Origin of the sequence: Vibrio sp. Y29_XK_CS5, assembly GCF_024181835.1 — a bacterium.
Lineage (GTDB): Bacteria > Pseudomonadota > Gammaproteobacteria > Enterobacterales > Vibrionaceae > Vibrio > Vibrio harveyi.
The window spans coordinates 1,033,539-1,091,209 of sequence record NZ_JAMZAM010000001.1; the positions used below are offsets into that span (position 1 = coordinate 1,033,539).

Genomic DNA, 57,671 nt, shown 5'->3' on the forward strand with positions numbered 1-57,671 from the left:
CTTGATAATTCCCCGAGCCCATTGCGTAGTACACCGACTTCTCAGGCGAATTATCGTTGCGCCCCGCTAGAACTGTATGCGACTCCTCTTTTGCACATAAACCCAAAGGATCAGCCCACGAGACAGGGTTTGGTGCGAATTGATAGTGGTTAGTTCCACCAAGCAGCCCTAGGGGATCGGGTTGGATAAATCGACCTATTTGAGGATCATAATAGCGTGCTAAATTGTAATGCAGACCAGTCTCAATATCGAAATACTGCCCCTGTAAGCGAAGGTTGTTTTTAACCGTCTCGATTTCAACGTGAGCAAATCCAAAGGTATCGTATGTTGCTTGCCAAACTACCTGCCCTTTAGAGTCCACCAAACGTTCTGGGGTTCCGATTTGATTACATTGGAAAAAATAACACTTGCCGTTTTCAATAAGAGCAAGCGGAACTACGCTGTTTGGTTGATATAGATACCACCGATAACCCGAACGCGAATACTCGCCGACTAGATGACTTCCTTGCCAAATAAACTCGGTGGTTCCATTTTCGCTGATTTGCTTCGTTCTGCGTCCTAGTGCATCATATTCAAATTGACACAACCGCCCTTCAGTCTCGACACTGATTAACTGTCCTTTTGCATCATAAGCACAATGCTGTTCCCACCCATTGCCTTGAGTGCGGATTCTATTGCCTAGCTCATCGTAGTCGTACCTTACGCCGTTATATTCAACCAGCCGATCATAGTCTAGCTGTGCACTTTCATCATTAAAATTACCAAAACTGTCAAAGGAATATGACTTTTCTAAAGTCTGTGTTTTTACTCTTTCTAATTGCCCAAGTTCATCATAACGGTAATGCAACGCCCCCTTTTCACTATCAACGATAAGAGACAATAAATGCTGCGCGTTGTAATGATACTTACGCTCGAAACCAGTCCATATTTGGCGCTTCAAGCGACCTATTCCATCGAACTCTCTTAGCTCTTTTCCCGCGCTATAAGTGATTATCGATAAACGTTGTAATTCATCGTATTCAAACTTAATTGAATCTTCTCTCTCAGAGCCGTTTGAATGAATAATTAACCCACATACCGTGCCAAATTGGTCATGCTCATATAGCACCTCTGTGCCGTCGTCATAACGTTGAGAGCGTAGTAAACCGTTATTTTGGTAATGATTGACGAAAGAAAAGCGTCCCTGCTCTTCACTTACCAATTTTGTACCTAGATACGTATAGGAAACGTTCGAAAAGCGGTTATGCGCGCGGATTAACTTGCCGCCTAAGGTGTGTTGGTAATGGTCCTCAGCACTACGATTTTTACCATGGGCTTTCACCCTAGCGATGCGACCAACTTCGTCATACTCAAAAGAGATGCGACCACAACAATGCAAGATTTCACTTAATCTTTCAGCGCGGTCATAGGTGTAGTTTGTTTGCAATTGATCGAAGCTAATTGTCTGGCTGATCTGGCCATCTGGAGTGTATTCAAACTCGTATTGGCAACCGTCAGAACGCTTGATAGATATCAGTTTCCTTTCCGCATCGTACGTGAAGGAAAAAGAGCTTTGATCTGGTTTAACAATTTCCGTTGGTTGAGCAAAGTTCCCCCAGACAATTTGGGTTGTCCCTCTTGGCGTATGAATCTGTTTAACTCGCCCAACTTCGTCATATTGGTAGCGATGCTCTCGAAATGTTTGATCTTTTTTACTTTGAAAATATAAACGGGTAAGTAAGTTGTTTTCGTGTCGCTCAAAACCAGCAATCAAATCATGGGGATAAGAGATACCATTGATACGTTCATATTCGTCATAGCTATAACGAACCAAACACTGGTTTACTTTCTTTGCTAGCAGCTGGTTTGCCTCACTCCACCACCATTGAGTACGAGTTCCAACATCGCTGTTCTGCTCTACTTGTCGACCGTGTTTATCAAACAACGAATGTTCTTTTAGCCCGTTTTTGTATTGGTGCATGACCAACTGACCTAAAGCATTAAACTCTCTTATCTCAACTTCACCGTCAGGAAAACAATGCTTTATACATTGACCAAATTCATTGTATTCAAAATCTTCGATCGCCCCTGAAGAATGCACTTTTTGCTTCATCAAGCCAAACTCATCGTAGAAGTGGAAAGTGTAGCTTTTATCCGGATTAGTCGTGCACGCTAACCTCCCCATAGAATCGTGCTCATATGCCATAAGTCTGGATTCAGGGCTTATGCATTCAAGCAATTTTCCATTTTCATCATGCTTATATTGCCATCGGTTTCCTAACGAGTCCCAGTAAGTTGACTCGTATAACCCGATATCAAACCGATAGTCATAGACGCCTTCATCCCCCCAATTTCGAACACATTTTGCATCTTTTCCTTCACCCAACCATTCAAAATAATGAGAAAAGCCAGTCGCTCGCGTTCGCTTAACCAGTAGGTTCGAGTCGTTGTATTGATACTTTTCTATGAGACCGTTTTCGTTCTTGGCACAGATTAAGCGACTACCTGCATCGTAATCATATTTTGCTAACACGTGGTTTGTTTTGGGGGTTCTGATTTCTACAAGCAATCCATGTTCGTCGTACTGAAGTTCAAGTTTTGGTTTCTGGTTGACACTGACTCCAACCACTCTGTGATTGCGAGAGTATTCAAGGTTCACGGTTTTCATGTGACCCAGACGAACTTCACGTGCGACCCACAACTCGTCTTTCAAATAAAACTTAATTTGAACTTCGTTTCTCAATGACACGAGTCGATAACCATTTTTGTGGAACAGGCAGCTTGCACCAGAATAAGCTTGATAACTAATTCCGCCGATCTCCACACTAGGAAATTGAATCGTGTCTCCTACTTCATCCATAAAAAGCCAACCTACCACGTTAGACTTTTCATCTAATACATCCATTAGCTCGTATTGAAATATATGCCTCCAGCCAAAGCCTAAAGATGTACTCGTATCACAGAGAGAAGAGCGATACGTACGTAACCACGTCAAATGAAAAGGTAATCTAACATCCACTAAAGATAAGTGTTCTTCACCTGTCACCATCGACACGGGATCGCCAGCTTTAACATGACGTTTACTGCTTTCATCTTGAGGAGAGAGACTTACAGAACTGCTCGCATTAACACGTTCAGAACGCGACAATACCCTCGCACCTTTTGACGCCTTTAGAGCGACAGGTTGTGGAATATTCGTTGGTGGATAGAATGTTTTAGGGAGTAACTTAGGCAGTTCTGATACAAACAAAACACGATCATATAACCCTTTAGCGAGTAGCTGGTCGAGCTCTTCTATGCCTTTATCTTCATACTCATGAGCAAATGACACTTCTTTACTCGTCCAAGAGGCGATTTCTCTTAGGTCATCCAATGATGCAAAATGAAATTGCTCAATAAAAACCGCTGCACAGTTTTCGGTGCCAAATTCTTTTTCAATACCAACATTTAAACGTTGATGAGAAAAGCAAAATACGGCACCACTTAACGCTTTAAGTTTTATAATCCGTTGTAAGTTCATCTCTTCAAGTTACTCATTAACCCAGCGATACAAAACGCCTACGGCATATCCATACCGTTCAACGTCAATTTGCAATCCGCAATAATTTGATATGTTTCTATTTGCTTGCTGCTGGTAAACACAGAGCGCTTTTAATAAACCATTACAAGGACCTAAGGGACCCGTGATCGAATCTATTAGCTGATAGGAAGTATCCGCTGTTATCCAAGGAGATAAGAATTGAATAGACTCCAGCCATACTGGCTCTTCTCCTTCTATAGACAGAGCAAGTTCGTCTAGAAGATGAGTACAAACAAGCCCCAATTGTTTGGTGATATTTGATGTCGCCGTATCAGTCCCTTCAAAGTCCAAATCAACAGCAACCTTGTAAGGACGTAGTCCTCTATGCCCCATGGAACAACGCGCCATAACTAACGAATCAAGACCATATCCAGAATCGATTGCGTTTATAGCGACGACCCACACTGAGTTATTTTTTTTGACCAAGCGTTCAATACTGTTAAGAGCCATCAAAAAAGAGGCATTACCATATGGATAAAGGGCAATTTTATCCGCCTCGACTTTGCTAAATATCGACAAAAACCAAGCGATAACTCTTCGCAGAATGTTCTTATCGGTGATATTTGGCAGCAACAAGAAAACATGACCTGAAATATCCCGCTTGCTCAGATAGTTAGAATAAGAATCAAGCGTATCAATAATAGAGAGAGAGTCGATCTCTTCAAAGTTCGATACAGAGAATTCTGACGGCTTTAACGTATGATTAGTGAGCTGCGATATTGAAAATTCTTGGTCTCCCAACAAACACAAGCTTGGCTGAAACATAAGCCCCATCTATCCACCAATGACTACCGTTGGGTTGCCGACTAAAATTTTACCGCCGTGAGATGTCGAATCCCCTAGCCGTGCTGCCGGTTTCCCGTTGATTTTCACGCTAGAAGACCCCGAAGAGATACTATCTGGTGGACCAACGCAAATTAGCTTATCGCCTTTTCGTGCTGCAGGAAGACCTGTGATTTTTACGTTTGGAGACCCCATTATGACAGGTCCTCCGACGTGAGGAATTTTCCCTGTCTTTTTGGGACATATGTGAAAGCTACCTATTACTGCTGCTGGTTTTCCCATTTCTGCGCGCCTTAATTAAGAGAAATTTGCCCGGCTTTTAGTGCGATGGCAGAGCCATTAATCGAGATCTTATTACCCTTAATATTGATCTCGCCAGAACTCGACATTTGAATCGACGCCCCACCAACCTTAATTTCAATACTTTTTCCTGCATTAATTGATAATGCCTTACCAACATCTAAAGATTGATTCTCACCAACTTTAAGGTCGGCACTTTTACCCACTTCTTGGCGCAATTCATTGGTGACTTTTTCTTTTTTATTGTTCTCTATAGAAATATCTGCACAGTCTTCGACTACCATTTGAAACAGCTTTTCTGCGTGTAAGTAGACATGCTCATCTCCAGGCTTGTCTTCAAACCGAAGCTCGTTGTAGTTATTTCCCTCTTTTTGTACAGAGCGAGATTTGTAACCACTTTGAGAAGCTTGGTCCGGTAATTTGTATGGTGTCTCTTGAGTTCCATTGTAAAGAGAGCCGGTAACTATAGGCTGATCCGGGTCGCCATTAACAAAATCGACAATGACCTCTTGACCAACTCTTGGGTGGAAAATACTACCCCAGCCATTACCCGCGCTCGCGTGCGCAACGCGAATCCAGCATGAACTGTTAGCATCATATTTACCTTGTCTATCCCAATGAAACTGAACTTTAATTCGTCCATGCTTATCAAGGTAAATCTCACCATCCTCATTTCCAGTAACAATCGCGGTTTGAAGACCTCTAACTTGAGGTCTTCGAATATGAGTTTTTGGACGAAGCATGGTTTTTGAACCGACGCAGTGGAAAGACATTTTAAAACCTTGAGCTGACGTCCCACCTTGCCCGGTTTGATTGAGCACTGATGCAGACATGGAAACCGAAGAAAGGACAAACTCTTTACCTACACGGCTTACATCTTCATGTTTTTTAAATTTAAATAATTTACCAACAGTAAAGGTTCTGCAACTTGCTTCACCACTACATTGATAAGCATCTTGTTGTAACGATTCAATTGCATGCTTATTGCGTAAGGAAAAATCATCTTTAGTCTCAGTTTCCGCGAGATACTCATAGTGCTCACTAACTGGTACCGAAAAATATTCACTCTTTCCATTCGCTTGGTGCATCGGATGAGACAAAGGCTTAAGCATATCAAAGCCTGCTTTACATGTTTTTTTAGTCGTCAGTGTTTGGGTCTCATTCCATGAACTAATGTGGCTTACTTCACTCGTACCTGTTGAATGATTAACAAAGAACTCTTCCCCTGACTCGTAGTAATCAGCGTCATCAAAAAATTCAATAACATGGGAAGATTCTGTATGCGAAAAGCAATAAGCAACTCCCTCTTCAGACAGTAACCGCTCTATAAATGCCAGATCAGTTTCGTCATATTGAACTTTATACGCATACTTGGGGTAACTTCTTAGAGTTTTAAAACTGAACTCAACATCATGTTCTGATAGAATCAATGAAATTATTTCTTCTATGCTTTTATTTTGAAAAATACGGCAGTTAGTGCGGTAATCAGAAAATCGAATTTTAGGCTCGATATACAAATCTATGTTTTTGTAATTCTCACCATGCTCAACTGTAGTAACCCTTGAACCAGTTAATCTGGCTCTAGATACAACCCCATGAAAATAACGAGGTTTAGCGCTAACAGATGGATGATTATCCATCGTGATCAAGACCTCTTTTCCAATGATGTTATTCAATTCCTCATGTTGGTCGTTAAAATAAGCATGAGCATACAATGAAAAAAGTTGGGATGCAGTCTCTTTATATTCAAAGGAATTAAGAATTAACGTATCACTCCCAAATGGTGAAGAAATTCGTATAAAGTTATTTTTCTGAGATGCTTTTTTCATTAGATACTTCTTTATAAAATAGCGGGAAGAAAGCTCTTCCCGCAATACAATTACATTTGCTGACCTTTAACACCGCTGTAGCCATATACTAATGGCGCAGATGTGTTGTTCTTATCGTCAGTAGGTGTAACTGTCATCATCATTTCAGTGTAAGAAATAGTGATTGTTTCAATTGGACGATCGTCCTGGATTGACACAGAGTAGTTTGAAATCATTGCATCGGTAAGTTCGATTTTCATGATCTCTTCTACCTTTTCACCTTGCTTGGTGATGTGGAATACCGCTGGTTTACCTTTACCAATGGTAGCTTCTTTAAATAGGTCCGGTGATGAACGGTCTTGAAGCTTAGTGATCGTCAAATCGTATAGACGTGTTGCACTTGCTTCGCGGTCCATCGCTGTACCAGTGTACGATGAAATTTCACGACCAACACTCCAATCTACAGATAGTAGAGTAATTAGATCCTTGTACTGTTCGGCTGTTGCCTCACCTTTAATATCTGCATATTTAAGATACGTGTTAGACTGCATGCTAATCTCCTATAGCATTATTAATGACATATTACATAGTAATTTTATATTTTAATCATCAATTAAAACTAATGATTAATGTATCAAAAACCAATTTTTAAATACGATATTTTATATCTTGTATTTAGATTTAATATAAGCGTTATTTTAAATGTAAAATGCTTATTACGAAGCAACTCTCATATTAATTTCATTTTGAAATAATTGTTATAAAAGTGAGACAGTTAAAGAATTAACTTCACCCTCGACCTTAATCTCTTTAAAATTCTTACCTTTAAGAATCGCCGTAAGGATTTCATGCGATATTTTAGGCAACAGTGTATTTTCAATGGTTGTTTGTATGACCCTTGCTCCACTTCCTGATTCATTACTACTAGCAACAATATTATTTATTAATTGATCACTCACTATCAGCTCTGAGGAATAGTTTTTTCTAATTCTATCTGAGATTTTTTTTACTTTTAGGTGAGTAATATTTTTTAATACTGTTTCGTCTAGTGGTAAGTAAGGTAGGACATTTACACGTCCCAAGAAAGCAGGTTTAAAGTCCGCAATTAAATCATCTCTCAACGCATTTTTTAGGGCGCCAACATCTGGAGCTAAGTCAGGGTCTTCAAACAATGACATTGTTGTATCTGTACCAGTATTTGCCGTCATAATGATAATGGTATTTTTGAAGTCAATGTCTCTACCTTCACCATCTTTGATCATTCCCTTATCAAACACTTGATAAAAGATATCTTGGACACCTGGGTGCGCTTTTTCCATTTCATCTAAAAGAATGACGCTGTATGGCTTCCTTCTCACCGCCTCCGTCAACACACCACCTTCACCATAACCGACATAGCCAGGAGGAGAGCCTAATAGTAATGAGACTTTATGTTCCTCTTTAAACTCTGACATGTTGATCGTGGTAACGTTTTCTTCACTACCATACACCTTTTCCGCTATTGCTAATGCGGATTCAGTTTTACCGACTCCGCTTGGTCCAATAAGCAGAAACACCCCGTTTGGCTTCGATTCATCTGTAAGTTGGGCACTTGCCGTTTTAATCACTTCCGACATGGTTTCAAGAGCATGATTTTGCCCTACAACTCGTTTAATTAAACTCTCTTTTAAGTTCAATACTGCCTTAATCTCGTCATCTTGCAGCTTACCTAGCGGAATACCAGTCCAATCAGAGATTACTTCGGCGATCAATGCATCCCCTACATGAGAGAACACCAAAGGCTGAGCATTCGTACCGAGTTGTTCTTCAATCTCGATCAATTTTTTTTTGTCAGAATCTGACGGAGATAGGAGGATTTTATTACGTAAGGCTTTTGCATCTTCAACCCAAAGTTGTTCTTGTTGCCATTGCGCCTCAAGAGTAAGTACTGAGTGAGAGAGCTGGTCAATCTCGATTCGAATATTCTCTATCACATCACTAAGGTCGCGACCAAATTGAGACTCTTTAATCAGTTGTTCTAATTCTGCTTGTTTTAGCTGCATTGCCTTTTTCTTGTTATCCAATACACCGGGTATTGAAGATTGACTTAAGGCTACGCGTGAACACGCTGTATCTAATACAGACACCGCTTTGTCAGGAAGTTGTCGACCATTGATGTATCGAGAAGACAGTTGAACAGCGGCTTCTAATGCTTGGCTGGTAATATATACGCCATGATGGTTCGACATCACATTCAATAAACCGCGAAGCATATCCACTGCAACTTCCGGAGTGGGTTCATCTACTTTGACCACTTGGAAACGCCTAGTCAGCGCTGCATCTTTTTCAAAGTACTTTTTGTACTCAGCCCAAGTTGTTGCAGCAATAGTTCTTAACTCACCTCTTGCGAGTGCTGGCTTTAAAATATTAGCAGCGTCACCTTGCCCCGCCTGACCACCTCCGCCAATCAGACCATGAGCTTCATCGATAAAAAGAATAATCGGTGTATCAGATTGATTAACTTCTTTTATGACGTTTTTTAGGCGGTTTTCAAACTCACCTTTCATTCCTGCTCCGGCTTGTAGCAAAGCCATATCTAACGACTTAATAGCAACACCTTGCAATGCTGGAGGGACGTCACCTTCGACAATTTTTAGGGCTAACCCTTCTACTACAGCCGTTTTACCAACTCCCGCCTCCCCTGTGAGAATTGGGTTGTTTTGGCGTCTTCGCAGCAATATATCTACCATGAGTCGAATTTCGTTATCACGCCCAACAACTGGGTCAAGCTTTCCTGCTTTAGCTTGTGCTGTAAGATCAACAGTAAATTGATCCAAGGCAGTGCTAGTTTGTTTTGCTGCAGAAGTTGCTACCTGCTGCGATTCATTGAATGCAGGCAATGTCGTCACTTCAATTTTATTTAATTCAGGACAAGGTTGATTTATCGCATTCGCTAAGGAATCATCCGATAGATAAGCACTTAATAGATGGATACAGTTGAGTTCATGTGCGTCAAACTCTATTGTTGCTATCATCACTGCATTTTGCATCACAGTAACAGTGTGGGTTGCAAGTCCCGGCACCGATTCACAACCCGTTTTGTATTTTTCCAATTGCGACAATAACTGTGTTTCAACCAGTTTCGGGTTTACATTAAACTTCTTAAATACTTCAACATAAATCTCTGCGGGATGCTGGAGTATGGATAACAACCAGTGGGTCATCTCTATACTATGATGAGTACGAGAACTCGCCATTGCAGCCGCTTGTTCAAGCGTTTCTTTAGCGACAGGAGACAACCTTTCGACCAACGCTGAAAGTGATAGTAAAGCCATTGTGATTCCTTTAAATGGTGATAGTTATTTCGCGATCTTCAGTTCGCTTATGTTTAGATAAAACCGTACCAATCCCTAGTTGACCATGTCGTTTAGTAATGCACACCTTGGGCAAATACTTATGACGTGTAGTGAGCTTCCACTTAATGGACTTATGTTTGCCTACATACTCATGGACCAAAGACTTAACTGTGTTTATGTATGGGTTATTGGGCAGTAACTGACTGACTTGCTCTGTACTCGTTGGTATTAGTTCGATCATCACTGCTGCATTTATGTTCCACGCCTTTGCGCCTATAGATGCGCCTCTACCGACTTGAGCAAATTGTCCTTCCGGCGTCGACTTTCCACCTAATCTCGTCTGTTCTTCCTTTGATAAACGTAACCATTGCCCTTGAAGCTCGTGTAACCTAACGTCACACCCTGTTAGGTCTTCAATAATGGTTTTTAGTGCGCCTTTACTTCTGTTTCTCGATGCAAATAAGCCGGCGTAGTGATTAATTAGGTGGTCAGAGTGACCTGAAACAGCTTCTAGACTGTTTATGAGAGGGGAACGAGCCCCTTTAGAATGTTCATGTGCCTGAACTGATATCTGACTCAACTGCCAACTACGGTAATACAACGAAAGTAAACGGTGATTGAAAATATCGTAGAAATCCACCATCGCTCCGTCGCCTTCTTTTTGACGACTAATCGCAAGTTCACTGTAATGATGGGGTAACACGCCCTGTTCCCCTGTCAGACCAATTAAGTTTGTTTCTAGTATCAGCCTATCGTTGCCAGAGCGATGAACATTGGAAAGTTGTGCGTTTTCATAACCTAGCGTTGAGTTTACTTTTAGATCTACCTTTTCATTTTTAGGTAATGAATCGCTCCCTAATTGAGCCCCAGCTTTAAGTAATCCCAATTCAATGAGGTGAATCGCTTCAAACAATGGTCGCTTTTTCAATTGTTGAAAAAAATCCACCTCATTCATAACAATACCTTTTCACCAAGCATTGCAGGCCATCGATGAAATACTTTGTCCGTAGATTTCGTCTTTACCTCTAACTGTGTGAAAATATTTACCTCAGCAAATTGCGCAAAATACACTGAAAGTACGCACCCTAAGAAAAAGGTTTGCTCTTTAGATAGCATTTGATCAGAAACGGTAAGCACCAGCTTTACTCCATGAGCAAAACCAACTCTTCCCTGTTCATTAACCCTTCCTGTGGTTTGTTGATATTCTAATTTTACTAAGGCGTCGATAAGTGCTTTGGTCTCAGCTGTACCCGCAAATGCATAGAGTTTAAGTCGTTGTTTTAACGTTGCTAGACCAGTCTCATCAGTGAAGTGGGAAAGCGTTAATAATTTGGTTAGTTGCCAGCGGGTGCCTTCATCCATATCCGGTCTGATTGTTTCAGTCATTGAAACCAAACATTTTACTTGCTGAAAATTGTCACTTACTTTTGGTAGCAATACGTTTGGCAAACCGCCACCAAAAGGCAATTTTTGGGGCATGTTTCTATTACAACACTCTGCCTTAACTGAAAGTAACCAACTGTCATGGCTATCGAATTCAAACTGTTGATGTTTTTTATTAACAAAAGAAATATAGATATCCCTACCTGGTTCATCAAATCCCCCCGCCCAGTTCTTATCTTCTCGCCTCATTACCCAAAACAAATCACTTTTGTTCATATAATGGTTATGCTCGCCAGCGAAGTAACTGGGTAAATTCTTATAAGACTTGTTCCAGTTATTCAAAGTAACATCCGTGATCGCAACTACTTCACTGCAATCAGCACTTTGATGCCCAGGAGACATCTGATACTCATACTCTGAAGCTTCTAACCGTGTTGGCTCCATCGTGCTTTCGTACAAGTTAATGATTGGAACACACCCTAAAAGCACACTTTCTTCATCTACTTGTTTTGGTAACCAGTCATCGTCGATATCAAAGTAAAAACTAATATCGAGCTCGCCTTCTACCTCTAATCTTTCAAGTGCGAGATCCTGCAGCTCAAAAAACATAAACTTTTCAGGAAAATGTAAATACTCCACTAACATCCTCGCGGATGAAAAGCTTCGCTTACTATAGGGAACGACTTTGTGAGAATCATGAAATCCCACTGCGTGTAAGTGGCGTGGTGTTAATGACGCAATTTCTTTACCGTTTGCTGAAAGCGATATGCCTATCAGACTTTTGAACAGAAGTTGATATAGCCTTTGTGTGAGTTGAGTTTGACCATTCAGGTAAAAGCGCAGCGTCTCAACCCCCATTCCAGCAAATGTCGCCCCACTCTCATTTGAATTGAGCCTCAACTTAAGCATCGAGTGCGCATTTGTTTCCCAACGAGAACCTATCGATGCCAAAGGGGCATTATCAAAGCTTCCTTGTGAAACGTCACAAGGGTAAATCTGTGTGTCATAACATGTTTTAAATTCGCACTCATCAAAACCGGGTGCACTAATCTTTACTTTTTCTCCAGCAGGTATATCAAAGGGTGATGACGTTGACCCATTACACTTCATTCTGATGATCGACATCGAGGGTATTGGAGCATGAAAGTCTGGGTGTAGTTGCCCCATTAAAGACTCAGTAAACTGCGGATAACTGTTATCCAAACTCTGGCGAATTCGCGCCGTCATGAACGCGCAACCTTCTAACAGCCTCTCTACATGAGGGTCATCTACTTGTTCTTCGTTAATACCCAAACGCGCAGCAATCTTTGGGTATTGCTCGCCAAACTCCTGCCCTTTGTGGCGCAAATATGCCAACTCGCGGTTATAGTACTTCAAGAACTCTTCGCTCATTTTGCTCTACTCAATTTCATGCCTAAATTTACGGGTTCAACTTCGGTATTAAACGTCACGTCGCGCTCACTATTTCCTATAAGGCACGTTGCATTTATCTGTAACCTTAAAGTGCGATCTACCGCACTCTTTTCCTGCAGTATATTGACAACCGGCGACGATAAACGCGGTTCAAATTCACGAATGGCAGCTCTTACAATGCCGCAGAGCTGCCCTTGTCCTTGCTGGCTACTGAATGGCATTGAAGAGAAATCAGGCAGACCATAATTTAAGATTGATTTATTCGCTTCTTTTAACTCAAACGGGACTTCTCTCCACCCAATCCGACTGTTCAACATCGACTCTAAATCTCTCAATAAATTGTCTATCAGCAACTGTTGAGTGAGTGGAAAGTCTTTATCTTCTCGGGATTGAGGATCATTATCGATTAGCTTATCAAGTAAGGATGCTGCCAGTGCCATCTAAACCTCTATGCAAGCTCTGCGATTTCTGACAATTGGTTTAGCTCAAAAATAGGTACTGCTTTGTCCCCAACCAACCAACACTTTTGTCCTGAACCTACGAACAACTCGCTAGCGCCAAGTTGTATCCAATCTGTTTCTTTGGCAAGCTTTTGGGCGTCTGTAGATGAGTCTATGTATGTGAGTGGCATGTGCCCCTCTCCTTCACCTAAACCCTCAATATCAAACTCCACAGGTCGCCAAACATTTTCAAGTAATGAGCTTGGATCCTTCACTTCTAAATATTTAATATTTTTAATTGGGACAAGAAAGTAGTTTCCCGCAGTAGAAAACAGCTCGACATAACCAGACAAACGGTCGTCGATATCCCTTACCTCATCGGTCATACTTCCATTTTGAGAAAAGCGTTTAGTGGTTCTTCCTTTTTCAAGCTGCTGCGCCAACTCATAACCACTTTCATAGTCTTTATTTTTGATGGCAAGATTCAACTCGATGATCAACTCGTTAACCTTTGAATCACCTTCAACAAACTGCGCAGTTGCTGCCCCCTCACTAAAGTCTTTACGGGCTTGCGCCGCTTTTACAAGATGACGCAATTGACTCGCACCTGCCAAATATTCCGGAAATAGCTTGATCGATTGAATCAGTTGATCGTCCGCTCGCTCCAAATCACCGTTAATACAAAGCAGCTCAATGAACGAACTTCGCAAGCTTGCATCTTTCGGGGCAGACTTTATCTCTTCAATTAATAGAGTAATAGCTTGCTGCAATTGACCTTCAGATAAGGCTTTTTTCCATGTTGTCATCGTGTTCCCTTACACCACCTGCTCCGGTGATAACTCCGTAATTAATTTGACCGCCGAAACCATTTGATCGAGTTGAAAATGAGGTCTTAAATGCACTACTGAAAAGTAATGCCCTGGCGAATCGCGTTTTTCTTTAACTGTTATTTTTGCTTCGTTGAGTGGATACTTTGCTCTGAGTTCATCAGAAGCTTCATCAGAAGCAGTTGTATATTGGTGAAGCCATTGCTGAAAATCCCGCTGGATTGAATCAGAATCTTGATACCCACCAACCTTGTCTCTTCCCATTACCTTTATGTAATGTGCGATTCGAGATACACATAATGTATATTGCAGCATCGAAGTCAGCTTGGCGTTCATCGTTATGTTCTGGTCTTCAAATAACTTTGGCTTATGGATAGACACACTGGATATCATGCCGACTAAATCGGTTTCTGCGACAGGTGACATCGTAATGAAACCGCAATCGGATATCTCTTTCTCTTTACGCTCTGATACCTTCAGATTTAAAGGGCTCCTATCTCGTGTGTTTTTACTCATAAGCTGAACAGAACTTCTTGTTGGAGCTAGAATGGCTCCTTGGGTGTAATCCCCTTGCTTCACACCTCTCATGTGAGTAAACCAACCATGTTCTTGATAGGTTCTAATTGCGATGGCGGCGAAACAAAAAGCGGCGCTACCCCACAACAACTCTTGTTCTGATTCAACAATCGTCTCCTCGAACTCAAACGCCTCTATCCGAGAACCATCTTTGATATAAGGCTGCCTAAAAAGAACATTAGGCGCTGCAATACCTATAAACTTTGTATCTTCTGATTCTCTCAAGCGTTGCCACTTCCCATACTCAACTTGATCAAATTGAGAAGTAATGTCTGTGGTAGATGACAACTCCGAAAAACGATCAACCCCAAATACACTTGGTTGCGCAGACATGACAAAAGGACTAAACGCAGCTGCTGCTGTCTGGGCAATCTTACCCAATACCGACAAATCCCGATCAAAGTAGTTTTGGTTAGGGTCATGTCGAAGCTCATAATCACCAACTATCAGTCCAAATGGCTCACCTCCAGCCATGCCGTATTCATTTTGGTAAAGCAGTTTAAACAAAGCTGACTGGTCGAATTCGATTGCTTTTAAAGCATCTTTACTGACTTCTTCCCATGTCGACGATAAAAGCTTTATTTTTACCAATTCACCAGATTGACCGTCTGTTTGTTCACACAGATACTTAACCCCCACCCAAGATCGCTCCAACTGCTGATATCTCGGGTGATGAATGATTTCATTTAGTTGTTTCTGTAACAATTGATCTATTTGATTGATGGTCATAATCAAACTGCGACGAAATTCAGCAACACTTCTGCTTTTGGTACCTTCTAACCAAATTTTTGCCGAGTGTATTGAATCTTCTGTTTCGACAAACCGAGTAATCCAGTAACTATTAAGTTCCGCACACCCAAGCGGACTAAACTCATGCTTTAGCTCGCTTGGGTCTAAGAAATTCAACGCTGTATCGTTAGTCATTTTTACACACCACAGGAGGGAAAGTGTGGTTGACCCATAAAGCCAACCACAATTCACTTAACCACCCGATTGAGGGATTTTTGCAACTAAGCGTAATGAAGTCGTAAGCTCTTCCATCTGTAACCAAGGCTTCAACCATGCTACTGCATTGTAAGAGCCTGGCGCGCCTGGAATCTCCTTAACCTGCACGCGAGCATCAGCCAATGGGTATTTCGCGCGGATTTCCTGACCGCCTCCTTCAGATGCGTTCACATAACTTAAGATCCAACGGTTCAACCATGATTCAACATCTTCTGCTTCCATGAAGCTACCGATCTTATCGCGAGCCATCACTTTCAAATAATGGGCAAAACGCGATGTCGCCATCATGTAAGGTAAGCGTGCGGAAATTGCAGCATTCGCTGTCGCATCCGGAGAGTCATGATTTGCTGGTTTCTGACAGGTTTGCGCACCAAAAAACACGGCATAGTTTGTGTTTTTGTAATGACATAATGGTAAGAAACCAAGTTTACCTAACTCCGCTTCTCTGCGGTCAGTAATACCGATTTCTGTTGGGCATTTCATATCAGGATCGCCATCATCACTCATGAAGAAGTGCGTTGGTAGATTGTCTACACGACCACCACCTTCTGCACCTCGAATCGCTGTACAGAAGCCATACTTTGAAAAAGCATCTGTGAGCTTCGCACCTAGTACATACGAAGAGTTCATCCAACAGTAGTCGTTGTGTTCTGCATTAGTCGCAATGCCAGAAACAGCGTCAACATCAAACTCCTCAAACCCAAACTCTTCAACTGGAGAAGTCGCTTGACCATAAGGCAAACGTGCTAGCACTTTCGGCATGGTTAGGCTTACAAAACGCGAGTCAGCACTTTCGCGGAAGGAACGCCATTGTGCGTATTCCAATGACTCGAATACCTTATCCAAATCGCGAGGTTTAGATAATTCCGTCCATTCATCAAAGCCAAACAAAGCCGGTGAAGCCGCCGAAAGAAACGGCGAGAAACCAGAAGCAGCAACGTTAGACATCAGGCGCAATGATTCGATATCTTCCGGATGGTTTGTAAACTCATAGTCACCGATAAGCGCACCATAAGGCTCACCACCAGCACTACCGAATTCAGACTCATACACCTTCTTAAAGATTTGGCTCTGATCAAACTCAACCGCTTTGCTTAAATCCTTATGAAGCTCTTTTTTCGTCATGCTGATCATGCGAATTTTCAATGCTGAACTTGTTTCCGAGTTCATCACTAAGTAATTTAAGCCTCTCCAAGAGCCCTCAAGCTTTTGTAGTTCTGGGTGATGCATGACTTCAGACAATTGTTCCGAAATCTGTTGGTCAAGAAGCGTGATTGCTTCACGGAACGTCACCGTTAGGTTCTTATTCCAGGAAACGGTACCTTTCATTGCTTCTTCTGTTAATGTCTTGATCAACTCTTCGGCACGAGAAGCTTCTGTTTGCTTTGTTGCACCAATCGCCTGCTCTAGGAATGATGACGTTTGTTGCTCTACCGTTGGATCAAGTTGTTTGTCAATTTGAGTCGTCATTACTATGCTCCCTCTGGATTATCTACAGAGCTTGACTCGCCCAGGTTTAACTCTCCAGCCAACTTTGTCAGGTTTTCCGTGTTGTTTAATACATCCTCTAGAATATTTTCTAACTCTTCTGAGCGGTCGACCTTCGTCATCAAGTCACGAAGTTTATTTCGGGTTTCCATCAGTTGGCGTAAAGGATCAACTTGATTAACAATCGCTGCGGGCTCGAAGTCCTGCATAGATTTAAAGCTTAAATCCACTTCAAATTGCGAGTCATCTTTCGCCAATTTGTTTGCGACTTTAAACTTCACTGATGGACTCATTTTTTTCAAAACATCATCAAAGTTGTCTCGATCAATCTGAATGAAACGTCGGTCTTTCAAAGGCTTCAACGCTTCGGTATTTTGTCCAGCGAAGTCGCCCATTACACCAACCACAAAAGGAAGCTCTTTTTTAAGCGTTGTTCCTTCGGTTTCAACATCATAGGTAATGTGAACACGAGGCTTCCTTACTCGTGACAGTTTCGAGTGAATACTCGTCATACCGTTCTCCCTTCCTTAATTTTCATTTTGTTCTGCTATGCCAACTAAACGGAAATAGCGTCTCTTTGCATCTCCGTCGGAGATCAATTCCGCCAGTAATTCCGGCAGAGGCATTCCACACCAACGAATAATCTGTTCGATGGAGTAAGAAACTGGTGAATGAGGCTCACTTTCTCTAAAGAAGTCTGCCACCTTTTGTAACTGTTCAATCGCTTGCTCGCGTGATTGCATATTTGTTATTAGCAATTCGCTGTTGTTAGCTGACTGGCTTGTGACCGTAGTCGGCTCGTTAGATTCCATATCAGCCTCTTCAATCACCTCTTTCGGTGCCTGAAAGCGGTCACCAAGCAAATGCTTTAATGCCGAGTGTATTGAATCAAGCTTTTTTGAGATGTAAGAACTTGGGGTAACGTCTCCAACAGCATCATCAAGCTTTTGACTAAATTGGTTAAATGCCCTTATGCCGAACTCAAGATCAGTGATCAAAGTCCTGTAAAACTCATCAGAGGTGGATTTAACGGTATCGCTGATTTTCGACAGTTCCACAGCACCTTGCTCGACTTTGTAACGTCGTTTATCTTCATCAAGTCGCTCTAATTCGATGGCTTGTTGGTATTCCCAAAATGCGTAAGCTTGCTCTACCCCCATATCCGTCAGCGGAATCGAAGCCAGTGGAAAAATTAAGGTACCTTCACTTTCGATACCGTTTAATCCAATGATTGCAGAAATACGAGTCTCGATTCCGTCTTCATCAGGCATGGGATGCAGCTGTTCCCAGAAATGATCAATAAAGTGTGATGCTATCTCGTATCCGATCCCCATTCCGCGAAAGCCATAAATACGTGTCAGCGCCTCAATCAGCCAAGCGACAAGCTCCAAATCCTTTGACTGAGAAGTCAGAACTTCTGGAACTTCATCAATGAAAACACGCCAAAGGTTGGTGTGGCTGAGTATGCTTTCTTCTTCAATAATGGCGTTACGCTCTGTATTGCGCGCAGCCATCCTGTGGTCTTTTAATCTGTAATAAGCAGATTGAGGAGATACGTCCTCACGAGGGTCCACGCCCGTTGGTTGATCAGCAGAGACAGGTTGTAGTACTGGTTCTAACCACTCGAACGCTTTGATTAGGTCATCCACGCACTTTACTCCTCAAGAAAACAGGAATGGTCGCGTCATCTTGCTGATTTTCAGCTATTTCATTTTGATCACAGCATACTTTGACCAACGCGCATGTGACGTTGTCACTAGCACCTCGAACTAACGCAGAGTGCATCAAGGCTAACCCTGCTTGATTGACTGAATCAGCATAGAGCGTGTTGTGTATCTCGTCATTGGTCAGTTCTTTAGAGAGCCCGTCGCTACACAACAGAAATTGATCACCGTTCGAGAGCTGACCGGAGGTTTGGTCTATCGTTACTATTTCATCGACACCTATCGCACGAGTTATGACGTTAGCTAATGGGTGTGATTCTGCATCCTCAATCGCTAATAACCCTTGTTCGACCAGATCCATAACTTGGCTGTGATCTCTTGTTTTTTGCGTGAAGCTCCCTTCTCTCAGTTGGTATATACGGCTATCCCCAACCCACAAACAATGAAAATACCCGTCCTGCATAAATAACAGTACAAGTGTTGTCCCCATCGTTTTACCTTCTAAATGCTCTTTTGCGTAATCAAAGATCTCTTTGTTTGCTTGCTGAATAACACCTCTCAACTCATCAATGTGGGTTGTCTTATTGTCTTTTGCATAGCGGGCAATCTTATCGACCAACATCTGACTGGCGATGTCTCCTGCACAATGACCACCCATACCATCTGCTACGACCCACAAACCAAGTTCGGACATATCAAGTAATGCATCTTCGTTATATGGACGGACCTTTCCTGGATGAGTCCTCGAAAAAGTAAAGTAATTCCAATTCATTCGCTGATACCTACCAGTTCCACTCTTGCCAGTTTCCATCTAACATTGCCGCATATTGACCTATTGAAGGCAGTCCCGACGTAATCAGCATACAGGGCGATATAGTTGCCGACCCTTCAGTCCACCAAAAACAAGGTTTTTTGTATTCCTTACCTAATATCTGATTTAAAAGACCATTCGCAGATAACTGTGGGGTGTTCTCATAAATGGTTGAAAGTTTGCTTTTGTAATGTACTAACGGTACTTCTGCCGTAGGAACATCATCTAAAACTGTCTTACCCGAGTCAGTGAGTCTTCGAGCCCATGCATCAAATACAAAGTCGTCATTGAGTACAGCGACGGCAAGATCTTGACTATTTTGAGTCCACTGACTCTGTTCCCAATAATCCACAGCACTCCCTTCGACTGGTCTCACAACAGTGAAAAAGAAGTAGCGTCCCGCAGAGTCAACACTCGGTATGACACTCCCAATGTAAGTTGCGTCTTCCATGTAGGAGATATCCAGTGCAAAGTGCCAAATTGGAGCCGTGAGAAAGTATTGATGCCATCCTTCGCCCAATTGTTCTCGGCTAACAGCTATTATTGCTTGCTGCCAATCATGCCATCGTTCAGTAAACTCTTGAGAAAGCCCATTTTTAACAAAATCCCCTTTTGCAGGCATTTTTCCAATGTAGCCCCAACAGGGTGTTATAGCGTTTGAGGACATCGAAAACTCTCCATCTCGTTAGACCAAAACGGGTTGATCGCACTTGAAGGGATGAGTTCCAGTTGAACTTTGTTTCCTTTCAAATCGATCATAACGATATTGTCATTTCGCGACTCTGGACGCGCTTTTAGCGATTGATCAAGTAATTTGAAAATACCCCACTCACCTTCGTAGGTATGTGCAATCTCGCGTTTTGATTCTGGTGGAGTAAAGACGATTCGAGTTTGGTCTTGCCCTGCGGGCCAGCTTAATGACTTCGCGCGAGCAGGACCGTGCTTATAGACTAAGTCTTGCCCACCCAACTCCAGTACAAAACGAGTAATATGCTGATCTAAATAAACAGGTTTCATTCCAAATTCGACGCGCAAAGAATTGTCCGGCTCAAAGAAAGTTTGTCTTATCCGTTTGGCTTTCTGGAATACTGCAAGTGTTTCTGGACGAACACCAATCTCTTTTTCAAGCTTCCAACGTCGAGTTGAAGTGTCTACAAATGGTTCTAAATACTCCTTAAAGAAGGCATCCATGGTTCCGCCGTAACCAAAAAACCGCTTAAAATCTTTGAGGCGAACTTCCTTCGAGGCATTAGGAACAAATGGATAGCGACCAGCAATTGAGCTTCGATATGGTTTAACCACCTTTGTTAACCATAATTGATTCAAGTGATCTTTAGACCCATTCTCTGCAAACTTAACTGACTCTTGAGACAGTTCTCCTAACCATTGATTAAATGGCTTTGGTAACAACTCCCTTGCACGTTCAAACGACGCAGCAACATCTTGGGTAACTGTTCCATCGAGAATGCTCTTGTATGCAATTTTTTGATTGTTACCCGAACTTGATAAATCAGACAGGTAAGAGCGCAAATTGACCATTGCTGTCTGAATATCTTCAAAATCTTGTTCATCCAAACGTAAGATTTCAGTAAAGTGGGATTCGACTTCTTTACCTGGCAAGGAAACATTAAAGCTATTCTCTTCAGGTAAATACATATCTAACTTGTCAGCGGTATTGGAAAACTTCACTTTAGCAACCTTCCCTGCCACCTCTGACGCCGCTTTTTGGTTCTCTGACAAGACAACTTTGGTCAAACCAACCTCTTTTTGAATCGCACGCAATAATGATTCAATTGGTCTCTCAACCCCCGACAACACTCTTGCTTGAGTAGAGGCTAGATCAAGGGTTGGCGCTTGCTTAAGCTGAATGTCTTCAATTAAGTTTTTCCACTCATTCACATAATCTTGGTAGTAACGTGCTTGTACACCCTGGATTGCACTTGCTTGGTCAATTTCATGCGCTTTTAAATCGTCTCCATATACCCAGTTCTCTTCCATTAACCCTTTCACAGTGCGGTTAATTTGAATTTGGAAAATGCTGTGAAACCCGTTATACGTGTAAAAACCGGAGATCCCTTGAGACAGTGGTTTACCGCTCATTCGCTCAAATTGTTCTAACCCTTTTGGTCCTAGAACGTCTGTTAATCTGAATGACGGCACATGACTTTTTGAAAATTGTAACTTCATGCGTTGGTAAGCACGCTCAGGCAAAGACATTTGAGTTAACACTTCTCGAGCACTCTCTACAGCTGAGTCATTAAATGAGAAACCTCTTTCGTTGCTTTCCAGAAGGTTATTAGTGTGCGTCATTAGACGGTCTCTTAGTGATTCATTAAGAGCGCCTGGATAATGTCTTTCAAAATAAAAGCCAAACCACGCTAATACTTCTTCTTGTTGATACTTTTCTGGGTTAAACAACATTAGGTAAGTTTTAAGCGTTTCGTATAGATACTGACGATGCTCTTGGTTTCCTTCCATTTCTGAAATCAGGCTATCAAGCACCAGAGGAGCGAAGTGTTTGGTTAGAGCAGACGTGTAGGCGTTATTTGCCGCTTGAGAGACTTTGTCGCCCTGATACAAACCAAACTTCTTTATTGCATCCGAATTTCCGTAGTCGCTTTGCCTTCCCAAAGGTAAAGTCATGATTCGGTCGAGTGTTTCTATCGCGCTGATAATGTCTGATTCAAAATCTAAACTATCTGCACCGATCATTGCTTTTATATGACCTGTCTCTTTGTTGGTTTGGGTGATAAGTGTCGAGTTCCATTGATAACTCATAAACCACGTTCCAATCGCTCCGCATAACGCGACCGCACAGCCGATGTAAACGCCTCGATGGAGCCAACTGGATTGCTTTTGATAATGACGATTGACTGTCCCAAGCAGTTGCTCTTTGAAGATGACTTGATCAAACAAGCTTCTAACGAAATAGCTGTGAGATCCGTGGTGCTGAGCAGATAAACCTAACTTCCCTAGCCCGAGCCCGCTGCTCGATTCGTTCATTAGCCGGCTAACAGGGATACCGTCTTGAACCGAGCTAACCATAAACACGCCTCGAATAAGGGTGGGCTCTTCAAAGCTGTTCTGAGCAAATATTTCTGTAAGGAATTCATCTAGGTTTGCTTGAAGCACTCGAAGTTGCTTTGGAAATTCAAAGATCATCGCGCGCTTATCAAGATCATCCTCTGTTTCCAGAATGCGCAGCATTCGGGCGTCCAATCGCTCAAGTAGATGATGAAACTCTTTATTGAAAAGAGAAACGACACCGCGCTCATCTTCGCAATCTTTTGGGAACATAAAACCGAATAGCTCTTCACGCTCTTCTTTGCTCAGATCCGCGAAAAACTCATTAAACCCCGCCACCAGATCCATTTTTGTAAGAAGAACGTAAATTGGAAACTGCATACCCAGTTGGTTTTTTAGTTCCTGTAAACGAGACTTTATCGCCCTTGCATGCAGGCTCCTTTCCGTGCGTGTTTGCGACATAATGCTAGCTAAGCTGATTGTCACAATTGCGCCGTTAATTGGTCTCTGTGTTCGATATTTTTTTAACAGCCCAAGAAATCCATGCCATGCCTTAGCATCAACTTTTTCTTGGCTATCTTGTGTCGTATAACGACCAGCGGTATCAACAAGAACCGCTTTGTTTGCAAACCACCAATCACAATGGCGTGTTCCCCCAACACCTGCAACAGAGTCCGAACCTAATGAATCCGCTAACGGAAACTCCAACCCAGATTGCTTAAGAACTGTCGTTTTACCTGTACCAGGAGGACCAATCAGTACATACCAAGGTAATTCGTATAAGCTACGTTTACCTTTATGTGTTTTGGTAACCACTTTGATTGCCTGCTCTATTCTGTCTTGCAGCACATTAATTTCTGAGGCAGCTTCTTTATCAGATTGCGAGTCCACCTCTAACAGGCTTTGAATTGTTTCGTCTTCTTTTACTTTTTGCTTATGTTGCTTTGTAAGATTGAACACACCCCAAACGAAAACTAATACCAGGATGCTAACCAAACGCTGAAAGTCAGTTTTTAAGGGCTCATATCCCGCAACAGTGATGAGGGGACCTACGACCCAAATAAAAATTGAGCACGCAGCAACACCGACTAAACCGATAAACCAACGTTGAGTAAATATTCTGCCTACTTCTCGGATACTCATTTATCTCACTTTCCTTAGTTTGCAACCATAAGGTCAATTTCGATTCGGCGGTTAAGCGCACGATTTTCATCAGTAGAGTTTTCAGCAAGGGGTCTTGCATCACCAAGCCCTTCAGGAAGGACTCTTCCTTCCAGTGCACTGTTCGCAATCAACTGTTCAGACATCGCCGTTGCACGAGCAAGGGAAAGATGCCAATTGGACGGATATTTACTGGTAAAAATAGGGTTATCGTCAGTATGTCCAGTGACCAAAATCTTCCCTTCGGTTGTTTCTAAAGTGCGAGACAACTTAGATATAACAGGTTGGATATATTCAACGACTTCCGCACTACCTGACTCAAACAAGTCTTGAGCTTTGAGAGAAATCCGAACTCTGTCGGATAGAGCCTCAACAGTCACCAGTTCTTTATTTATCTCGGTTGCTAGATACATAGAAACGCGTTCAGCAACTTTTATTACTTGAGAATCGGACGTAGGAGCCATCTCTGTTTGATTAGGTGAGATGAGATTAATTAAACTGGCAAAGGTTTGATTTGAAGCCTTGTTAAGGTCATAGCTGAAGAACATAAAGATACAGACCAATATTGCCAATGTGACAGAGCAAACCACCCATAAAGGCGCACGTTCCGCCACTTGCGAACCATTTAACAAACGGCTTTCAATATTGTCGCTTAAGCGTTGCTGTAACCCTCGACCGTTTGACTTTAAAACGCTAACAACTTGCTTTCTCAAACGACGGTGTGTTTCCAGACCATTTTTTTCTAATCGATATTGCCCTACGAAACCTAAAGACATACACACATACATGAGTTCCAAGAGATCAAGCTGAGTCTCAGGGAATGACATGCATGTTTCTAAATGCTGAAAAAACGCCTCCCCACCTTGACTGCTAGAATAGAAAGAGGTCAGCAACGAGTCGTGACTCCATGTCGATTGGCTACCCCAATTTGTATTCAAAACTGCTTCATCGATTGCGCAGCATAAGCAGTAACGAGCGGTATCTATTGTTTCCAGATTTATGTTTTGTTGACGTAGTCGGTTTTCGTAGTCTCTTAACTTTTGTGCCAACGTTTCTTTTAAAAACAAGACGTCAGAGTGACTCGCTGTTGCTCGAATCTGTCCAATAATAGAAAGTATGCCATTAGCTTCAGCTAAAATCGGGTTGCTGCCAAATGCGACCACTGAGTCATTGTTGACCACTTCAGGATTCTTTGAGATCACAACTGTACTATCGGCAGATTTTGGTACTGAGATATTAGCGTTTGTTGGTCTTCCACCTGGTGTTGGCTTTATTATTGTCTGTTCCATAATGACGTAACCTGTTATTGGTTAATGCTCCATAGCTCTATGTCTGAATTCGGGAATTGACCAGATAGCTGAAGAGCAATACCGCCACTCTCTTGGAGACGAACCCAGAATGGTCCTTTCTTAATCACTTCAAAATACACATACCCCGTTTGATAAGGGATCTGTCGAGGAACAACATTGAGTGGTGCAACGTTAATACCGTTGATTTGATTATTTATAAGATCTCTAATTTGTTCTGCTGGTCCCAACTTGAGTTGAGCTGGTACCAAACGTCTAATCTCATCAGTACTTGTATCTGCTTTTACTGCCAAAACAAACTGGCTTGATTCAAGAAGTCGCTTATCAGGTAACGGTGTCACTCGAATACCAAGTTGTCGAACCTCCAAAGGAAGTTTATTAGCCGTCTGATCTAGAACAACACTCAGGTATTGGCTTAACACCTGATTAAGCTCTGAAATCGTAGAGGTCAGATTTGAGTGTTCATAATCAATAAGCAAAGGAGCGCGCTTATTTTTACTCGAAAAAGTCGACAACTCACCAACATATCCTCGTAATAGCGTGACAAACTCTAAAGGGTGAACTTGTTCTAACTGCCCCAGATGTCTAAGAATCGTTTCGTAGCGATTGAGCATTTGAAGCATGATGAAATCGACAGCTGAAGCAGATGCCGCTTTGCCTTGCACTAAACGTTGAGAAACCACATCAGCACGGATTTTTGTCATTCCCGTTACATTTTTTAGGCAAGCCAACATTGCTTGATCTTTAAGCACATTGAGGTGTGGCGGCGTATACTCTTCATCAAGAAGAATTGCGCCTTCCGCAGTGACTTCTTTAATTTTAAGAATCGGTAACTCAACAAAACCTGACAAGTTGTCATTGCTTACTTTAAGCGCAACATTCAACGACGCCACTTGAATGCGCTCTTCATCCTGACCAGTTTGCACGTCTATAACGTCTAGATCGTTTAACACATATCTGCTAACAACACCTTCACTAACATCCGCAATCGTTTTTTCTTTAAGGCTCGATGAAGCAACGACCACTTTAACTAATGTGTTTTGAGTTCCCTTTTCAACCAGTAATGGCGGAAGAACTTCATTAACGTTCTGCAATTCAATAAGAGTCATATCAGGAAGAATCGCTTCGAGTTTCTCGATTTCTACCACGCCTTCTTTCAGACTGTTCGGGTTTATACGAACTTGATACACGCCCCAATTATAAGGCTGTTGAAAACGGTTCAATCCCTTAAACTCATGCTCAAATGCACGCTCGCTTTGCTGGAAATGTTGAGGACGTAAAAACATCCCCTCACACCATGCTGTGTGGGAGTAATCTGCCATTGTTTAGTCGCCAAGTGAGGTTATTTAACGAATATAGAAAGGTCGTCTAGGTGAATTTGGTAAGTGTTGTAACCGGTCTGATCTACCTTAATCACCTGCCTCCAATTGGAGTTTTCGATGTCACGGAATGCCGCGACTAAACCTAAATACTGAGTTTTTGGTGACATGCTTGCGTGATAAATATCTTCCTGACCAGGCGTTAAAGAAATTTCATATTTGTTCACTAAATCAGGACCTAAAACCGTGTCATAGCTTTCGTACAGCGAAAAGAAATCCTGACTTTCAAAGACGGTTGAAGATGTCAATTCAAACACATAAATCACAACAGGCGACGGTCTGCCATTTGAATCTGGGTTGATATTATGTTTGGCGGTGAGCGCTAAATCAGCATAGGGATCAACTACTAGGTTTGCCGCTGAACAACCAACTAAAACTGCCGTAATAAATAGAAGTAAGGTCTTCATTATTGTTTTCATCATCATTCCTTAATTTTTACTTCTCAGTGCATTTTCATAATGCTTTGCAAAATCTTCCAAATAAAAAGGTGATTCCTTATTTATAATTTCATCCGTTAATTGATAATGAATACCTTCAAATTTCTTCCAGCTTTGAGCATATTTTCTTGCTGGAATCATTTTATTGAAGAAACTATCACTTGACATTGCATCGGAGTAAATACTTGATGGCTCAACTAACGACATAACACTAGAAACGGTACCTTCGACACCTTTCATCAACGCTTTTTCATGGTTTTCTATATCAACAAATGCTTCTTTAATTGCTATGTCTGCTCGCATAAAACTAGCAGTGTTTCGGTTGTATAAATTATGAATAGCATCTTCTAAATTAGCGGAAAACTTTAATGGATTATTTTCTGACTTTCGAAAAGCGGTATGGTTTAAACGATTATTTTGTTTAAACTCAGCTCGATTATGTAATGTTTCCATTAAGCCCAGTAGCATCAAAGAAAACGACTGGCCTAGTTGCTCGAACCACTGTTCGCTATTTTCGTCTGGAACCATATTTGGGTTGATACCCAGACCTCTGACGAAGGCTTGTTGGTTTTTGCTTTCATTTTTTACCAAAGGCTTCGGAGCGCTAATCGGGGTAGACGCATGAGGGGATACTTCTTCAACACTCGGCTCTTGTGCTTCTAAAAAGTCATCCATCAGACCAATATCAAGCTGAAACTCAGAAGGCGCACTGTCTCTTAACAGATCCGCTGCGTTCAAGCCAAACTCATCATGAGTTAAATTTCGGTCTACATCACCAACAGCTAACTCATTGATAGTATTGTGTACTCTATTGCTATCATCGATAATTCTTTCTTCTAAACTTACTTGAATTTGATAATCGCCGAGGGCCACGACATCGCCATGGTTGAGTGCCAATTCATTTCCTTGACCAACCGGCGTCACGGCATTATTTACAAAGGTACCATTCGTCGATAAGTCTTTAATCAAGTACTTTTCACCAAATTTGATCAGTTCACCATGCTTACTTGATATGACTCTTTCAGGGTCAGGCAATGTCCAATCACACTGTTCAGAGCGCCCAAAACTGACCTTATCATGTTCACCTGTCGCATCAAAAACGAACTCAGTGTCAATCTCTGGAGTGAACTTATGAAAACTTGTAATGGTTAAAACCAACGTCATGTAAACCTCGCCAAAGGAACTGCTTAATATATAAATTTAGTTCTTAATAGTTAGGCAACCACTTATTAACACTAAGATTAATAATGCCTAATCAAATAATAATTGTATTTCACGAACGGAATAATGAATTAATTTCTCAGCAAAGCAATCTAGGATTATTACGCAGAACAAAATATACAACGAGGTTCAAATTTTTGACGCTTAACTTTTCATTCGTCAAAAAACCGATGTTAGCTTAACCGAGAAATCTTCATTTAATCATTTTTCATTAGCAGATGAGTTATATATTCACACCATCATTTTATATGGAGCCTCGTGATGGACGACAAAAATAAAGACAGTTCTATAAATAAAGAATGCAGTGGCGATAAAACCAAAATTGTAAAGACTCAAAAAAGAGAAAATACAAATGACAATAAGGGCAATATAAACAATGAAGGCTCTGCCCTAAATAATAATGAAACAAATACAAAAGTGTCTCAGAACCTAAACACAATTCCACCAGCAAATAAATTAGTGCGTAATATTGATAATGATGATAAGCAAACTCGATCTGATTCATTGCTCGGGGAGACGGTAAAAAACCGTTATGAAATTGAATCTTTGATCGGCCATGGTGGTTTATGTGACGTCTTTTTGGCGAAAGACAAAATTCTTGAATCTTCTGGAGCAGATGTCCCCTATGTCGCATTAAAGGTACTACAAAAAGAGTATGCGTCTCAGCCAGAAACCGCCCGCATGCTGATTCGTGAAGCACAACAAACTCAGAAGCTTAGTCACCCCAACATCATCCGAGTCTACGATTTTGGAGTAGACGGAGAAATCTATTTCCTCGTGATGGAATATGTTGATGGGGAGACATTAGAAGGACTTATTCAACGCTCTAGACCGGACGGGTTAAAGTACAACGCCACCCTTTCAATTCTGAACCAAACGTTAGATGCATTATCGTATGCACATTCACTTGGTGTGGTCCATGCAGACTTAAAGCCCGCAAACATCATTCTCACTTCGGAAGGTAAAGTGAAGTTGCTGGACTTTGGCGTCTCTAAAACGCACCAACTGAAGCATGACCAATATGCAGCAAAACGAAAATCACAAGACACTGACACGCTGGGTTATACACCGAATTATGCCTCACTTGATATCTTGTCGGGCAAAGAACCGAAACAAAGTGACGATCTGTTTGCGTTTTTCTGCATTACTTTCGAGTTGCTGAGCTGCAAACACCCATATGGACGAACCCCAGTCAACGAAGCGCTTAAAAAAAGCGTTAAAGTAAGCAAGCCATCTCACTTTCCATTTTCAAAGTGGCGCATCTTCTCTAAAGCTTTTGCTACTGGTGTCGTCCCTTCTCAGCTCAGCGCTACTGATATCAAGCACCTGTTGAATAAGAACCGTTGGTCACTTTATTCAGGTATAGCCGCCAGTCTTGCCTTAATGGGTTTGTTAGGTACGTTCTATCAACAACAGCAAAATACCATTAACCAACTCAACCTTACTCTCATAGAAAAAGATCAAGCCATCGAATCTGCAGAGCAACTGTTAAATACGCTTCCGGAGCAAACCAAAGCGTTAATTGACAACAAACAAGGGATACACCCAGTGATTGCTGCTGGTTTCCTACGTTTGTATAAACCGCATATCCTTGGAGAATTTGAAGCAAAGATCGATGACGTACTTAACTCTGATGTAACGACTTATCCAAACTACAAACAGATTGAATCCATCTTACAGCAAGCAAAAAACTATTACCCAGACTCCCATAAAATCGAAGTTTTGGCATTGGATATTCAATCAAGCAAACACTCTACTCTGCTTTCTATTGCGAGACAGATAAACAGCCACTTAGAAAAATCCTTGTACACCCAGCAAGACGAGGCTAAATCTATTTACGATCTCAAAAAGGAACTCCATGAAATACATAAAGAGTACCCTTTCACTCCTAGCTCGTTGGCAAGCGAAGTCTTTGGTCAACACCTCAATGAAGCGCTAAAAATGCGCGATGCAGCAGCTTTAGTCACACTCATCAAAGTTGGAAACTCCTTTTTTGCTGAGTCTGAAGAACATCAGCAAAATTTGGCGATTAGCAATACGATGAAAGATGCGGTATTGGAAATGAAACTTTACGAGACCGCAAAAGAGAGCTCAACGCCGTTGCCTTTCCCTGCTGATGCTGCACGATTGTTGTATCAGGAAGAGTTTGAAGGACTGCACTACCGACTCAACCAAGCTCGCACAACGGTTAACCTAGATAAGCTCGTCAAAGATATTGATGCATTTTCTGAAAATTTCCCGCCGGGTTTCCAAGATATTAATGATCTGCGATTCCAAACCGCCGATAAGTACCTACAGTTTTCTGACATTCTTTTAAACAAGCGGAAGTCTAAAAGTGCGAGGCGTGCGATGAAGAAGGCAAACGAGCTGTTAAAACGCGTCGAAACGGAAGCTGAACAGAGTTAATGACTACAAAAGTTGATGAGGGGCATATCGCCCCTTATTTTAACGTAAAAGCGCTTGCCTTTATGCAAACTGATGACTAATTTTATTTTAGAGTGTGCTAATCCGTATAAATAGGTAGAAGTTTGACCACAGGGAAGATCGAAGTCGATAACATCAGCATTTTAGTCATTGATGACTGTTCAACCTCTTCAACGTTGATCAAGCATCAACTCGTCTCGCTGGGAGCCAAAATATCCAACATTACCTGCGTTAACAATGCGCAGCAGGCGTTGAGTGCTACTAAGACTCGCTTTTACTCGTTCATCATTATGGATTATCACCTGTCTTCTAAGTTGACCGGGCTTGATCTAATTAACCTGATGAGTCGAGCGAAATTGATATCAGACACAACAGCCGTGCTTATGATATCTGGTGACGCTACGCAAGAAACCGTGCTCACTGCGCTTTCTGGTCGTGTTAGACATCTACTTACTAAGCCGCTTCAGACAAAAGCACTACAAACTAAAATGCTCACTGCTCTACAAGAGCAGCATCACCTTGCTGAAGTAAAACAATACCTTAGCAAAGTTTCAGTGCTTTCTCTCAATGACGTTGCGCAACTGCATAAGAAATACGCGACCAGTGTTTGTGTTGAATCACTCTTAATTGATACTTTGATTGAAGCGAAACAGTTTGAGGTACTAGAGAACTTCCTTCCTTTTTGCAACGACAAAGAACACGCGAGTCGAATTTGTGCTGAAGCATTCCTACTTCACCAAAAAGGTAAGATCCGTGAAGCTGTTGAAGTCCTTGCAAATTACGTCACACACAATCCGCTTTGCTTAAGGGCTATCGATAATCTTGTCGGGCTTTATGAAACCTTAGGGCAACACAATAACGCCTCTATACTTGCAAACCGAGCCTTTGAGCTCACCCCTAGTAGCAGTGCAAGACTGATTACTGTATCTAGGGTTCTGTCAAAACTCGCTCAGTTCGAGCGACTGTACGACGTTGGTTACCTTTACGCATCCAATGTTTCATCCACGGATACTCAGTGGCTCACTGCGATGAATACTTATGTTGACTTGATTAGTGAACATTTTAAGACGCTCACTAATGCAAATGACAAAAAGAAAGTACTCCTAAAGCTCAATGAATTTTGTTTGCTCGCTGAGAAACAGCTTAATCGTAACCAACAAGTTGATTTAGCCGCTTTTAAGCAGATGATGCAATGTAAGCTTCTTTTACTAGAATCACGTCCGGAGTACGCTCATAGAAAGCTAATGCACTCACTTAGCTACTACTACGCAACGCCGAACAAAGCACCTTTACTGCTATTAAAACAAGCTATTCCTTTGATGGACTTTTTCGGCGAGTTTGCTATCAAGCGTTGCTTGTTAACCTTACTTGCAGCGAAGTCAGGAACCGCTTTAAAACTCAGCGAACAAAAGAACTCCGATGAAGAGACGTTAGGCAAAAGATACCCTTTCTCAGTCGAGATGCGCCTCAAGCGGCTATCGGATAACAACATTGAAGCGACAGACATCATTTTGGATGAGAGCATTGAATTCCTTTCTCAGCGTCCACTACCACCAAATTGGTCTAACTGGCTCAAAGATTATCTTTCGGGATCGTATTCGACCCAGTTACCAATACCTTTTAACTTACAAGCCACACAGTGGAGATGAATAATGATCAATTTCGAAGTGTTGAATACCTACATGGACAACGATGTCGACATTATCTTTGCTGTTTTCTCAACTTACATGGAAGACTACGAAGATGGATTAGAAAGAATCAACCAACTCAACGCAGAGCAGAACTGGGGGGACTTATTCTTATTATCACACAGCTTAAAAGGCATCCTTTCTAGCTTTGGAGAAGAGTCAGCTGTAACCGCATTGAGCAACATTGAGGAGCACACAAGAGACAATATCGCACCGGATAGCGGGGATCTAGCTATAGTTAATAAAGAGCTGGTGACGATAAACCAGCAAATAACAGATTACTTATCTAACATGGATCAGTAACAACACTATAAAAATATACGTTAATTGGAATGCTAGGCTATGAATAACACGAATTTTAAAGAGTTGATAGATTCACTTAAGGATCTGACTCCAACTCAAAAAAAATACTTAATAAGTCAAACTCAACTCTCTTTGGACGAAAGCGAACTTCTTAAAAACAAGGACTTACTTACACCCGAAGAGCTTGAGCTTTTGCTTGCAGTGACAAACGCGAAGTGAAAGCGAGACGTTAGAAGCTAACCTACTCATTAGTTTACTTTAATGCTCTAGTTCACTTTGATTTCTAACTAGGGGTAAGCGAGCCTTACCCCTAGTTTTTATCAAATAGACACCCATCTTGAGGTTACTTGGGTATAGGCTTAATTTTCATTCATCTTGCCTTGGTATTCTTGCTGTAACTTTTCCTTTTGATCTGCTTTTACTTCCGCCCAGCTTCCGTTGTTTTCAATCGCTGTCACCCGAGCTTGGTATTTCTCTACTGCTCGATTTAAAACAGAATAAGGGTCAATGCCCTGCTCTTTTTCTAACGCCATCAGGATATTTAAGTAGTTCCACAACACATCGCCAAGTTCATCTTCTAGATAACACAGACGCTCTTTAGCGATCTCTTCGCTGACTTCTTCAAGCTCTTTGTGTAGCGCATCAAAATACGTTTCTGAGCCTCTATACCAAGTGTTGTTCTTGTCGTATTCAGCTTTGCGCTGAGCAATGTCAAACAAGGCTTTAAAGCTCTCCATTGCTTTCTCCTCTTTACACCAAGATTTGTGCTTTCAATTAGATAGCCACTCACTCTAAGTAATTTAAATTCAAAAAGAAAGCATCCGTTATTCACCTCATTTTTTTCAGTATCATCACAAACAAAGTGAACTTAAAGCCTCTCATTAATAACAATATGTTATGCAATCAATAACCAATGATAATTTCATGTTTTCAAGGTTAGCCATTATCTTAATCCCAATGACGTTGTTTGTTGGGGCACGGTTGTTGTTCGAACAACACCTAACAAGCCGAGATAAGAAGGTTAAATATGAAATTTCTTCACACTATGATCCGCGTTGCTGATCTAGATAAGTCCATTGAGTTTTACACCAAAGTTCTTGGTATGAGCGAGCTTGATCGCTTCGAAAACACGGAATACCGCTACACACTTGTGTTTGTCGGTAACGCGGACCAACCAGACAGCGCGACGATTGAACTGACTTACAACTGGGACACAGACAGCTATGACCTAGGTAACGCGTTCGGTCACATGGCATTGGGTTGTGAAGATATTTACGCTGCATGCGATAAGATCAAAGCACTTGGTGGCAATGTCACACGTGAACCTGGTCCAATGAAAGGCGGTGAAACTCATATCGCATTCATTAAAGACCCTGACGGTTACCAAATCGAATTGATTCAAACAAGCAAATAACGAGGTTAGTCATGAAAGATACATTGTTTCAACCTGTACAACTTGGTTCTCTAACGCTTCAGAACCGTATCGTTATGCCGCCAATGACTCGCTCTCGTGCAAGCCAACCTGGTAACGTCGCAAACGACATGATGGCTGAGTACTATGCACAGCGCGCATCTGCGGGCTTGATTGTTGCAGAAGGCACACAGATTTCACCTATGGGTCAAGGTTACGCTTGGACTCCGGGTATTTACAGCCAAGAACAAATCGCAGGTTGGAAAAAAGTCACTGACGCTGTACACGCAAAAGGCGGTGCGATCTTCGCTCAGCTTTGGCACGTAGGCCGTGTAACTCACCCTGACAACATCGGTGGTGAACAACCAATTTCTTCTTCTGCACTAAAAGCAGAAAACGTGAAAGTGTTTATCGATAACGGCACGGATGAACCTGGTTTTGTTGACGTGGTAGAACCGCGTGAGATGACGAAAGAAGACATCAAAGTGGTTATCGAAGAGTACCGTCAAGCGGCATTGAATGCGATTGAAGCGGGCTTTGATGGCATCGAGCTGCACGCAGCAAACGGTTACCTTGTAAACCAGTTCATCGATTCTGAAGCAAACAACCGTACAGATGAATACGGTGGTTCAGTTGAAAACCGTCTACGTTTTTTGGGTGAAGTGGTTGAAGCGATGACTCAAGCGATTGGCGCTGATCGCGTTGGTGTTCGTCTTGCTCCGTTTACGTCACTAAACGGTACTGTAGATAAAACACCAGTAGAAACTTACACAGCTGCTGCGGCGCTGCTTGATAAGCTAAACGTTGTTTACATGCACATCGCAGAAGTAGACTGGGATGACGCACCAGACACGCCTGCTGAGTTCAAAACAGCCGTTCGTGAAGCTTACAAAGGCACCATCATTTATGCTGGTCGCTACAACACAGAGAAAGCGGCTGAAGCTCTAGAAAGTGGCTTGGCAGATATGGTTGGCTTTGGTCGTCCGTTCATCGCGAACCCTGACCTACCGAACCGTATCAAGAACGATTACCCGCTAGCTGCTCACGATCCTGCGACGCTGTTTGGTGGTAACGAAAAAGGTCTGTTGGATTACCCGACTTACCAAGCAAACTAAATCGTTTAGCTTGCCTAGTTCAGCCGACTTATTTGAATAGGCAAGTTGAATAGACAAAAACCCCGCAGATGCGTTTGAGTGCATCTGCGGGGTTTCTTTTTTTAGCGCCCAGAGTTGTCTGACATTATGGTTTGAGTATTGAAATGCGCTCTAACGACGCTGACAAGAAGTGCAACCACGACAAGCCGAGCGTGTGGTTTTATCCAACAAACTACGCTGCACTTTGCAATATGCGTTCTTTAATGCACGGCGAGCTGCAAACCAATCTTCAGGCTTAGTCAGGATCAAATAGCCATTGAAGCGCTTCACTAACTCCAATCTGTGTTTATCAATAAAGCGGCTGTCAAAACCAATATCGAAGTAATCCAAAGCTTCTTCGATACAAGTAAAGCTGGCAATCTTGGCTTGAATATCGTTTTGGCTCATAGCCTCGTTTCTGAGTTTGTTCACTTAGCTTTCAGTATAAAAACTTCCGTTCAATCGTTCTTTGATTTACATCCGTAGCACGTCATTTTGCTAGAAACCGCCGAGTTTTAAATTTTCAAAATGAAAATCAATATAAGAAGTCATCCTGCAAAACTCTTCTCATCTTCAGAATGCTTTTTAACTCACTGATTTTATGAGCCTAATTTTTGGTGCGCATTTTGCGTTAGTGAGTTTGTTGACTAGGGAGAGATGATGATGACTTACCGAGCAGAAATAGATGGATTAAGAGCGATTGCCGTCATATTGGTGATCTTCTTCCACGCAGACATCGAAGCGTTCGCTGGTGGCTTTATTGGTGTAGACGTGTTCTTCGTGATCAGTGGCTATTTAATTACCACAATTGTGATAAACGATTTGGATAAGAACCAATTCAGCCTTGCTGATTTCTACGAGCGCCGTATTCGTAGGATTCTTCCCTTACTGCTGCTGGTTATTGCAGTATGTTACCTACTCTCTTGGTGGTTGTTCCTTCCACATGCACACAAAGAGGTGGGCGAGTTTTCTGTGTCTTCCATTCTGTCCGCTTCTAATGTTTTGCTTTACCTCAAAGGGCACAATTATTTTGGGCTGGAAGAACAAGCCAATCCGCTCTTTCATACTTGGAGCTTAGGTGTGGAGGAACAATACTACATTGTAATCCCTCTTCTGCTTATGCTTCTGGCACGAGGCAAGCTCATGTCTTACCTCACCTTCTTCATTGCGGTGTTTGCATTAAGCCTGATGACTATTTGGTACGCCAGTGGTGATCCTGATTTCGCCTTTTACATGATTTTCTCTCGTGCGTGGGAACTGGCAGCGGGCTCTCTGATTGCCCTAGTGATGCGCAAAACCGTCATCAAACCCAACAACACCTTAGCTATGATTGGTTTAACCCTAGTTCTCGCCTCTGCTTTGTTGTTTGATAAATCAAAAGATGGCGCTGGGCTCATGCTGTTAATCCCTATGATTGGCACCGCGCTTATTATCTTGTTCTCATCCAAAGACAACACGCTGGGTAAAGCTCTAAGCCTCAAATCGGTGGTTTTTGTTGGGTTGATCAGTTACAGCCTCTATTTATGGCACATTCCGTTGCTGGTTTTTTATCGCTACGTACTTACTGCCGGACAAGAGTTCAGCCTAGCTTTTTATCTAGTGGCTCTATTTGCTTTTTCTTATCTAACTTGGCGCTTTGTTGAAAAGCCTTTCCGTAGCCGCAAGAAAATCGGCATGAGCACACTTGCTGCTTCACTTGTGTTAGTCACCCTGCCGCTGCTTGCTTTTGGTGTCGTCGGTCATAAAAATGGGGGCTTTCCAGACCGTAGTGCGTTTTTCGAAGCTATGCGTGTAAACAATGGCTATGGCATTGCATGTAATGGTAATACAGCCATCAACGACACTTGTTCATCATCTTCAGAGCCTACTGTCGCAGTATTGGGTAACAGCCACAGCATGGTCTTTGTTCAGCAGCTCTCAAATGACACGCCAACGGGAGTTGTCCAGCTTACACAAGATTCTTGTGCGGTGGGTTATGTCGACATGATTGCAGGAGTCAAAAATCTATCTTGTCGAAGCTTCTTCACCGATGCAGTAGAAACCATTCAGAATACGCCTTCAATTCGACGCGTGGTGATTTCTTCTAACTTCAATAAAGAGCTTTCCAAGCAAGATTACCAAGCGTCGCTCACCCATCTATTGAACGAGTTAGAAGACAGAGAGATCGTTGTCTTTGGTCCGACACCTTCTGCACCGCATGCTGTTGGCGAATGCTTATGGAAAGCGCAATTGTTTGGTGATAACACAGGCAATGAATGTGACTTTGCACCGAAGCAATCACACCCGCATCATGTAGCGACGCTGGCAACGTACTTTGACCAATTTGAACATGTCGAGTTTGTCGATCTTACTAACTACATCTGCCAAGAGGGTAAATGCGCAATGAAAGTGGGCAGCGACAATGCCATGTACACCGATGCAAGCCACCTCTCATACAAAGGCGCAGAAATTGTATTGAGTAGCTATCAGAAGGCGTTGAGTGACAATCAACAGCTGACTGCTCAGCATTAACCCAATGACAAAAGAAAGCTCAGCGCTAATCCAAACGCTGAGCTTTTTTATTTAAATATTCTTGGGTCGAAAGCAAAATCAAGCTTCTCTGCTTTCTTCAGGATGTCTTTCATCTTGGGATGGTTTGGATTGACAACGTAGTTGTTGTCGCGAGGAGAAATTGTCGAAGGTACTTGCAGTGCAGCGAACTCAGGATGCGGATCGTTGAGAAACTGGTCACCGATGTATTGTGTGGATTCACTAGCAGGAATGGATCGCCAAGTGACCGGTAGATCTTCTTCATCCAGTGCAGCAATTAAGTACTCTGGCATCTCGATACGATACAAATCGTAAAGCTTGGTGATCGCCGGATCGTTGTTTACATGAACAAAAACTTCTAACGAGCAAAGAGATTCGGATTGAGAAAAGTACAGTGCTTCGGTTCCTTTCGAGTTCCATCGCCCGCCGTACAGCTTGGCACCGATTGGGCTAAATGGAGACTCAGAGAACTTCTTTTGAGTCAGTCGATAGAGCTTCATATTACGAGAATACCCCGTGCTCTAGTCGTCCAATCAAATCTTTTACGATTTCAAAATCAACCGTGGTTGACACCATGTCTAGTGGGCGCTTTCCACCCAAACCATAAACATTCTCTCGCATCCAACCTAGTGCGCGTTCTTCATCATCAAACAGTTCTGTTGCTAGCTTAAGTAGCATCGCTAAACGATAGATGGCATCACTCTCTTGCGTGTTGAAGCGCTCTTCGTTTTTGAGTCGACGTTTGATGGTGCTCACCGGGATCAATGTAACGTGTTGGAATTCGCTTTGAGAAAGCTTCACACGCTCGACGATATTACGGTATACCTTTGGCTCAAAGCCTTTATGAACCGCATCGGTACGACCGGTTTCGGCATCTTCAATGCCCAGCATAAACCAAAAGTTTGCCTTATGAGGCAGCTTCGGTTTAAAGCTTTTTAATGTTGCCGTTGCCATACTGAGCTCCTATAGACCAAATGGTCTTAATATTATGGTCCATATGAGCTCAATTATCAATCGTACAAAATGCAGTCACAGTAAAACAGGCACGAATCAGAGCAAGAGAAACGTTAAGGCTTGCCTACGCCTGCGTATTTCACCCCAGAAAGCAACGCCATATCGCGATTCCAAGTGGCGAGATCGTGTTGATTAAACTTGCTGAGATCATCGTGTCCACACGCTCTTGCCATCACTTGCATCAACTCAACCGAGGCTTCAAAGAAGTTCTTCAATTGAACCGAGGCTTTATCCACATTCAACCGCTGTCTTAAGTCGGCTTTTTGTGTCGCAATGCCTGCTGGACAATTGTTGGTATTACACATTCTCGCGGCTACACAACCTATCGACTGCATCGCACTGTTAGAAATCGCAACACCATCTGCACCGAGCGCCATCGCTTTTACAAAGTCCATTGGAACACGCAGTCCACCCGTGACAATTAACGTGACACGGTCACTCACACCTTGTGCATCCAGATAACGTCTTGCTCTAGCGAGAGCGGGAATAGTTGGCACGCTGATGTGATCACGGAACATAGCAGGCGCTGCGCCCGTACCTCCTCCACGACCATCCAAAATGATGTAATCCGCACTGGCATCGAGTGCGAATTGAATATCTTCTTCGATATGGTTTGCACTGAGCTTGAAGCCTATCGGGATACCACCTGTCACTTCACGTACCCGATCTGCAAACTTTTTAAAATCTTCTGCGGTATGCAGATCTTTAAACGTCGAGGGTGAAATCGCAGATTGCCCTTCGGGAATGCCACGCACTTGCGATATTTTACCCACATTTTTATTGGCTGGTAGATGACCACCAGTCCCTGTTTTTGCTCCCTGCCCACCTTTGAAGTGGAAGGCTTGAACATTGAGCAACTTAGATTCGTCGTAACCAAATTGCGCACTCGCTAGTTCATAGAAATAACGGGAGTTCGCCGCTTGTTCTTCTGGCAACATGCCACCTTCTCCGGAGCAGATTCCGGTTCCGGCTAACTCCGCACCTTTCGCGAGTGAGATTTTGGCTTCTTCTGATAACGCGCCAAAGCTCATGTCAGAGACAAACAACGGAATTTTGAGCACTAACGGCTTCTTCGCTTTGGGACCAATTACCAATTCAGTTTTGACTAGCACATCCTCCATCAGAGGTTTGGTTGCCATTTGTGCGACCATCATTTGCAGTTCATCCCAATGTGGCAATTGGTCTCTCGGCACTCCCATCGCCGTCATCGGTCCATGATGCCCTAACTTTGATAGCCCTTCTCTTGCCAATTGGTGAATAAACTCAACTGTGGGTTCTTCTTGCGTCGCCACTGCAATTGGGATTTCGTTATGTCCGGCTTGGATACCCGGACCTTCTTGTCCCACTTGCTCAGAGGTAAACTGCTTATGCGTCCCATCACAGAAAGGCGCATTTGCGGTGTGTTTACACTGGCACAGATACGCATCTTCATCCTTTTCAGCGACAAAGCTCATAGGTTTAAAATCGGTTCCGGCATGGGAGCCATCACAATAAGGTTGGTTCTTAGATCGCCCACATCGACAAAAGTAATATTCTTGTCCTTGCACAAGCTCAACTTTGATGGGTTTGTTATCCGCTATTACTGGTTTGCTCATTTTGCTTCCCTTTTTCAATGCCATACTCTGTGGTTGGCTTTCAGTAAGCGTAGAACAGCTCAAGTAAAGCGTCAGGGGAATAGAGATTTACCTATACTTTATGTGGGTCTCAACACTCTGGAGGCTAACATGACCATGTCAACCCGGCTCGACCACTATTTGACTGAGCATCATATTCACTTTCAAACCGTGAATCACAGTCATAGTAATAGTTCGCTGCAAAGCGGTGTTGCAGCGGGTATCCCTCTCAATAACTTGGCAAAAGGTGTGATTTTGGAAGATCACCAAGGTCGTCATATGATGGCTGTCTTGCCTGCGAATAATAAAATCAGCTTGTCTCGATTGAATGACGAGCTCAATGCTTCTTTCCATTTGATCAAAGAAAGAGAAGTCTATCGTTTGTTTACCGATTGCGATAACGGTGCGATACCTCCAGTGGGTAGCGCTTATCACATGGCAACCATTTGCGATGAAATGCTCGCCAATTTAGAGCATGTGTATTTGGAAGCAGGCGATCACGAAACCTTGATTAAGTTAGATAAAGAAGCGTTCCGCGAACTGATGGGAGAAAGTCGTTTTCTACGCTTTAGTAGCCAAGTATTTCATTAGTCTTAAGCTGCAATGAATGCGGTATCTAGAACATGTTGGCTCTTGTTGTGACGATTTCATTTCAAATTGCTTTCGCGACAAGAGCCTTTATTCGTTCTTATCTTCAGCGCCTTTAATCTCCTCAACCAAACCCGCCCTGTCAATTCGATAATGCGCGAGATCGTGAGCAAGAAAGAGATGACCAGAGTAAGCGGTTTGAGCTTCTTGCCGAATCTGCTCGATCGATACTTCCGCTTCAGAGCTGAACTGATAGCGAGGACTAAAGTGAGTGAGAATCAAGCTCGGAACTTGTTTTGTCCGCGCATAACTGGCGACTTGTGAAGAATAAGCGTGACCGACTTCTCCTGCTCGCTCTTTCATCGCTTCTGAGTACGTTGATTCGTGTACCAACAGATGCGCGCCTTCAACTAGACTATCGAGCTTCTCTGGTGTGTCGTTATCACCACAAATGATCGCTTTTCTCGGTGGATGTGCAAGCTTAGTAAACGCCTTACTCATTAAGGTTTGACCTTGGTACTCTACATCATTGCCACGGACAAGTTCTCCCCAGATAGGTCCCCTCGGTATGTTCGATTGCTCCAGCTTATCGATGTCTGGATACATGCGAATGGTTGATTCTTCAAAACAGTAAGCAAAGCTAGGAACGCGATGAGAAAGTGCGGTAGCTGTAATCGTAAACTGACCAATTTCAATCGAATCAAACTGCTCAACTTCGATGAAGTGAAGTTCAAATGGTAGATAGAGTTTGGTGAACGCTTGAGTCGCTTCAAACCACTGTTTAATCCCCTCTGGGGCAATGATCGTCAGAGGATCTTTGCGGTTATTCATGCCTGCACTGGCGAGCAAGCCCGGTAAACCATAGCAATGGTCACCGTGAATGTGGGTAATACAGATAGCTCGCAAGTAATTCAGTGATAACGGAGTGTGTAGCAATTGGTGTTGAGTCGCCTCTCCACAGTCAATCAGAAACCACCCTTTCCCCTTGCTCTCCAGCAAAGCAGTCGCAGAAACATTACGGGATTTAGTTGGAACCCCAGAGGACGTTCCTAAGAAATACAGCTCCATATGACTTCCCATTCCTTAAGTAAAAGCTCTAATCACTCATAAAGTTTAGCATTCGATTCAGTGATAAATTGCATGATTCTGACCGATTTTAACACTAAGCTTTAAATATCAATTAAACACCCGTTTAAAACAATCGTACCAAAACACACTGATTACCATTTACCATTCTATAACACTTAAGCCACATTTTTTGAGTGGACATCAAACACCATAGGGCTATTTCGTGAAACATCCACGATGTATAAATTGAGCTTAAATATAACATTTACAGATATTTACACCCAAAACTACAAACCATTAGTTATATGAGATGGTAATAACAAATCCTGAAATTCAATGTTACAACTATGTTAATTGTTTTTATGCTTGAGCTGAGTGTTTAGCAAATAACCTACTCATCCCCTGTATAGGTTATCAGGCACTTTTATTTAAAACGCATCCTAAAAACACATGGAGTTTCAGAGTGATATGAAGACAAGGAATGCAAAACTCGCGCTTGCAATAGGTATAGCGCTCAGCTCCCCTAAGTTATGCGCCGCTGGATTTCAATTATCCGAACATTCAGCCGCTGGTCTAGGGCGTGCCAATGCTGGCGAAGCCGCCATAACAGACGGTGCATCAGTAGTCGCACATAACCCTGCAGCCATTACGATGTTCGATTCTTATCAATTGTCCGTAGGTGCTGCTTACATCATGCCAGAGGTTCGCGTAACCGGTAACGGACCTTCAGAATCCTTCAATAATCAGCTAACCAACAATGACGTCGTCGACAATGTGGTTGTGCCATCTTTTTATATCGCAGCCCCAATCAATGACTCGTGGTCATGGGGGCTTGGTATCTTCACAGACTTTGGTTTGGCAACCGAATACCCTGATGACTATTTAGCCGGACCGATTGGTGGGGAAACCAGTTTAGAAACGATTAATTTTAACCCTACCATCGCCTACCGAATCAACGACGAGTTCAGTGTCGGCGCTGGCGCTAGCGTTGTTTATGGTAAAGCCAAGCTCACACGTACGTTGGGTATTCTTGCCGATGCGATTAATGCTGATACGGGCGCAAATTTTGCTCGTACCGATATGGCGAAATCACTCGATGGTGATGGCTGGGGTTACGGTTTTAACCTCGGCGCACTTTGGGAGATCAACGGAAAGCACCGTTTTGGATTAAGCTTTCGCTCCAAAGTGGATGTGGATTTCGAAGGCGATTATTACTCAGACATCCCAAGTGCGATTTCGATGCCGGGTGAAACCGTGACGGGTGACCTAACCCTAAATCTGCCGAGCATTACTGAGTTCTCTGGTTTCCATCAGATTACCGATCCACTAGCTATTCACTACAGTGTGATGATGACGGGTTGGGATGTGTTTGAAGAAATCCGCGCCACCGTAGATGGGCAAGAAGTTCTGCAAAAGGATGAGAACTTCGAAAATGCCTTCAAATATGCGTTTGGGGCAACTTACCAACTTAACCCATCCTTCACTCTGCGCGCGGGTATTGCTTACGACGAAACGCCTAACGTGAATGACAAGAGCATCAGCTTGCCAGATTCCGACCGAATCAATTACAGCTTTGGCGCCACGTACGCCTTCAATCAAAACAGCCGAATCGACTTTGGATTCACCTTTATTGATGCCGAAGAAGTCACGTTCACTGAGCCGCTTGAGCCGCACGCTCTACCGGGTGTGGATATCGCCTATCGCTCCGAAGGTGATGCCTACATATACGGAATCCAATACAACCACTCTTTCTAATTATTCCTGACTGAGTCAATAACACTAATTACAGGGAAGCAAATCATGCACGGAATAAACAAAACGGTTGTCGCTGCACTCATCAGTTCCAGTCTTTTGATGGGTTGTAACAGTGACGATTATGATGAACCGCAAACCTCTAGCGGTTATGAATTATCTGAATACGGTACACCAGAATTATGTGGCAATGGTCAGGAATGGGCGAGCGCGGAACAAGTCACCGCGATTGAAAACCTGGTCGAACTTGCCGAAGACAACAGCGTGGTAACACTGCCCGCTGGTTGTTTCAAAATGAACAATCAATTGACGGTCGATTCGAAGAATAACCTCGTGTTACGTGGTGCTGGTATCGACCAAACCTACCTCGACTTCAGTGGTGTGGATGGCAAAGATGGTATTGCCATCAGTGGTGGTTCGAACATCACCGTATCCGATCTCCAAATTGCGGAAGCTTCTAAAAACGGTCTTAAAGCAGACGGGGTTGAAGGCATCATTATTCGTGATGTCGCGGCGGTTTGGCTCGAAGTGCCTCGTGCACGTGACGAAGATGGCAACCTACGCGGTACTTACGGCATCTATCCAGTAAAATCTCAAAACGTCTTGATTGAAGATACATGGAGTTACGGCAGTGCCGATGCAGGTATCTATGTGGGTCAAACCATCGGTGCGGTTATCCGTGACAACGTAGCGGAAAAGAACATCGCCGGTATCGAGATTGAAAACAGTTCGAATGTGGATGTCTACAACAACTTAGCGCTAGGAAACACGGGCGGTGTGCTGCTGTTTGACCTACCGGGCGCCACCACTATTGGTCGCTTAATTGATGATGTACGCATCTTTGATAACGTCATTCGTGATAACAACTTAGAGAACTACGTTGATACCACCTGTCAAAATGGACTAGGTGGCTGTGGCGTGGTGGGCATCGTCCCTCCTGGTACTGGCGTCGTCATTCTGTCCGGGCGTAATAGTGAGTTCTTCAACAACACGATTACTAACCACGACTCGATGGCACTTGCGATGACGAGTTACTTGTTGGTGAACGGCGATCCCAACGCTTACAGCCCACTCAATGGGACATCTGAAGGCAATGCCGTTATGCAGGGCTGGAACCCTGTTCCGACCAACATGTATTTCCACGACAACACCATTACCAACACGGGCGCCAATCCAAATGGTTCTCTGATTGAGGATATGATTTTAGCGTACACATTGAATCATCAAGCCTTCCCTGCTCTGTTTTATGATGGCGCTGGTGAGTCACTGATTCGTTCACAGATGTTTGCACCATTGCGTGATGCGCTCAACGGTATGACAGGAACAACCAACTGGAATTACCTTACCGAGTTTACCGATGCAGACAGCAACTGTTTAGTGAACAATGGCGCAAGTGTCGGTGTATTGGTTGATAACATGGACCCAACCGCAATTGGTCGTTATGCAGAAAACCCAGCCAATGCAGATTTCTTATACGAGAAAGAGCAAACAACGCTGCTTACTGCTGGTTGTGACTCTAAGACGCCATTAGACATCAATACCGTCACAATTAATGGCGTTGTGTATGGTTACAATCAAACCGAAGACGGAGCGACAGATCCTGATAATCCAGATACACCAAACGGTATCGTTGGCAACGCAAGCTGTACCCTAGACGACGTGGCGGGTATTAACTGGGATGCGATTACACGTGAAAGCGCGACATACGGTGAAAACTGTGTAAGCTTGTCGCAATACAACCTGTTTGAAGACGCCAAAGATCCAACACAAAACCTCAATTTAGCGGCATCTGCGAAAGGTACTTTGTATGAGATGAACGTTGAACTCTTTACTGACTATGCACGCAAATACCGCTTTGTTGTGATGCCGGACGAAGCCTCTGCAAGCTATCGTGAGCAAGAGGTGTTCGACTTCCCAGTAGGTACCGTGTTAATCAAAACCTTTGCGCTGCCTTCGAGCACTGAGAATGCCCGTGGTGAAAATGAAGAGCTCATTGAGACTCGCCTATTGATTCGTCGTGACAGCGGTTGGATTGCCCTGCCTTACGTATGGAATGAAGACAAAACCGACGCTTACCTGACTGCCGTATCGGTACCCTTTGAGCGCAGCGTAGAACATAACGGCGAAACGCTTAATTTCACTTATGAAGTACCAAGCCGAAATGAGTGTACCTTGTGTCACAAAGTAGAATCTGATGTCTCCGATCCTACTGGTAACACACAACCAAAAGGTTTCTCTCCTATTGGTCCTAAAGCTCGTAACCTAAACAGTGTTCAAGATGTCTCTGATGGCTCGCCAGTCAACCAACTTGTACATTGGGAAACGCTGGGGCTATTTACAGAAGCTTTACCAGATACACCAGAGAACTTACCTAAGACCCCTGTCTTTGATACCGAAGCGGGAGCAAGTAATCTAACGGATACTGAGCTACTGGATTACGCCAAAGCGTACCTTGATGTGAACTGTGCGCACTGCCATCGCACCGAAGGTAAAGCGGCGAGTAATCCATTCAAGTTTGAATACTGGCGTGAAGGGATCAGTGAAATGGGTATTTGCGCTCGTGGTATCACCTTCCACAAAGGTCCATCTCCGTATGTGATTGTACCGGGTGATCCAGAAAACTCTGTGCTGCACTACCGCATCAATGTCGACAACGGAAATATGATGCCAGAACTAGGCAGACACGTTGTTCACGATGAAGGTGTTCAGTTAATTGCCGATTGGATTAACTCAATTGATACCACGGGCTGGAGCTGTGTAGAGTAATAATATCAATGGCTACCAAGTGTTTAAGTAACCATTAAGTTACTTCAACTAGCCGTATTATACCCAAGTAACCTCGAGATGCTAGGTTCAGCGAGACTGACTTGGTTTGTAGACGCGGCGGCGATTTAAAGGTTTAGTGGGTCTAAATCAAGAATCGACAACAAAGTATACAAGCCAAGGCAGCTCGCCCTTTGGGAGCGTGTCATTGACCCGATTGCTGCGTCAAACAACTTGGAAAGAGCTGGCTATTACACTGCGTTGCTTTCCTTGCTCTCGAATCAATGACAACGCTCTGAATCCTGCATCTTGAAGTCACTTGGGTATAAAGGCAAACGAAATAGAAGAGCATATGAAAAGTCTCCAGCTATGCCGGAGACTTTTTGCGGTTTTATGCTTAATCCAAATTGATTTAGTCTTGTGGATTCTCTTTCGCGTTGATTTCTGCGTAGGTGTGAAGAAGCTCAGTTAGCGTTTTCACCCATGCAAAAACATCGTTTGGTGTATTTTCTAATAGCTTTTCAACTTGCGCGCAGTGCGTTTCAAGTGTGATAGCTTCTTCTAAACGGAATGAAATCGCGTAGAAATGCCACAGCACAAGCCGAGTCATTCGCTCACTGTTCTGCTTCGCATTATCGGATTCATCAAATGCTTGCTGAATTTCGCTTAGCGCGATTGCAGTCATACGTAACATTGCATCTAGGCGCGCCGATAACATACGGTCTTCGCTGTCTACTTCTTCTTGATCAAAGGTAAACAGCTCGTTCATCACATCTTCTGGCACCATTTTACTGATCATGCGAGCACTGAACTCTTCCAGTTCATGGCGAGGCATAGTCACAAGACAATCGAACGTGTAATCACGAAGCATAAAATCACTCTATATCAGTTATAACTTTTAGAGTGCGCATTCTAAGGGCTGTGATTTCAATTGCCAGTGTTTCTTTTGTTGGATGTCCAACGAATCTTGTTCACGTCGCCTTAGTCGGTAGATTTGCTCTTCTTAAAATACTGGAACACTTTCCAAACAGCGAACGCTGCCACACCAACGATCAATGCAGAGCGAAGGAGAATGGGCGCATCGTGTTCGAGTTGGGTTGCGTGAGGGACAATGCTTGCAAACAACCTACTGGCAAAAAGCAGCCCCATCACCAACATAATAACCTTGTTCATACGCGCTACCTTTCAAAGTCGAGTCCCACGCACCAAACGCAGTTATCGAGTTGTTTGCTAAATAAGAGCCTTAGCCCTGAGTGAACTTAAAAGAATGCGCGCCATGATTGTCGTCGTCAACACCGCCGAGGTCTGAAAGTCGGTAAGCTAATATTGCATATTTGAGGAAGCGCCAAGTGATGCCAATCAATTACTCTCTAGCTGCCAACCTTAATCCCCGAAGAACACATCCTGTCCCTTATTTGACCATAAATCGTAGTTTTTCATGACTTTGGAGAACTGGGAGCTTTGAATGTACCCGTGCAACCTCGCTTTTAACTTTGGGTAAGGGCTTTATAGAGATTACGAATTTTCATTTGAAATTCCATTACTTTCAAAAAGAGGAACTTGCCTCCATCAAAGTTCACCGCATTTAGTACGGCTTCCTGTGTTTACAATATTTATGAAATCAACAGCTTTCAAACGTAACACTCAGGAGGCTCACCTATGAACAACGAGGCAAAACAACTTTTTCACCATCTGTGTCATCAATACGACGAGCTGTCTCAAGACTTAGCTACTCGCCCTTTTCCTGAGCTATCGGAAACCATCCGTCACCCACTCGGTTATTGCTTTGTTCGTTGCTCTATCGGCAGTCAACGTTTTTCAATAGTGTCGATCAAGTTTGACCCTTCGGTACGAGGTCAAGGTGTGCTAACGGCTTTTATCAACTACATCAAAAGCAATCCACATCACTACCAAGGCGTTGAAGTTGCAATCATCGAAAACCAAAATTTAGCGAAAAGGTTGCTGTCTCTTGGGTGGGAATACAAATCCTTGTTTAGCAAACTTTTCTTCTCCAAAAAGCCCACGCTCGTTAAAGACTTTCAATGCGCCTAGTCGTCGCCTTTTAGCATATCGATAAATGCTCGTCTTGATTCAGCAGACATATCACGATGTGTCGTGTATGCCACATGAGCACTTTCCCTAGCAGCTTTCGTAAGCTCAATGCTCCACAAGGCATTTATCTGGTTTGGCACTAGTGAGTAACGTACGTCAATGATACGCCGTTCATTGTTGGGATCTCGTACGACAAAGCCATCAGAAAACCATCGGAATCGCTCAATATCTGCGGCTTGCTGTGATGTACGGCTTAACCAAGGAAAATCTTTGCTGACATCTAATTTAGTCACAGATTCACCAGTATAGATTTTTATGTACGTCCCTACTCTTATGGCGTCCACATAGTAGTTACCATCAGCTTCGTAGATGACTTTCCAAACCAGAATGTTTGCGAACGTGGGTTTAGCTTCTAATCGCAACGGCACATGTTGTCTTGCTTTAGCCACCTTCCATCCAGCCTCTTCTGCTCTTTCTCTTTGAATCACTCCGAAGGAGAGATAAGCGAGAGCCCAAATTAAAGCGATTCGCCCGCACCAAGGGTTACGTTTCAATAACACAAACAGAACGCCAATTAAAATTGGAAGCGTAAAGAGAGGATCGATAACAGAAACCGTATTCCACGAATAACGAGCATTGGTTAGCGGCCAGAACAGTTGAGTGCCGTAACTGGTGCACGCATCCAGTAAACCATGTGTCGCGTAACCAAGTGCGCAATACCACCAGCTTTGTTTGAACGATAACCCAAACCTTTTGCCGAGCATTGGGTATAAAGCCAATGCACAGAGCAAACTGCCAATAGGAATGAACACCAATGAATGGGTGAATTGTCGGTGGTATTCAAGAAACAACAGCGGGTCGCTCGAAGACTGAATCAGAATGTCTAAATCTGGCGCCATGCCCGCAAGCATTCCAAGCACACCTGCAGCCATTAAATGCTGTTTTTTACTTGCCGACTGAGACAAAGATGCCCCAACGAGTCCTTGAGTTAACGGGTCCATCGGCTATGTTCTTTATTTTGTCTAAAAACCAGAAAGGTTGGCTGCATAAAATATCCGTATTTAGTGAACTCGAGAAAGGAACGACATAGCGCATCAAAGTGATTGAATCTCTGAGTTATTTGCACAAGAGCACTACCTTTAGTGTAGAAGGAGTCAGTTACTTCCGCCTCTATTACGCTATACCCAAGTAACCTCGAGATGCTAGGTTCAGCGAGACTGACTTGGTTTGTAGACGCGGCGGCGATTTAAAGATCTAGTCATTCTAAATCAAGAATCGGCAACAAAGTATACAAGCCAAGGCAGCTCGCCCTTTGGGAGCGTGTCATTGACCCGATTGCTGCGTCAAACAACTTGGAAAGAGCTGGCTATTACACTGCGTTGTTTTCCTTGCTCTCGAATCAATGACAACACTCTGAATCCTGCATCTTGAAGTCACTTGGGTATATAATCTGACACCTTACCTTTTGAGTATAAGTTTGAGCAAACTCAATCAACGCCAATTCCGAGGAATGCCTTGCAATTAACCAGCTTTAAATACAAAACGCGAAAAGGTCCTGACTATCGTCATGGGGAGCAAGTGTCGTTCATCGATATTAAAGAGACCTTTGGCATTGGTGGTATCCGGATTGGCAAATGGGTTAATACGGAGGAAAAAGATCTCGCTGCAAACTTGATCTTTGATTCTTTGGCTGACTTAGCTTATCTCTTAGCGTTGCCACCTTCCGCCATAGGACTAAGAGGCAATTTGAACCTCGCCTTCGGTACAGGTGGAAGTAAAGGTGTTCAAGCGCATTATGCGCCAAATCAACGTGAACTTGCTTTAGCTAAGAATGCAGGTGCTGGTGCACTTGCTCATGAGTTCTGGCATGCATTCGACCATTACATCGCAGAAAAAGCGTTTGATATTGGTGATAGATCAGGTCCACAACGTAAGACGATATTTGCCAGTGATTGCTGGCTGCATAACGCAGAGCATTTCCCTCACCCATTAAACGAGCGACTGCTTAAGATTTTCGATACAACTTTGCTCAGTGCCGACGGACAAGATAAGCACGATTACGTGACTCGAAGCGTTAAAGCGGATAAAGCAATGGGCGCTAGTTACTTTTCTCAACCTACGGAGATGATGGCAAGAGCATTTGAAGCCGTCGTCGAATCTTGCTCGGGCATCGAAAACTCTTATTTGGTTTCCGGCACAACTAAGGCGGACACCATTATCGTCTATCCAGACATTGCTCATCGCCAAGTCATTCACCAGGCACTGCAAGCTTATTTCAGACCGCTTGGTGAGGCATTGAGCCGATAGCAAAGAATAGCGACTATGCGCCACGAGATATCATGATTTCCCAGTACAGACCTTTACCACAGAACTAAAAAAGGTTTATACATAAACTTATATTATTCAAAGTGCTGATATTTCATGACGCTAAAACAAATTCTGCAAATCCGTAATGTCCGCTGCTTCTTAATGTTCCGAAGCAGCTACTTTGCGCGATTCTACTATCCAGTGTTCACTCTACTCTATTTAGATTACGGCTTAACACTGTCTCAATTTGCGATGCTCAACGTGGTTTGGGCTGCAACCATCGTGCTAGCTGAAGTCCCTTCCGGTGCATTTGCCGACACATTAGGACGCAAACGACTAGTGGTGCTATCTTCGATAGTGATGTTCATCGAAATTGCAATGATCGCCTTTGTCCCTACAGGAAATCCCACTTTTGTTTTCATTGTATTTTTGATTAACCGAGTGTTGAGTGGCTTAGCTATGGCATTGGCAAGCGGCGCAGATGAAGCGCTGGCTTACGACACGCTAAAAGAGCAAGGCAAAGAAGATTTGTGGCCACGAGTGCTGCAAATCCAACTTCGACTGTCTTCGAGTATCGGTATAGTCGTCACCCTTTTGGGTGCAGCCATGTACGACGTCAACTTTATGGCAAGCGTTTATCATTTCTTAGGATTCGCAGAGCCAGAGTCTACACAAGACATCATGAGAATCCCCGTCTATGCGACCTTGTTTGTAGCAATGATTGCTATCTACTCGGCATTCAGCATGAGAGAAGCGAAAAAAGTCATCCCGAGCAACAGCAGTAAGTTAGCGTCCACGATGGAGAGTATGAAGCTGACCCTCAACACGGCAAAATGGGTATTGTCGACGCCTTATGTATTGTTCATTCTTCTCTACTACAGCTTGTTTGAGCATACATCACGTATGTTTTTAACCATGAATAGCCAGTACTACCGTGCCATTGATATTCCGATTATTTACTTTGGTTTTATTGGTGCAGGCATCAGTGTGTTGCAGATTCTGTTGGCAGGACAAAGTCGTCGTTTAGCAGAAAGCATGGCTCCGAAAACGTTCATTGCAATAATGGGGTTTGCGAGTATGGCGACGTATTATTGGATTAGCCTTGGATGGTCTATTTACGGCGTCATTCCGGCGTTGATCCTTATCTTCATCATTATGACGATGAACATTTTCATTAGTTACCATCTCAACAAGAAAACGGAATCTCACAACCGAGCGACGGTACTTAGCTTTAAAGGTTTAATGTTTAACCTAGGCTACGGCTCAATTGGTATTCTTTATGCCTATTACTACAAGTTAATCTCGCAAAACTATACGCAAGAACAGATCGCACAGCACATCGATTTCATCGCTTCGCTATCTTCATTCTTTTATTACTTTACGTTCTTGTTTATCGCCATCAGCGTATTTTTCTACTTTAAAGATAAGAAGCAGACCATTTTCTAACCGCAGATATTGGCGATTCAATCCCATCGAAAGATACCAAATAAGGCGAACCAAACGGTTCGCCTTTGTGTAAACAGATAGCGATTTCTAACTACCTCAATTCAAACAACTCTCGATGAAATGACTTCGCCGGTAAACCTAACCTTACAAATGCTTTCTCAAGTGTCTTGCCTAATTCTGATGGTCCACAGTACCACACACTGCAATGTCTAGTACCTTCTACACACTCTGTGACTTCTGCATTTCTGAATCGACCTTGTACACTTGTGTTCTTCGTATATAGCGTAACACCAGCCTTCTTTGCTCTTTGTTTTAGCTCCTCCAAAAGTGGCTTATCTTCTTCTCGATAGCTGTAAAACAAGTACACCGTTTTGCTCGTACCAACTGTCTCTATCGCAGTTAAAAATGGCGCAATACCAATGCCTGCGGCAAACCAAACTTGTCGTTCTGCATTATCTTGAAAATTGAACCGTCCATACGGTCCTTCAATACGCGCAGCTTGTCCAACCTTTAAAGAACCTTTCAACGCAGAGGTGTAATCGCCATTCGCTTTGATCATGAGCCTTACTTCACCATTTTGATGGTAAGCGGAAGCTAAACTAAAAGGATGTGGGCGCTCGTTATCACCAAAATCGACAAAGGCAAATTGACCTGGTTGATAAACAAACTCCGCTGAATCAACTTTGAGCATGACTTCAATGCCATTACTGATCGGCTTGATACTTTGTACTTTGGCATCATGGCATTTCTTCTTACCATTCAAATTAAAGATGGTCATGAAGCACCCTACCGTTGCTAACCCACTCACACATAAGAGAATGACTCCAGAAGGGGTTAGCCATAGACTCGCCTCAAAAAACATCACCATGTGTAAAACTAAAAATAAGTATAAATACGGAAGCACTTTGTGGGTGAGTTGGAAGACGTTGTGCTTAAACTTTTTAATCCATGCGATCAGAACAAACGCAGCGGAAAGGTAAAAGCCATACTCACCAATAAGCTGAGCAGGGTCGCCCATTGCATCTATTAGTTTCCAAAACGGGAAAGTCTCATCCTTTGGTTCGACAAAACCAAAATCCATAGCGAAATCATCACTTAAAAATGCGCCCCAATGAAACAACGCCGAAAACACGGCAGAAATACCAAGGTACTTATGCAATCGATATTGTTTATCTAACCCTCCTAACCAGCGCTCTAAAGGCCAATGTTTAACAGATAAAATCACGCACAACGACATAAGCAACATTGACACAATGCCGCTGTAGTTAACCAAATAAGTGCGCACCTGCCAAAACATTGGCCACTCTAGTGTTGGCGTGCCTATTTGCAGCACCGAGTAAGGGATTAGTAAAACAACGAATACAATGCCAAAGTTGAGCATTAAATTTCTGTTCATACGACGACTTCAATCCATCATGGTTTTAACTGTCGCCAAACTACCAATAGAAATGTGAAAAACTTGTATAGCTCGAACCCTCCAGACCATCAGGGATGGGTTGAACGCTAAAGTTCGTTAACGCAGCGATAGACGCAGTACGACAATTCTATCGGGACGAGCTTGTTCAATGCCGTATTCACATTTCTTTTACACCGTCACCTACACTATGGAGACGACAATAAAAGACCTCTCTCAGATGAAATTAGCGCTTAAGGAGAACTCAATGAAAAAACTCATATCATGTATCGCCCTAACCGCTTTTGGTGTGTTAAGTCTGCCAAGTTATGCTGCCGCCGATGCAGAAATCATCAGTCAAGAAGATGCCATTAAAGCAGCGCTAGGGGCGTTAGATGTTGAGGTGCTAGGCATTCGTCACGATGAACCTGATACCCAGTGGGATGTGTTTATTAAACGTGGAGATAAAGCGTACGAAGTCGAGGTTGATGCTCTCACAGGTAAGATTGTTGCGGCGGAAGAGGAAAGTCTAGCCGAAGTTCAAGCAGAACTTTCTGGCGATCTTTCACATGAAGGCGTGATTGGCGATGTCGATAAATAACGAGTGAGTTAAGGGCAATATAAACCGCTCCTATTAATCTCACTTTGTGTATTCCGCCCTTCTAATAGCCCATCGAAAAAAGGCGAACCAAATGATTCGCCTTGGGCGGACAGTAGGAAAGGAATTTATCGAAGACAGTTACAGCTTATCAGCGTCAACGACTTTTATGGTTGTCCAATTAGAGTTGGCATCTTGGATGAAGCCTTGTGTATCTTCCAACCAGCGCTTTTGCACCGATTTATCAAGATTCAGATATAGTTTGCCGTCTTCAATTTTCCACGCTTGAGGGTCAGTTTCGAACTTTTTACCCATCGCTACACCAAATGCACAGTAACCACCGTATTGTGGTGCGTAAGCTTGTGGATCCGTTTTGAATTGATCACGGTTTGCCGCATTAGCAAAGTGGTAGATAGCATTGTTGTAAGTGGCTGAATATTCAGGCTTGCCTTGCACTGCGCCATTATCTGTAAAGTACGCAACTGGGTCATATCCCTTGATCGCAAGATCATTAGCATCAACGCTCATGCCTACATCCGCAGCCATTAATGAAAAACTGGTTCCGAGTAAAGCGGTCATTAAAGTGAGTTTTCGACCAGTTGATTTAATGCGTGACATAGTAAGCTCCTTGTCTGTTTGTTTACCTTGTGCGAATAAATTAGCGGACTCTTCCGGTCTAAAGAGGGACTAATGACCAAAAAAATACGCAAATCGTTCGGAGGTAAAATGGACTTGTTATCACAGCTGATGGAACACTTCTCAATACGGACTGGTGTTTTCTATTCCGGGCATTTGTGTGGCATTTCTTCATTTCAATCAGACCACCACAACAGAGGCCACCTTCATGTACTCAATGCGGGTGATTTAATCTTGACGCCTGCAGGAGAAAATCCAAAACAGCTCACACAACCTTGCGTTATTTATTTGCCGAATAATACCCCTCATCGATTGGAAGGAGGTGAAGACAGTGAATTGGTGTGTGCAAACGTGGATTATAGAGGTGGTCAGATAAATCCTTTGTTGTCCGTATTACCAGACGTGATAGTCATCCCCTTTGAAGCTGCGCCAAACTTAACACCGGTATTAGATATGTTGTCTCAAGAAGCCAGCAAGAACTCCGTAGGACAGGAGTTTTTGATGGACAAGCTAAGCGACACTCTGATGGCTTTGATCTTCCGTCACTTAATTCAAGAGCAGAAAATCGAGCACGGTCTATTTGCCGCCCTTTCCCACCCTCGCCTTGCCAATGTCATTACTGAAGTGCATCAATTACCACCTCGTCACTTTCATATCAATGAAATGGCGTCCATCGCTGCGATGTCTCGGACTCAATTTATCGAGACCTTTAAACAAGTGGTTGGTGAAACTCCGGGGGATTATGTACAAAAGTGGCGAGTATCGGTCGCGCAATCGATGTTATTGCAAAATAAGCCGTTGAATTGGGTCTCTGATGAAGTCGGCTACAGTAGCTATTCTGGCTTCTCCCGCGCTTTTCAAAATGTCTCAGGAATGTCACCACGTCGCTGGTTACAAGAGCAAAAGGATGAAGTTGTTTGACTAAAAAAGCGAGTCAAAGACATGCTCCCAAAGGGCACTCTTTGCAAATATAAGGACCTTGGCTTGTATACTTTGTTGCCGATTCTTGATTTAGACCCACTAAACCTCTAAATCGCCGCCGCGTCTACAAACCAAGTCATTCTCGCTGAACCTAGCATCTCGAGGTTACTTGGGTATAACTACCAGAGCTGAAAAAACGGCTATCGTCTCCCTGCGTACAAGTCCCTACCACCGAGCCATGCACTGATAAAGCCGTAAAGAGCAAGATAAGGACAAACAACAGCATCTTATGCTTTCAATCCTCGTCAATCTGAGAAGTGACAAATTCATCGATAAACAACTTTCCTGCAATCGAATCGATCGCGGCGATGGCTCCTCCCGAACCGTGGTAGGTTTCAGCATATAGATTGAATACTTGACCACAGGTTCGACAGGCAAAGTAGTTACAGATTAAATCATTCCACCCTTTCCGATTTATCATCTGAGAAAAAGGCTCACCCCAACTGCCGTAACCCAAGTATTTAAGCGTTTTAGCCTCCGTTCTTTCATTGAGAAAGCACATTGCATTCGCCAAATCTTTAGGGTTGTTTATTTTTCTCGCAGCATCTGAACAATCTTCACAACTCATTTTGGTTTTCCAGTTCACCTTTAACTAAATTTATTGCTGTCGTTCAAAATAAGTACCTAGCTCATGAACGATGTGTTGTTGTAAGCCCTCCCGATTGCAAAGCATGATCTGAAGGTCTCGGTTATGTGTTCGGAAAAAGAGTGATAAACCACTTTCATAAGGAACGAAGTTATGGTCAATAAACACCATTTCCTCATCAACTTGATACCGCTCACCGTTATAATCATAAAATTCTTTTTTGACTCGGTAGCGAACACCAGGATGTAAAACACTAAAACTCTTATTTTGACAAGTGTTGTTCATTTTTCTCAACGACCCTATTCTGTGGCGTTCAACCTAATATAAGTAATCCGGCGACCTAACCGCTAACAACGGAGCCAATAAATACCGTATGTTTCGGGTCATTGTTGAAGTCGATGATTGAAGTGCGATGCGCTTGTGTTGTTATCAGTAAGCGTTGCATTTGTTTCACGCTTTACCACAGCAGATAGCGAATCTATTAAGGTAAACGCTGGTATGTCAGGTTGGGAGCCAGAAAAACCTTGTCACAGCAAATTGATTCCGAATTGCTTTGCTACTAAGTTTGTCAAAGCAAAACAAGCTACCGATACTACGCAGCTGATTAATAGCGTCAGCCAAAAGGAGTATTTGGTTAGCAAATACGGGAAGAGTAAAAACATTGGCAACGTCGGCACGACAAACCAAAACGTGTAGAAAGCGTGGTTGGACAGTTTTTCTGTGCCTTGACCTTCAATATACATCCATACCAGCGCCAAAATAGTCACCGTTGGTAAGGCTGCTACCAAGGCACCAAGTTTGTCACTTCTTTTCGCCACTTCAGAAATTAATACGACGATTGCCGCCGTGGTTAAGTACTTGGTCACTATCCATAGCATTGTATTGCACCTTCAATTCACTTCGATCCGCTCTTAAAGTTAAACAAAAACAAGGCTTTGTTTACAAGCTGATAACCTAATATCTGTGAGTCTTCTCAGACATCAAGTAAAGCTATAGGCATACTATTTGAGACTTCATTCTTAACGAGTCCAACACACTTGATTTCGCCCTGAGTTTTTCGCTTTGTATAACGCTCGGTCCGCTTCTCTTAATGCGTCTTTTAGAGAGTCTGTGCCGTCAAAATAGGCGACCCCAATACTTACCGTGATATCAATGTACATATCATTGATAAACACGGGCGTATTCGCCACTGTTTTTCTTACTCGCTCGCAGTATAGGTATGCTTGTCGAGCGTTAGTGTTTGGCATCAACAACATAAATTCCTCACCACCAGTGCGAGAAAGAGTGAAATCATGGCTCGTGTTTGCTTCGCATAGCTTAGAGAACTGAGCTAATACGATGTCCCCCACCTCATGACCATAAGTATCATTAATGCTCTTAAAAAAATCGATATCAAACACAGCAATTGAGCCTGCCGTATTCTCTTTTCTTAACACCTCAAACTTGGTCTCAAGACCACGACGGT

At 43.0% G+C, this 57,671-nt stretch carries 51 protein-coding genes (2 of these 51 cut by a window edge); 15 read left to right on the forward strand and 36 right to left on the reverse strand.

From position 1 onward, the window contains the following. The 21 genes from NL647_RS04670 to tagH form a co-directional block, all read right to left on the reverse strand. A protein-coding gene (locus tag NL647_RS04670; protein ID WP_253649721.1) for an RHS repeat-associated core domain-containing protein crosses the window boundary here: on the reverse strand, positions 1 to 3,499 show its 5' portion. The gene continues 740 nt to the left of window position 1, outside the view; only the first 3,499 of its 4,239 coding nucleotides appear in the window; the start codon lies at positions 3,497 to 3,499; its stop codon lies off the left edge, out of view. Between the two features lie 9 nt (positions 3,500 to 3,508). After that, positions 3,509 to 4,324, reverse strand: coding sequence for an NAD/NADP transhydrogenase beta subunit (locus tag NL647_RS04675; RefSeq protein WP_253649722.1), 816 nt, complete (start codon positions 4,322 to 4,324; stop codon positions 3,509 to 3,511). 9 nt (positions 4,325 to 4,333) lie between these two features. Next, a complete protein-coding gene (locus tag NL647_RS04680) occupies positions 4,334 to 4,624 on the reverse strand; it encodes a PAAR domain-containing protein (RefSeq protein WP_045487579.1) in 291 nt (96 codons plus the stop codon). 11 nt (positions 4,625 to 4,635) lie between these two features. Beyond that, on the reverse strand, positions 4,636 to 6,471 hold the full coding sequence (tssI, locus tag NL647_RS04685; protein WP_059678431.1) for a type VI secretion system tip protein TssI/VgrG: 1,836 nt from the start codon (positions 6,469 to 6,471) through the stop codon (positions 4,636 to 4,638). 50 nt (positions 6,472 to 6,521) lie between these two features. After that, positions 6,522 to 7,001 (reverse strand): type VI secretion system tube protein Hcp, encoded by a 480-nt coding sequence (locus tag NL647_RS04690; RefSeq protein WP_005447029.1) that lies wholly within the window; start codon positions 6,999 to 7,001, stop codon positions 6,522 to 6,524. 207 nt (positions 7,002 to 7,208) lie between these two features. After that, positions 7,209 to 9,764 carry a type VI secretion system ATPase TssH gene (gene tssH, locus NL647_RS04695; RefSeq protein ID WP_253649723.1) on the reverse strand — a complete coding sequence of 852 codons (2,556 nt, stop codon included), beginning with the start codon at positions 9,762 to 9,764 and terminating at the stop codon, positions 7,209 to 7,211. 10 nt (positions 9,765 to 9,774) lie between these two features. After that, positions 9,775 to 10,740: a type VI secretion system baseplate subunit TssG gene (tssG, locus tag NL647_RS04700; RefSeq protein WP_005447032.1), complete on the reverse strand. Its 966-nt coding sequence runs from the start codon at positions 10,738 to 10,740 to the stop codon at positions 9,775 to 9,777. Further along, positions 10,737 to 12,560, reverse strand: coding sequence for a type VI secretion system baseplate subunit TssF (tssF, locus tag NL647_RS04705; protein WP_059678433.1), 1,824 nt, complete (start codon positions 12,558 to 12,560; stop codon positions 10,737 to 10,739). Before tssF ends, tssG begins: the two co-directional genes overlap by 4 nt. Then, positions 12,557 to 13,021 carry a type VI secretion system baseplate subunit TssE gene (gene tssE, locus NL647_RS04710; protein ID WP_017818777.1) on the reverse strand — a complete coding sequence of 155 codons (465 nt, stop codon included), beginning with the start codon at positions 13,019 to 13,021 and terminating at the stop codon, positions 12,557 to 12,559. The genes tssF and tssE overlap by 4 nt, the downstream gene beginning before the upstream one ends. 8 nt (positions 13,022 to 13,029) lie before the next feature. Beyond that, the gene (locus tag NL647_RS04715) at positions 13,030 to 13,827 is read right to left on the reverse strand and encodes a type VI secretion system accessory protein TagJ (RefSeq protein WP_017190828.1); all 798 of its coding nucleotides are present in this window, start codon (positions 13,825 to 13,827) and stop codon (positions 13,030 to 13,032) included. 9 nt (positions 13,828 to 13,836) lie between these two features. Then, positions 13,837 to 15,348 (reverse strand): type VI secretion system contractile sheath large subunit, encoded by a 1,512-nt coding sequence (gene tssC / locus NL647_RS04720; protein ID WP_005447039.1) that lies wholly within the window; start codon positions 15,346 to 15,348, stop codon positions 13,837 to 13,839. A gap of 57 nt (positions 15,349 to 15,405) precedes the next feature. Next, the gene (gene tssC / locus NL647_RS04725) at positions 15,406 to 16,899 is read right to left on the reverse strand and encodes a type VI secretion system contractile sheath large subunit (protein WP_005447040.1); all 1,494 of its coding nucleotides are present in this window, start codon (positions 16,897 to 16,899) and stop codon (positions 15,406 to 15,408) included. Positions 16,900 to 16,901: 2 nt separating this feature from the next. Beyond that, the gene (gene tssB, locus NL647_RS04730; RefSeq protein ID WP_009699036.1) at positions 16,902 to 17,429 is read right to left on the reverse strand and encodes a type VI secretion system contractile sheath small subunit; all 528 of its coding nucleotides are present in this window, start codon (positions 17,427 to 17,429) and stop codon (positions 16,902 to 16,904) included. Positions 17,430 to 17,444: 15 nt separating this feature from the next. Next, positions 17,445 to 18,566: a type VI secretion system protein TssA gene (tssA, locus tag NL647_RS04735; protein WP_253649724.1), complete on the reverse strand. Its 1,122-nt coding sequence runs from the start codon at positions 18,564 to 18,566 to the stop codon at positions 17,445 to 17,447. Further along, entirely contained in the window at positions 18,559 to 19,353 is a 795-nt protein-coding gene (locus NL647_RS04740) for a PP2C family serine/threonine-protein phosphatase (RefSeq protein WP_074051445.1), read from the reverse strand. Before NL647_RS04740 ends, tssA begins: the two co-directional genes overlap by 8 nt. Before the next feature lie 10 nt (positions 19,354 to 19,363). Continuing rightward, complete coding sequence (gene tagF, locus NL647_RS04745; protein WP_053049073.1) at positions 19,364 to 20,059, reverse strand: type VI secretion system-associated protein TagF; 696 nt, start codon at positions 20,057 to 20,059, stop codon at positions 19,364 to 19,366. Beyond that, positions 20,041 to 23,559 carry a type VI secretion system membrane subunit TssM gene (tssM, locus tag NL647_RS04750; RefSeq protein WP_017190834.1) on the reverse strand — a complete coding sequence of 1,173 codons (3,519 nt, stop codon included), beginning with the start codon at positions 23,557 to 23,559 and terminating at the stop codon, positions 20,041 to 20,043. Before tssM ends, tagF begins: the two co-directional genes overlap by 19 nt. Before the next feature lie 14 nt (positions 23,560 to 23,573). Continuing rightward, positions 23,574 to 24,866: a type VI secretion system protein TssL, long form gene (gene tssL / locus NL647_RS04755; protein ID WP_017190835.1), complete on the reverse strand. Its 1,293-nt coding sequence runs from the start codon at positions 24,864 to 24,866 to the stop codon at positions 23,574 to 23,576. Between the two features lie 14 nt (positions 24,867 to 24,880). Continuing rightward, on the reverse strand, positions 24,881 to 26,206 hold the full coding sequence (gene tssK / locus NL647_RS04760; protein WP_074051443.1) for a type VI secretion system baseplate subunit TssK: 1,326 nt from the start codon (positions 26,204 to 26,206) through the stop codon (positions 24,881 to 24,883). A gap of 20 nt (positions 26,207 to 26,226) precedes the next feature. Continuing rightward, positions 26,227 to 26,682 (reverse strand): type VI secretion system lipoprotein TssJ, encoded by a 456-nt coding sequence (gene tssJ / locus NL647_RS04765; protein WP_009699029.1) that lies wholly within the window; start codon positions 26,680 to 26,682, stop codon positions 26,227 to 26,229. Positions 26,683 to 26,691: 9 nt separating this feature from the next. Further along, positions 26,692 to 27,864, reverse strand: coding sequence for a type VI secretion system-associated FHA domain protein TagH (gene tagH / locus NL647_RS04770; protein WP_253649725.1), 1,173 nt, complete (start codon positions 27,862 to 27,864; stop codon positions 26,692 to 26,694). Positions 27,865 to 28,182: 318 nt separating this feature from the next. Here tagH and NL647_RS04775 point away from each other — a divergent pair, with 318 nt between their 5' ends. From NL647_RS04775 to NL647_RS04790, 4 genes are all read left to right on the forward strand, one after another. Beyond that, entirely contained in the window at positions 28,183 to 30,327 is a 2,145-nt protein-coding gene (locus tag NL647_RS04775; RefSeq protein WP_188014779.1) for a serine/threonine-protein kinase, read from the forward strand. A gap of 122 nt (positions 30,328 to 30,449) precedes the next feature. After that, positions 30,450 to 31,994 (forward strand): response regulator, encoded by a 1,545-nt coding sequence (locus NL647_RS04780; protein ID WP_253649726.1) that lies wholly within the window; start codon positions 30,450 to 30,452, stop codon positions 31,992 to 31,994. Positions 31,995 to 31,997: 3 nt separating this feature from the next. Next, a complete protein-coding gene (locus tag NL647_RS04785) occupies positions 31,998 to 32,336 on the forward strand; it encodes an Hpt domain-containing protein (RefSeq protein ID WP_005447056.1) in 339 nt (112 codons plus the stop codon). Positions 32,337 to 32,375: 39 nt separating this feature from the next. Beyond that, positions 32,376 to 32,555 carry a hypothetical protein gene (locus tag NL647_RS04790; RefSeq protein ID WP_005447058.1) on the forward strand — a complete coding sequence of 60 codons (180 nt, stop codon included), beginning with the start codon at positions 32,376 to 32,378 and terminating at the stop codon, positions 32,553 to 32,555. Positions 32,556 to 32,695: 140 nt separating this feature from the next. Here the strand turns inward: NL647_RS04790 and NL647_RS04795 are convergent, their stop codons facing one another. Further along, positions 32,696 to 33,073: a MazG nucleotide pyrophosphohydrolase domain-containing protein gene (locus tag NL647_RS04795; protein ID WP_005447060.1), complete on the reverse strand. Its 378-nt coding sequence runs from the start codon at positions 33,071 to 33,073 to the stop codon at positions 32,696 to 32,698. Positions 33,074 to 33,363: 290 nt separating this feature from the next. Here NL647_RS04795 and gloA point away from each other — a divergent pair, with 290 nt between their 5' ends. Together gloA and NL647_RS04805 are read left to right on the forward strand one after the other, a co-directional pair. Further along, on the forward strand, positions 33,364 to 33,750 hold the full coding sequence (gene gloA / locus NL647_RS04800) for a lactoylglutathione lyase (RefSeq protein WP_009701492.1): 387 nt from the start codon (positions 33,364 to 33,366) through the stop codon (positions 33,748 to 33,750). 11 nt (positions 33,751 to 33,761) lie between these two features. After that, positions 33,762 to 34,862 (forward strand): alkene reductase, encoded by a 1,101-nt coding sequence (locus NL647_RS04805; protein WP_009705284.1) that lies wholly within the window; start codon positions 33,762 to 33,764, stop codon positions 34,860 to 34,862. A 150-nt stretch (positions 34,863 to 35,012) separates the two neighbouring features. On the opposite strand, the gene NL647_RS04810 is transcribed toward NL647_RS04805, so the two are convergent. Next, positions 35,013 to 35,288: a nitrogenase-stabilizing/protective protein NifW gene (locus tag NL647_RS04810; RefSeq protein WP_005447066.1), complete on the reverse strand. Its 276-nt coding sequence runs from the start codon at positions 35,286 to 35,288 to the stop codon at positions 35,013 to 35,015. Between the two features lie 255 nt (positions 35,289 to 35,543). On the opposite strand from NL647_RS04810, the gene NL647_RS04815 reads away from it, so the two are divergent. Beyond that, entirely contained in the window at positions 35,544 to 37,391 is a 1,848-nt protein-coding gene (locus NL647_RS04815; RefSeq protein ID WP_253650105.1) for an acyltransferase family protein, read from the forward strand. A 47-nt stretch (positions 37,392 to 37,438) separates the two neighbouring features. Here NL647_RS04815 and NL647_RS04820 read toward each other — a convergent pair whose 3' ends face one another. The 3 genes from NL647_RS04820 to NL647_RS04830 form a co-directional block, all read right to left on the reverse strand. After that, positions 37,439 to 37,909 carry an RES family NAD+ phosphorylase gene (locus NL647_RS04820; RefSeq protein WP_005447071.1) on the reverse strand — a complete coding sequence of 157 codons (471 nt, stop codon included), beginning with the start codon at positions 37,907 to 37,909 and terminating at the stop codon, positions 37,439 to 37,441. A 1-nt stretch (position 37,910) separates the two neighbouring features. Beyond that, positions 37,911 to 38,363, reverse strand: a complete 453-nt coding sequence (locus NL647_RS04825; RefSeq protein ID WP_005426938.1) for an antitoxin Xre/MbcA/ParS toxin-binding domain-containing protein — start codon at positions 38,361 to 38,363, stop codon at positions 37,911 to 37,913. 113 nt (positions 38,364 to 38,476) lie between these two features. Beyond that, entirely contained in the window at positions 38,477 to 40,018 is a 1,542-nt protein-coding gene (locus tag NL647_RS04830) for a glutamate synthase-related protein (protein WP_253649727.1), read from the reverse strand. Between the two features lie 129 nt (positions 40,019 to 40,147). On the opposite strand from NL647_RS04830, the gene NL647_RS04835 reads away from it, so the two are divergent. Further along, positions 40,148 to 40,627: an aminoacyl-tRNA deacylase gene (locus tag NL647_RS04835; RefSeq protein ID WP_009699021.1), complete on the forward strand. Its 480-nt coding sequence runs from the start codon at positions 40,148 to 40,150 to the stop codon at positions 40,625 to 40,627. Between the two features lie 87 nt (positions 40,628 to 40,714). Here NL647_RS04835 and NL647_RS04840 read toward each other — a convergent pair whose 3' ends face one another. After that, positions 40,715 to 41,692: a ribonuclease Z gene (locus NL647_RS04840; RefSeq protein ID WP_253649728.1), complete on the reverse strand. Its 978-nt coding sequence runs from the start codon at positions 41,690 to 41,692 to the stop codon at positions 40,715 to 40,717. A gap of 468 nt (positions 41,693 to 42,160) precedes the next feature. Between NL647_RS04840 and NL647_RS04845 the strand changes: the two genes are divergently transcribed. Both NL647_RS04845 and NL647_RS04850 read left to right on the forward strand, forming a co-directional pair. After that, positions 42,161 to 43,447, forward strand: a complete 1,287-nt coding sequence (locus tag NL647_RS04845) for an outer membrane protein transport protein (protein ID WP_253649729.1) — start codon at positions 42,161 to 42,163, stop codon at positions 43,445 to 43,447. Between the two features lie 45 nt (positions 43,448 to 43,492). Beyond that, on the forward strand, positions 43,493 to 46,210 hold the full coding sequence (locus NL647_RS04850) for an SO2930 family diheme c-type cytochrome (RefSeq protein WP_253649730.1): 2,718 nt from the start codon (positions 43,493 to 43,495) through the stop codon (positions 46,208 to 46,210). Between the two features lie 409 nt (positions 46,211 to 46,619). Here NL647_RS04850 and NL647_RS04855 read toward each other — a convergent pair whose 3' ends face one another. Together NL647_RS04855 and NL647_RS04860 are read right to left on the reverse strand one after the other, a co-directional pair. Continuing rightward, complete coding sequence (locus NL647_RS04855; protein WP_009699017.1) at positions 46,620 to 47,078, reverse strand: hypothetical protein; 459 nt, start codon at positions 47,076 to 47,078, stop codon at positions 46,620 to 46,622. 110 nt (positions 47,079 to 47,188) lie between these two features. Next, on the reverse strand, positions 47,189 to 47,380 hold the full coding sequence (locus NL647_RS04860; protein ID WP_005447081.1) for a hypothetical protein: 192 nt from the start codon (positions 47,378 to 47,380) through the stop codon (positions 47,189 to 47,191). Between the two features lie 486 nt (positions 47,381 to 47,866). Here NL647_RS04860 and NL647_RS04865 point away from each other — a divergent pair, with 486 nt between their 5' ends. Continuing rightward, the gene (locus NL647_RS04865) at positions 47,867 to 48,259 is read left to right on the forward strand and encodes a hypothetical protein (RefSeq protein ID WP_009699492.1); all 393 of its coding nucleotides are present in this window, start codon (positions 47,867 to 47,869) and stop codon (positions 48,257 to 48,259) included. Here the strand turns inward: NL647_RS04865 and NL647_RS04870 are convergent. Then, positions 48,256 to 49,260: a metal-dependent hydrolase gene (locus tag NL647_RS04870; protein ID WP_253649731.1), complete on the reverse strand. Its 1,005-nt coding sequence runs from the start codon at positions 49,258 to 49,260 to the stop codon at positions 48,256 to 48,258. The two genes, NL647_RS04865 and NL647_RS04870, sit on opposite strands and share 4 nt — an antisense overlap. Before the next feature lie 514 nt (positions 49,261 to 49,774). Here NL647_RS04870 and NL647_RS04875 point away from each other — a divergent pair. Both NL647_RS04875 and NL647_RS04880 read left to right on the forward strand, forming a co-directional pair. Further along, positions 49,775 to 50,566, forward strand: coding sequence for a CLCA_X family protein (locus NL647_RS04875; RefSeq protein WP_026000380.1), 792 nt, complete (start codon positions 49,775 to 49,777; stop codon positions 50,564 to 50,566). A 114-nt stretch (positions 50,567 to 50,680) separates the two neighbouring features. Then, the gene (locus NL647_RS04880; RefSeq protein WP_005447086.1) at positions 50,681 to 52,012 is read left to right on the forward strand and encodes an MFS transporter; all 1,332 of its coding nucleotides are present in this window, start codon (positions 50,681 to 50,683) and stop codon (positions 52,010 to 52,012) included. Between the two features lie 91 nt (positions 52,013 to 52,103). Here NL647_RS04880 and NL647_RS04885 read toward each other — a convergent pair whose 3' ends face one another. Continuing rightward, positions 52,104 to 53,408: a ferric reductase-like transmembrane domain-containing protein gene (locus NL647_RS04885; protein WP_253649732.1), complete on the reverse strand. Its 1,305-nt coding sequence runs from the start codon at positions 53,406 to 53,408 to the stop codon at positions 52,104 to 52,106. A gap of 265 nt (positions 53,409 to 53,673) precedes the next feature. On the opposite strand from NL647_RS04885, the gene NL647_RS04890 reads away from it, so the two are divergent. Beyond that, positions 53,674 to 54,006: a PepSY domain-containing protein gene (locus tag NL647_RS04890; protein ID WP_050904275.1), complete on the forward strand. Its 333-nt coding sequence runs from the start codon at positions 53,674 to 53,676 to the stop codon at positions 54,004 to 54,006. A gap of 138 nt (positions 54,007 to 54,144) precedes the next feature. Here NL647_RS04890 and NL647_RS04895 read toward each other — a convergent pair whose 3' ends face one another. Further along, positions 54,145 to 54,621, reverse strand: coding sequence for a YHS domain-containing (seleno)protein (locus NL647_RS04895; protein ID WP_009699010.1), 477 nt, complete (start codon positions 54,619 to 54,621; stop codon positions 54,145 to 54,147). A 108-nt stretch (positions 54,622 to 54,729) separates the two neighbouring features. Here NL647_RS04895 and NL647_RS04900 point away from each other — a divergent pair, with 108 nt between their 5' ends. Continuing rightward, positions 54,730 to 55,560, forward strand: a complete 831-nt coding sequence (locus tag NL647_RS04900) for an AraC family transcriptional regulator (protein ID WP_253650106.1) — start codon at positions 54,730 to 54,732, stop codon at positions 55,558 to 55,560. Positions 55,561 to 55,855: 295 nt separating this feature from the next. Here NL647_RS04900 and NL647_RS04905 read toward each other — a convergent pair whose 3' ends face one another. From NL647_RS04905 to NL647_RS04920, 4 genes are all read right to left on the reverse strand, one after another. Further along, positions 55,856 to 56,188 carry a hypothetical protein gene (locus NL647_RS04905; protein ID WP_005447096.1) on the reverse strand — a complete coding sequence of 111 codons (333 nt, stop codon included), beginning with the start codon at positions 56,186 to 56,188 and terminating at the stop codon, positions 55,856 to 55,858. A 30-nt stretch (positions 56,189 to 56,218) separates the two neighbouring features. Next, positions 56,219 to 56,491 carry a DUF3601 domain-containing protein gene (locus tag NL647_RS04910; protein ID WP_005447097.1) on the reverse strand — a complete coding sequence of 91 codons (273 nt, stop codon included), beginning with the start codon at positions 56,489 to 56,491 and terminating at the stop codon, positions 56,219 to 56,221. A gap of 242 nt (positions 56,492 to 56,733) precedes the next feature. Continuing rightward, entirely contained in the window at positions 56,734 to 57,084 is a 351-nt protein-coding gene (locus tag NL647_RS04915) for a DUF3147 family protein (RefSeq protein ID WP_005447099.1), read from the reverse strand. A gap of 141 nt (positions 57,085 to 57,225) precedes the next feature. Beyond that, positions 57,226 to 57,671 carry the final stretch of a sensor domain-containing diguanylate cyclase gene (locus tag NL647_RS04920; protein ID WP_009696279.1) on the reverse strand. Its footprint extends 880 nt past the window's final position, so only the last 446 of its 1,326 coding nucleotides appear in the window; its start codon lies beyond the right edge, outside the window; its stop codon occupies positions 57,226 to 57,228.

Excerpts from the sequence above, each read along its gene's own strand:
- NL647_RS04675 (WP_253649722.1), bottom strand. The coding sequence starts at position 4,324 with ATGTTTCAGCCAAGCTTGTGTTTGTTGGGAGACCAAGAATTTTCAATA.
- NL647_RS04680 (WP_045487579.1), bottom strand. The coding sequence starts at position 4,624 with ATGGGAAAACCAGCAGCAGTAATAGGTAGCTTTCACATATGTCCCAAA.
- tssI (WP_059678431.1), bottom strand. The coding sequence starts at position 6,471 with ATGAAAAAAGCATCTCAGAAAAATAACTTTATACGAATTTCTTCACCA.
- NL647_RS04690 (WP_005447029.1), bottom strand. The coding sequence starts at position 7,001 with ATGCAGTCTAACACGTATCTTAAATATGCAGATATTAAAGGTGAGGCA.
- tssH (WP_253649723.1), bottom strand. The coding sequence starts at position 9,764 with ATGGCTTTACTATCACTTTCAGCGTTGGTCGAAAGGTTGTCTCCTGTC.
- tssG (WP_005447032.1), bottom strand. The coding sequence starts at position 10,740 with ATGAATGAGGTGGATTTTTTTCAACAATTGAAAAAGCGACCATTGTTT.
- tssF (WP_059678433.1), bottom strand. The coding sequence starts at position 12,560 with ATGAGCGAAGAGTTCTTGAAGTACTATAACCGCGAGTTGGCATATTTG.
- tssE (WP_017818777.1), bottom strand. The coding sequence starts at position 13,021 with ATGGCACTGGCAGCATCCTTACTTGATAAGCTAATCGATAATGATCCT.
- NL647_RS04715 (WP_017190828.1), bottom strand. The coding sequence starts at position 13,827 with ATGACAACATGGAAAAAAGCCTTATCTGAAGGTCAATTGCAGCAAGCT.
- tssC (WP_005447039.1), bottom strand. The coding sequence starts at position 15,348 with ATGACTAACGATACAGCGTTGAATTTCTTAGACCCAAGCGAGCTAAAG.
- tssC (WP_005447040.1), bottom strand. The coding sequence starts at position 16,899 with ATGACGACTCAAATTGACAAACAACTTGATCCAACGGTAGAGCAACAA.
- tssB (WP_009699036.1), bottom strand. The coding sequence starts at position 17,429 with ATGACGAGTATTCACTCGAAACTGTCACGAGTAAGGAAGCCTCGTGTT.
- NL647_RS04740 (WP_074051445.1), bottom strand. The coding sequence starts at position 19,353 with ATGAATTGGAATTACTTTACTTTTTCGAGGACTCATCCAGGAAAGGTC.
- tagF (WP_053049073.1), bottom strand. The coding sequence starts at position 20,059 with ATGTCCTCAAACGCTATAACACCCTGTTGGGGCTACATTGGAAAAATG.
- tssM (WP_017190834.1), bottom strand. The coding sequence starts at position 23,559 with ATGAGTATCCGAGAAGTAGGCAGAATATTTACTCAACGTTGGTTTATC.
- tssL (WP_017190835.1), bottom strand. The coding sequence starts at position 24,866 with ATGGAACAGACAATAATAAAGCCAACACCAGGTGGAAGACCAACAAAC.
- tssK (WP_074051443.1), bottom strand. The coding sequence starts at position 26,206 with ATGGCAGATTACTCCCACACAGCATGGTGTGAGGGGATGTTTTTACGT.
- tssJ (WP_009699029.1), bottom strand. The coding sequence starts at position 26,682 with ATGAAAACAATAATGAAGACCTTACTTCTATTTATTACGGCAGTTTTA.
- tagH (WP_253649725.1), bottom strand. The coding sequence starts at position 27,864 with ATGACGTTGGTTTTAACCATTACAAGTTTTCATAAGTTCACTCCAGAG.
- NL647_RS04775 (WP_188014779.1), top strand. The coding sequence starts at position 28,183 with ATGGACGACAAAAATAAAGACAGTTCTATAAATAAAGAATGCAGTGGC.
- NL647_RS04785 (WP_005447056.1), top strand. The coding sequence starts at position 31,998 with ATGATCAATTTCGAAGTGTTGAATACCTACATGGACAACGATGTCGAC.
- NL647_RS04790 (WP_005447058.1), top strand. The coding sequence starts at position 32,376 with ATGAATAACACGAATTTTAAAGAGTTGATAGATTCACTTAAGGATCTG.
- NL647_RS04795 (WP_005447060.1), bottom strand. The coding sequence starts at position 33,073 with ATGGAGAGCTTTAAAGCCTTGTTTGACATTGCTCAGCGCAAAGCTGAA.
- gloA (WP_009701492.1), top strand. The coding sequence starts at position 33,364 with ATGAAATTTCTTCACACTATGATCCGCGTTGCTGATCTAGATAAGTCC.
- NL647_RS04805 (WP_009705284.1), top strand. The coding sequence starts at position 33,762 with ATGAAAGATACATTGTTTCAACCTGTACAACTTGGTTCTCTAACGCTT.
- NL647_RS04810 (WP_005447066.1), bottom strand. The coding sequence starts at position 35,288 with ATGAGCCAAAACGATATTCAAGCCAAGATTGCCAGCTTTACTTGTATC.
- NL647_RS04815 (WP_253650105.1), top strand. The coding sequence starts at position 35,544 with ATGACTTACCGAGCAGAAATAGATGGATTAAGAGCGATTGCCGTCATA.
- NL647_RS04820 (WP_005447071.1), bottom strand. The coding sequence starts at position 37,909 with ATGAAGCTCTATCGACTGACTCAAAAGAAGTTCTCTGAGTCTCCATTT.
- NL647_RS04825 (WP_005426938.1), bottom strand. The coding sequence starts at position 38,363 with ATGGCAACGGCAACATTAAAAAGCTTTAAACCGAAGCTGCCTCATAAG.
- NL647_RS04830 (WP_253649727.1), bottom strand. The coding sequence starts at position 40,018 with ATGAGCAAACCAGTAATAGCGGATAACAAACCCATCAAAGTTGAGCTT.
- NL647_RS04835 (WP_009699021.1), top strand. The coding sequence starts at position 40,148 with ATGACCATGTCAACCCGGCTCGACCACTATTTGACTGAGCATCATATT.
- NL647_RS04840 (WP_253649728.1), bottom strand. The coding sequence starts at position 41,692 with ATGGAGCTGTATTTCTTAGGAACGTCCTCTGGGGTTCCAACTAAATCC.
- NL647_RS04845 (WP_253649729.1), top strand. The coding sequence starts at position 42,161 with ATGAAGACAAGGAATGCAAAACTCGCGCTTGCAATAGGTATAGCGCTC.
- NL647_RS04850 (WP_253649730.1), top strand. The coding sequence starts at position 43,493 with ATGCACGGAATAAACAAAACGGTTGTCGCTGCACTCATCAGTTCCAGT.
- NL647_RS04855 (WP_009699017.1), bottom strand. The coding sequence starts at position 47,078 with ATGCTTCGTGATTACACGTTCGATTGTCTTGTGACTATGCCTCGCCAT.
- NL647_RS04860 (WP_005447081.1), bottom strand. The coding sequence starts at position 47,380 with ATGAACAAGGTTATTATGTTGGTGATGGGGCTGCTTTTTGCCAGTAGG.
- NL647_RS04865 (WP_009699492.1), top strand. The coding sequence starts at position 47,867 with ATGAACAACGAGGCAAAACAACTTTTTCACCATCTGTGTCATCAATAC.
- NL647_RS04870 (WP_253649731.1), bottom strand. The coding sequence starts at position 49,260 with ATGGACCCGTTAACTCAAGGACTCGTTGGGGCATCTTTGTCTCAGTCG.
- NL647_RS04880 (WP_005447086.1), top strand. The coding sequence starts at position 50,681 with ATGACGCTAAAACAAATTCTGCAAATCCGTAATGTCCGCTGCTTCTTA.
- NL647_RS04885 (WP_253649732.1), bottom strand. The coding sequence starts at position 53,408 with ATGAACAGAAATTTAATGCTCAACTTTGGCATTGTATTCGTTGTTTTA.
- NL647_RS04890 (WP_050904275.1), top strand. The coding sequence starts at position 53,674 with ATGAAAAAACTCATATCATGTATCGCCCTAACCGCTTTTGGTGTGTTA.
- NL647_RS04895 (WP_009699010.1), bottom strand. The coding sequence starts at position 54,621 with ATGTCACGCATTAAATCAACTGGTCGAAAACTCACTTTAATGACCGCT.
- NL647_RS04900 (WP_253650106.1), top strand. The coding sequence starts at position 54,730 with ATGGACTTGTTATCACAGCTGATGGAACACTTCTCAATACGGACTGGT.
- NL647_RS04905 (WP_005447096.1), bottom strand. The coding sequence starts at position 56,188 with ATGAGTTGTGAAGATTGTTCAGATGCTGCGAGAAAAATAAACAACCCT.
- NL647_RS04910 (WP_005447097.1), bottom strand. The coding sequence starts at position 56,491 with ATGAACAACACTTGTCAAAATAAGAGTTTTAGTGTTTTACATCCTGGT.
- NL647_RS04915 (WP_005447099.1), bottom strand. The coding sequence starts at position 57,084 with ATGCTATGGATAGTGACCAAGTACTTAACCACGGCGGCAATCGTCGTA.